Annotated in this window: 69 protein-coding genes and 1 tRNA gene (2 of these 70 running past the window's edge); 45 read left to right on the forward strand and 25 right to left on the reverse strand. The window is 34.0% G+C overall.

Annotation, left to right across the window (positions count from 1 at the left end; all coding sequences use genetic code 11):
• The 16 genes from ISP71_03215 to ISP71_03290 form a co-directional block, all read left to right on the forward strand.
• On the forward strand, positions 1–391 hold the 3' portion of the coding sequence (locus ISP71_03215) for a DUF420 domain-containing protein (protein ID MBL6663093.1). 146 nt of this gene lie to the left of the window's left edge; 391 of the gene's 537 nt are visible here — the last part of the coding sequence; its start codon lies off the left edge, out of view; it ends in the stop codon at positions 389–391.
• 10 nt (positions 392–401) lie between these two features.
• Positions 402–626: a hypothetical protein gene (locus ISP71_03220; GenBank protein MBL6663094.1), complete on the forward strand. Its 225-nt coding sequence runs from the start codon at positions 402–404 to the stop codon at positions 624–626.
• Positions 627–654: 28 nt separating this feature from the next.
• Positions 655–2,010: a TolC family protein gene (locus ISP71_03225; protein ID MBL6663095.1), complete on the forward strand. Its 1,356-nt coding sequence runs from the start codon at positions 655–657 to the stop codon at positions 2,008–2,010.
• A gap of 3 nt (positions 2,011–2,013) precedes the next feature.
• Positions 2,014–3,303 (forward strand): efflux RND transporter periplasmic adaptor subunit, encoded by a 1,290-nt coding sequence (locus ISP71_03230; GenBank protein ID MBL6663096.1) that lies wholly within the window; start codon positions 2,014–2,016, stop codon positions 3,301–3,303.
• A gap of 1 nt (position 3,304) precedes the next feature.
• Entirely contained in the window at positions 3,305–3,973 is a 669-nt protein-coding gene (gene tsaB / locus ISP71_03235; GenBank protein MBL6663097.1) for a tRNA (adenosine(37)-N6)-threonylcarbamoyltransferase complex dimerization subunit type 1 TsaB, read from the forward strand.
• Between the two features lie 89 nt (positions 3,974–4,062).
• Positions 4,063–4,302: an HTH domain-containing protein gene (locus ISP71_03240; protein MBL6663098.1), complete on the forward strand. Its 240-nt coding sequence runs from the start codon at positions 4,063–4,065 to the stop codon at positions 4,300–4,302.
• A gap of 66 nt (positions 4,303–4,368) precedes the next feature.
• Positions 4,369–4,962 carry a hypothetical protein gene (locus ISP71_03245; GenBank protein ID MBL6663099.1) on the forward strand — a complete coding sequence of 198 codons (594 nt, stop codon included), beginning with the start codon at positions 4,369–4,371 and terminating at the stop codon, positions 4,960–4,962.
• A 221-nt stretch (positions 4,963–5,183) separates the two neighbouring features.
• A complete protein-coding gene (locus ISP71_03250; GenBank protein MBL6663100.1) occupies positions 5,184–5,600 on the forward strand; it encodes a hypothetical protein in 417 nt (138 codons plus the stop codon).
• A gap of 54 nt (positions 5,601–5,654) precedes the next feature.
• Positions 5,655–6,083: a hypothetical protein gene (locus ISP71_03255; protein MBL6663101.1), complete on the forward strand. Its 429-nt coding sequence runs from the start codon at positions 5,655–5,657 to the stop codon at positions 6,081–6,083.
• Complete coding sequence (locus ISP71_03260) at positions 6,084–7,265, forward strand: hypothetical protein (GenBank protein MBL6663102.1); 1,182 nt, start codon at positions 6,084–6,086, stop codon at positions 7,263–7,265. It begins immediately after the preceding gene.
• A 1-nt stretch (position 7,266) separates the two neighbouring features.
• Complete coding sequence (locus ISP71_03265; protein MBL6663103.1) at positions 7,267–7,659, forward strand: hypothetical protein; 393 nt, start codon at positions 7,267–7,269, stop codon at positions 7,657–7,659.
• A 36-nt stretch (positions 7,660–7,695) separates the two neighbouring features.
• Positions 7,696–8,217 carry a hypothetical protein gene (locus ISP71_03270; GenBank protein MBL6663104.1) on the forward strand — a complete coding sequence of 174 codons (522 nt, stop codon included), beginning with the start codon at positions 7,696–7,698 and terminating at the stop codon, positions 8,215–8,217.
• A 248-nt stretch (positions 8,218–8,465) separates the two neighbouring features.
• Positions 8,466–9,326: a hypothetical protein gene (locus tag ISP71_03275; protein ID MBL6663105.1), complete on the forward strand. Its 861-nt coding sequence runs from the start codon at positions 8,466–8,468 to the stop codon at positions 9,324–9,326.
• Entirely contained in the window at positions 9,299–9,643 is a 345-nt protein-coding gene (locus tag ISP71_03280) for an SdpI family protein (GenBank protein MBL6663106.1), read from the forward strand. The genes ISP71_03275 and ISP71_03280 overlap by 28 nt, the downstream gene beginning before the upstream one ends.
• A 49-nt stretch (positions 9,644–9,692) precedes the next feature.
• Positions 9,693–10,919 carry an alpha/beta fold hydrolase gene (locus tag ISP71_03285; GenBank protein MBL6663107.1) on the forward strand — a complete coding sequence of 409 codons (1,227 nt, stop codon included), beginning with the start codon at positions 9,693–9,695 and terminating at the stop codon, positions 10,917–10,919.
• On the forward strand, positions 10,916–11,284 hold the full coding sequence (locus ISP71_03290) for a DUF393 domain-containing protein (GenBank protein MBL6663108.1): 369 nt from the start codon (positions 10,916–10,918) through the stop codon (positions 11,282–11,284). Before ISP71_03285 ends, ISP71_03290 begins: the two co-directional genes overlap by 4 nt.
• On the opposite strand, the gene ISP71_03295 is transcribed toward ISP71_03290, so the two are convergent.
• The 8 genes from ISP71_03295 to ISP71_03330 all read right to left on the reverse strand — a co-directional run bounded on the left by ISP71_03295 (position 11,277) and on the right by ISP71_03330 (position 18,682).
• Positions 11,277–11,774, reverse strand: a complete 498-nt coding sequence (locus ISP71_03295; GenBank protein MBL6663109.1) for a hypothetical protein — start codon at positions 11,772–11,774, stop codon at positions 11,277–11,279. The two genes, ISP71_03290 and ISP71_03295, sit on opposite strands and share 8 nt — an antisense overlap.
• A gap of 22 nt (positions 11,775–11,796) precedes the next feature.
• Entirely contained in the window at positions 11,797–12,147 is a 351-nt protein-coding gene (locus ISP71_03300) for a hypothetical protein (GenBank protein MBL6663110.1), read from the reverse strand.
• A gap of 38 nt (positions 12,148–12,185) precedes the next feature.
• Entirely contained in the window at positions 12,186–14,207 is a 2,022-nt protein-coding gene (locus ISP71_03305) for a thioredoxin domain-containing protein (protein ID MBL6663111.1), read from the reverse strand.
• Between the two features lie 85 nt (positions 14,208–14,292).
• Positions 14,293–15,681 (reverse strand): dipeptidase, encoded by a 1,389-nt coding sequence (locus ISP71_03310; protein ID MBL6663112.1) that lies wholly within the window; start codon positions 15,679–15,681, stop codon positions 14,293–14,295.
• 2 nt (positions 15,682–15,683) lie between these two features.
• Positions 15,684–17,198 (reverse strand): 2,3-bisphosphoglycerate-independent phosphoglycerate mutase, encoded by a 1,515-nt coding sequence (locus ISP71_03315; GenBank protein ID MBL6663113.1) that lies wholly within the window; start codon positions 17,196–17,198, stop codon positions 15,684–15,686.
• A gap of 65 nt (positions 17,199–17,263) precedes the next feature.
• On the reverse strand, positions 17,264–17,740 hold the full coding sequence (locus ISP71_03320; protein ID MBL6663114.1) for a DNA starvation/stationary phase protection protein: 477 nt from the start codon (positions 17,738–17,740) through the stop codon (positions 17,264–17,266).
• Between the two features lie 13 nt (positions 17,741–17,753).
• A complete protein-coding gene (locus ISP71_03325; protein ID MBL6663115.1) occupies positions 17,754–18,281 on the reverse strand; it encodes a cytochrome b/b6 domain-containing protein in 528 nt (175 codons plus the stop codon).
• A 23-nt stretch (positions 18,282–18,304) separates the two neighbouring features.
• The gene (locus ISP71_03330; GenBank protein MBL6663116.1) at positions 18,305–18,682 is read right to left on the reverse strand and encodes a hypothetical protein; all 378 of its coding nucleotides are present in this window, start codon (positions 18,680–18,682) and stop codon (positions 18,305–18,307) included.
• A gap of 121 nt (positions 18,683–18,803) precedes the next feature.
• Between ISP71_03330 and ISP71_03335 the strand changes: the two genes are divergently transcribed.
• The 3 genes from ISP71_03335 to ISP71_03345 are packed head-to-tail and all read left to right on the forward strand — an operon-like array spanning position 18,804 to position 20,960.
• Positions 18,804–19,934 carry a hypothetical protein gene (locus ISP71_03335; protein MBL6663117.1) on the forward strand — a complete coding sequence of 377 codons (1,131 nt, stop codon included), beginning with the start codon at positions 18,804–18,806 and terminating at the stop codon, positions 19,932–19,934.
• A gap of 34 nt (positions 19,935–19,968) precedes the next feature.
• Complete coding sequence (locus ISP71_03340; GenBank protein ID MBL6663118.1) at positions 19,969–20,472, forward strand: FMN-binding protein; 504 nt, start codon at positions 19,969–19,971, stop codon at positions 20,470–20,472.
• The gene (locus ISP71_03345; GenBank protein MBL6663119.1) at positions 20,472–20,960 is read left to right on the forward strand and encodes a hypothetical protein; all 489 of its coding nucleotides are present in this window, start codon (positions 20,472–20,474) and stop codon (positions 20,958–20,960) included. The genes ISP71_03340 and ISP71_03345 overlap by 1 nt, the downstream gene beginning before the upstream one ends.
• Here the strand turns inward: ISP71_03345 and ISP71_03350 are convergent.
• The 7 genes from ISP71_03350 to ISP71_03380 are packed head-to-tail and all read right to left on the reverse strand — an operon-like array spanning position 20,957 to position 25,833.
• Positions 20,957–21,400, reverse strand: coding sequence for a sterol desaturase family protein (locus tag ISP71_03350; protein MBL6663120.1), 444 nt, complete (start codon positions 21,398–21,400; stop codon positions 20,957–20,959). The genes ISP71_03345 and ISP71_03350 overlap by 4 nt on opposite strands.
• Before the next feature lie 9 nt (positions 21,401–21,409).
• On the reverse strand, positions 21,410–21,949 hold the full coding sequence (idi, locus tag ISP71_03355; protein MBL6663121.1) for an isopentenyl-diphosphate Delta-isomerase: 540 nt from the start codon (positions 21,947–21,949) through the stop codon (positions 21,410–21,412).
• Complete coding sequence (locus tag ISP71_03360) at positions 21,921–22,412, reverse strand: hypothetical protein (protein MBL6663122.1); 492 nt, start codon at positions 22,410–22,412, stop codon at positions 21,921–21,923. The genes idi and ISP71_03360 overlap by 29 nt, the downstream gene beginning before the upstream one ends.
• Entirely contained in the window at positions 22,409–23,248 is an 840-nt protein-coding gene (locus ISP71_03365; GenBank protein MBL6663123.1) for a phytoene/squalene synthase family protein, read from the reverse strand. Before ISP71_03365 ends, ISP71_03360 begins: the two co-directional genes overlap by 4 nt.
• 2 nt (positions 23,249–23,250) lie before the next feature.
• Positions 23,251–24,723 (reverse strand): phytoene desaturase, encoded by a 1,473-nt coding sequence (crtI, locus tag ISP71_03370; protein ID MBL6663124.1) that lies wholly within the window; start codon positions 24,721–24,723, stop codon positions 23,251–23,253.
• 8 nt (positions 24,724–24,731) lie between these two features.
• Positions 24,732–25,424, reverse strand: coding sequence for a GTP cyclohydrolase I (locus ISP71_03375; GenBank protein ID MBL6663125.1), 693 nt, complete (start codon positions 25,422–25,424; stop codon positions 24,732–24,734).
• On the reverse strand, positions 25,417–25,833 hold the full coding sequence (locus ISP71_03380; protein ID MBL6663126.1) for a 6-carboxytetrahydropterin synthase: 417 nt from the start codon (positions 25,831–25,833) through the stop codon (positions 25,417–25,419). The genes ISP71_03375 and ISP71_03380 overlap by 8 nt, the downstream gene beginning before the upstream one ends.
• A 58-nt stretch (positions 25,834–25,891) precedes the next feature.
• Between ISP71_03380 and ISP71_03385 the strand changes: the two genes are divergently transcribed.
• Together ISP71_03385 and ISP71_03390 are read left to right on the forward strand one after the other, a co-directional pair.
• On the forward strand, positions 25,892–26,557 hold the full coding sequence (locus ISP71_03385; GenBank protein ID MBL6663127.1) for an SDR family oxidoreductase: 666 nt from the start codon (positions 25,892–25,894) through the stop codon (positions 26,555–26,557).
• Positions 26,558–26,559: 2 nt separating this feature from the next.
• Positions 26,560–28,635, forward strand: coding sequence for an MMPL family transporter (locus tag ISP71_03390; GenBank protein MBL6663128.1), 2,076 nt, complete (start codon positions 26,560–26,562; stop codon positions 28,633–28,635).
• Here ISP71_03390 and ISP71_03395 read toward each other — a convergent pair.
• The 5 genes from ISP71_03395 to ISP71_03415 form a co-directional block, all read right to left on the reverse strand.
• On the reverse strand, positions 28,624–28,995 hold the full coding sequence (locus ISP71_03395; GenBank protein MBL6663129.1) for an NUDIX domain-containing protein: 372 nt from the start codon (positions 28,993–28,995) through the stop codon (positions 28,624–28,626). The two genes, ISP71_03390 and ISP71_03395, sit on opposite strands and share 12 nt — an antisense overlap.
• Positions 28,992–29,786: a hypothetical protein gene (locus tag ISP71_03400; GenBank protein ID MBL6663130.1), complete on the reverse strand. Its 795-nt coding sequence runs from the start codon at positions 29,784–29,786 to the stop codon at positions 28,992–28,994. Before ISP71_03400 ends, ISP71_03395 begins: the two co-directional genes overlap by 4 nt.
• Positions 29,786–30,340, reverse strand: coding sequence for a heme-binding protein (locus ISP71_03405; GenBank protein ID MBL6663131.1), 555 nt, complete (start codon positions 30,338–30,340; stop codon positions 29,786–29,788). Before ISP71_03405 ends, ISP71_03400 begins: the two co-directional genes overlap by 1 nt.
• Positions 30,341–30,868, reverse strand: a complete 528-nt coding sequence (locus ISP71_03410; protein ID MBL6663132.1) for a glutathione peroxidase — start codon at positions 30,866–30,868, stop codon at positions 30,341–30,343.
• Between the two features lie 75 nt (positions 30,869–30,943).
• A complete protein-coding gene (locus ISP71_03415; protein ID MBL6663133.1) occupies positions 30,944–31,861 on the reverse strand; it encodes a fasciclin domain-containing protein in 918 nt (305 codons plus the stop codon).
• 301 nt (positions 31,862–32,162) lie between these two features.
• On the opposite strand from ISP71_03415, the gene ISP71_03420 reads away from it, so the two are divergent.
• Positions 32,163–33,044, forward strand: coding sequence for a MerR family transcriptional regulator (locus ISP71_03420; GenBank protein MBL6663134.1), 882 nt, complete (start codon positions 32,163–32,165; stop codon positions 33,042–33,044).
• Here ISP71_03420 and ISP71_03425 read toward each other — a convergent pair.
• Positions 33,034–33,444, reverse strand: coding sequence for a hypothetical protein (locus tag ISP71_03425; GenBank protein MBL6663135.1), 411 nt, complete (start codon positions 33,442–33,444; stop codon positions 33,034–33,036). The genes ISP71_03420 and ISP71_03425 overlap by 11 nt on opposite strands.
• 84 nt (positions 33,445–33,528) lie before the next feature.
• Here ISP71_03425 and ISP71_03430 point away from each other — a divergent pair, with 84 nt between their 5' ends.
• The 17 genes from ISP71_03430 (at position 33,529) to ISP71_03510 (ending at position 49,214) form a co-directional block, all read left to right on the forward strand.
• On the forward strand, positions 33,529–33,990 hold the full coding sequence (locus tag ISP71_03430; protein MBL6663136.1) for an SRPBCC family protein: 462 nt from the start codon (positions 33,529–33,531) through the stop codon (positions 33,988–33,990).
• A gap of 2 nt (positions 33,991–33,992) precedes the next feature.
• Positions 33,993–34,472, forward strand: coding sequence for a flavin reductase (locus tag ISP71_03435; protein MBL6663137.1), 480 nt, complete (start codon positions 33,993–33,995; stop codon positions 34,470–34,472).
• 3 nt (positions 34,473–34,475) lie between these two features.
• Positions 34,476–35,105, forward strand: a complete 630-nt coding sequence (locus ISP71_03440) for a flavin reductase (GenBank protein ID MBL6663138.1) — start codon at positions 34,476–34,478, stop codon at positions 35,103–35,105.
• Between the two features lie 6 nt (positions 35,106–35,111).
• Positions 35,112–35,252, forward strand: a complete 141-nt coding sequence (locus ISP71_03445) for a DUF2256 domain-containing protein (GenBank protein ID MBL6663139.1) — start codon at positions 35,112–35,114, stop codon at positions 35,250–35,252.
• A complete protein-coding gene (locus tag ISP71_03450; protein MBL6663140.1) occupies positions 35,245–36,732 on the forward strand; it encodes a cryptochrome/photolyase family protein in 1,488 nt (495 codons plus the stop codon). Before ISP71_03445 ends, ISP71_03450 begins: the two co-directional genes overlap by 8 nt.
• A 17-nt stretch (positions 36,733–36,749) precedes the next feature.
• Positions 36,750–37,997 carry a metallophosphoesterase gene (locus tag ISP71_03455; protein MBL6663141.1) on the forward strand — a complete coding sequence of 416 codons (1,248 nt, stop codon included), beginning with the start codon at positions 36,750–36,752 and terminating at the stop codon, positions 37,995–37,997.
• Between the two features lie 10 nt (positions 37,998–38,007).
• A complete protein-coding gene (locus ISP71_03460; GenBank protein ID MBL6663142.1) occupies positions 38,008–40,389 on the forward strand; it encodes a TonB-dependent receptor in 2,382 nt (793 codons plus the stop codon).
• Between the two features lies 1 nt (position 40,390).
• Complete coding sequence (locus tag ISP71_03465) at positions 40,391–41,299, forward strand: TIGR01777 family protein (GenBank protein MBL6663143.1); 909 nt, start codon at positions 40,391–40,393, stop codon at positions 41,297–41,299.
• Positions 41,296–42,597, forward strand: a complete 1,302-nt coding sequence (locus ISP71_03470; GenBank protein MBL6663144.1) for a deoxyribodipyrimidine photo-lyase — start codon at positions 41,296–41,298, stop codon at positions 42,595–42,597. The genes ISP71_03465 and ISP71_03470 overlap by 4 nt, the downstream gene beginning before the upstream one ends.
• A complete protein-coding gene (crtI, locus tag ISP71_03475; GenBank protein MBL6663145.1) occupies positions 42,588–44,075 on the forward strand; it encodes a phytoene desaturase in 1,488 nt (495 codons plus the stop codon). The genes ISP71_03470 and crtI (ISP71_03475) overlap by 10 nt, the downstream gene beginning before the upstream one ends.
• Entirely contained in the window at positions 44,072–44,704 is a 633-nt protein-coding gene (locus ISP71_03480) for a carotenoid biosynthesis protein (protein MBL6663146.1), read from the forward strand. Before crtI (ISP71_03475) ends, ISP71_03480 begins: the two co-directional genes overlap by 4 nt.
• A 2-nt stretch (positions 44,705–44,706) precedes the next feature.
• Positions 44,707–45,402, forward strand: coding sequence for a lycopene cyclase domain-containing protein (locus ISP71_03485; GenBank protein MBL6663147.1), 696 nt, complete (start codon positions 44,707–44,709; stop codon positions 45,400–45,402).
• Positions 45,403–45,492: 90 nt separating this feature from the next.
• Complete coding sequence (gene pfkA, locus ISP71_03490) at positions 45,493–46,476, forward strand: 6-phosphofructokinase (protein ID MBL6663148.1); 984 nt, start codon at positions 45,493–45,495, stop codon at positions 46,474–46,476.
• Between the two features lies 1 nt (position 46,477).
• Entirely contained in the window at positions 46,478–47,488 is a 1,011-nt protein-coding gene (gene gap / locus ISP71_03495) for a type I glyceraldehyde-3-phosphate dehydrogenase (protein ID MBL6663149.1), read from the forward strand.
• A 4-nt stretch (positions 47,489–47,492) separates the two neighbouring features.
• Complete coding sequence (locus ISP71_03500; GenBank protein MBL6663150.1) at positions 47,493–47,909, forward strand: methylglyoxal synthase; 417 nt, start codon at positions 47,493–47,495, stop codon at positions 47,907–47,909.
• Positions 47,906–48,271, forward strand: coding sequence for a methylglyoxal synthase (locus ISP71_03505; GenBank protein ID MBL6663151.1), 366 nt, complete (start codon positions 47,906–47,908; stop codon positions 48,269–48,271). Before ISP71_03500 ends, ISP71_03505 begins: the two co-directional genes overlap by 4 nt.
• Positions 48,272–48,275: 4 nt before the next feature.
• Complete coding sequence (locus ISP71_03510; GenBank protein MBL6663152.1) at positions 48,276–49,214, forward strand: ROK family protein; 939 nt, start codon at positions 48,276–48,278, stop codon at positions 49,212–49,214.
• A gap of 9 nt (positions 49,215–49,223) precedes the next feature.
• Here the strand turns inward: ISP71_03510 and ISP71_03515 are convergent, their stop codons facing one another.
• The 4 genes from ISP71_03515 to ISP71_03530 all read right to left on the reverse strand — a co-directional run bounded on the left by ISP71_03515 (position 49,224) and on the right by ISP71_03530 (position 51,691).
• Complete coding sequence (locus ISP71_03515) at positions 49,224–49,919, reverse strand: NUDIX hydrolase (protein MBL6663153.1); 696 nt, start codon at positions 49,917–49,919, stop codon at positions 49,224–49,226.
• A 99-nt stretch (positions 49,920–50,018) separates the two neighbouring features.
• Entirely contained in the window at positions 50,019–50,393 is a 375-nt protein-coding gene (locus ISP71_03520; protein ID MBL6663154.1) for a DUF983 domain-containing protein, read from the reverse strand.
• Entirely contained in the window at positions 50,394–51,476 is a 1,083-nt protein-coding gene (locus tag ISP71_03525; protein ID MBL6663155.1) for a hypothetical protein, read from the reverse strand. It abuts the gene before it with no gap.
• Between the two features lie 139 nt (positions 51,477–51,615).
• Positions 51,616–51,691, reverse strand: a tRNA-Phe gene (locus tag ISP71_03530).
• An 89-nt stretch (positions 51,692–51,780) separates the two neighbouring features.
• On the opposite strand from ISP71_03530, the gene ISP71_03535 reads away from it, so the two are divergent.
• From ISP71_03535 to ISP71_03560, 6 genes are all read left to right on the forward strand, one after another.
• On the forward strand, positions 51,781–52,494 hold the full coding sequence (locus ISP71_03535; GenBank protein ID MBL6663156.1) for a type III pantothenate kinase: 714 nt from the start codon (positions 51,781–51,783) through the stop codon (positions 52,492–52,494).
• Positions 52,478–53,725, forward strand: a complete 1,248-nt coding sequence (locus ISP71_03540; protein ID MBL6663157.1) for a hypothetical protein — start codon at positions 52,478–52,480, stop codon at positions 53,723–53,725. Before ISP71_03535 ends, ISP71_03540 begins: the two co-directional genes overlap by 17 nt.
• 3 nt (positions 53,726–53,728) lie before the next feature.
• Entirely contained in the window at positions 53,729–55,033 is a 1,305-nt protein-coding gene (locus tag ISP71_03545; GenBank protein MBL6663158.1) for a tetratricopeptide repeat protein, read from the forward strand.
• Between the two features lie 87 nt (positions 55,034–55,120).
• Positions 55,121–55,609 (forward strand): LPS export ABC transporter periplasmic protein LptC, encoded by a 489-nt coding sequence (gene lptC / locus ISP71_03550; protein MBL6663159.1) that lies wholly within the window; start codon positions 55,121–55,123, stop codon positions 55,607–55,609.
• Positions 55,602–56,849, forward strand: a complete 1,248-nt coding sequence (locus ISP71_03555) for an HlyC/CorC family transporter (GenBank protein MBL6663160.1) — start codon at positions 55,602–55,604, stop codon at positions 56,847–56,849. Before lptC ends, ISP71_03555 begins: the two co-directional genes overlap by 8 nt.
• A 61-nt stretch (positions 56,850–56,910) precedes the next feature.
• Positions 56,911–57,207: the 5' portion of a SurA N-terminal domain-containing protein gene (locus ISP71_03560; GenBank protein MBL6663161.1), read on the forward strand. Its footprint extends 1,761 nt past the window's final position; only the first 297 of its 2,058 coding nucleotides appear in the window; it begins with the start codon at positions 56,911–56,913; its stop codon lies off the right edge, out of view.

Consider the following 57,207-nt stretch of genomic DNA (forward strand, 5'->3'; position numbering starts at 1 on the left):
TGCTGTACTCAATGGCTCAACTGCTGTTTTATTGTTGGTAGGTTTTGTTTGGATTAAGAATAAAAAGATTGCCTTACACCGTATTGCTATGATGAGTGCATTTATCTTATCGGCAGTATTTTTGGTGTCTTATGTGATTTCAAAGTTGTCCAATGCACCAACGCCTTATGGTGGTGAAGGCTGGTTAAGACCGACTTATTTCTTTATACTTGTTTCGCACATTATACTTTCCATTCCTGTGCTTCCTTTGGCATTATTGGCTATTTATAGAGGTGTTACTGGCGAATTCCAAAAGCATGTAAAAATCGTAAAATGGACATTTCCTATTTGGATGTATGTGGCTATTACTGGAGTACTTGTCTATATTTTTATGATGCCATATTATGCTTAAATTTGTACCTATGAAACACCTCATTCTTATCGTATTATTTTTAGCAACTCTGATGAATCAAGCTTACGCTCAGTGTGCTATGTGTAAGTCGGTTGTAGAAAGCAACATCGATGGAGGTAGTGCCATAGGCTCAGGCTTGAACGATGGCATATTGTATCTTATGGCGATGCCTTATTTGGCTTTAGCAATAGTCGCTTTTGCTTGGATGCGATACAATAAACGCCTCAAAGCATAGTTAACCAAATAACTATATCTTTGATGGTATGAAAAGAATCCTTATTCTTATTTGTTTTGTTTTTGGTACGGTTAGTATTTATGCCCAAAAGCAATGGACTTTAGAAGATTGTTTGCGTTATGCTCAAGACAATAACATTACGATTAAAAAGGCCTTTCTCAATACCGAAATTTCTAAGCAAAATCATTTTCAATCTAAAATGGCTTTATTGCCTAACTTGAATGGTAGTCTTTCTGATAACACCAATTTTGGACGTAACATAGACCCTGTAACTAATCAAATTACTATTGATAGAGTACGCAATAATAATTTTAGTTTGAGTTCCTCAGTAACACTTTTCAATGGTTTTCAGAGCATCAACAACATCAGAAAAAATAATTTTGATTATTTGTCATCGAAATACGATGCTGAAAAAATAGCTAACGATATATCGGTCAATATTGTTACCGCCTATTTGCAATTGCTATACAATTCGGACTTGGTAGAAGTGAGTCAGCAGAAAGTTGATGTTTCAGAATTACAGGTAGAACGTATTTCTAAGATGGTAGAAGTGGGGAGTTTACCTCAAGGCGATTTGCTCAATACCGAATCTCAAAAAGCCCAAGAAGAATTGCAACTCATCAATGCTCAAAATCAAAGGGATATCGCTAAATTGAATTTAATGCAGTTATTGGATTTGTCGGTTTCCGAATCCTTTGATATAGTTCAGTTGGAGGTTGAGGTCGATGAAAATTACAGCACAGTTGACAATCAAGCGGTATATAATCTAGCTTTAGAAAATTTGCCAGATGTAAAAAGCGCCGAGTCCAAGCTCAAAAGCTCAGAGCGTTCTTTAGCCATATCACAAGGAGCTAGGAGTCCACGTTTGAGCCTATCGGCTAGTTTAGGGACTTTGTATTCTGATGCTAATAGACGCTTAGTTTACGATTCTTTAGGAGCGATACCAACTTATCAAGACTATCCTTTTGAAGACCAATTTAACGACAACGTGAGTCAAGCGATCAGTTTGAGTTTGAGTATTCCCATTTTTAATAATTGGCAAGCCAACGCATCTATTAGCCGAGCAAAGATAGGAGTCTTACAAGCTCAATACAGTTTGCAAGAGGCTAAAAACAATTTGAGAAAAACCATAGAACAAGCCCAGAACGATGCTCGTTCAGCACAAAAGAAATATATAGCGAGTAAAAAGGCCGTTGCATATCAAGAAGAATCTTTCCAATATACGCAGAACAAGTACGACTTGCAGTTGGTCAATTCTTACGATTATAACAACGCAAAAAACACACTTTTTAAGGCTGAAACCGATTTGTTGCAGTCCAAATACGATTACCTATTTAAAACCAAGATGTTGGATTTTTATATGGGCAAACCCCTTATATTTTAACTTATGACAGTATTTATTATTTTCATTTTAGTTGGCATCGCTTTGTTCTATTTCGCTAGAAAAAAAGAAAATCGTTTGATGCGAATTTTTGGTATCTCTTTATTTGCTTTGGGATTCCTACTTCTTATTGCTAAATGGGCAGGTTGGATATCTTCTGAAGACGGTATTAATGTGCAAACTACAACGGTGCAAAAGAGAACCATAGTACAAACGGTTTCGGCAAGTGGTAAGATTCAGCCAGAAGTAGAAGTTAAGATATCGCCTGATGTTTCAGGTGAGATTGTACAGCTTTACATTATGGAGGGCGACCAAGTAGAAAAGGGCGATTTGTTGTTGAAGATAAAGCCCGACACCTACCAATCTATCTTGGAAAGAAGTCAAGCCGCTTTGAACACTTCTAAGTCAGCACTTGCCAAAGCCAAAGCCCAATTGATAGAAAGTGAAGCCAACTTTAACAGAAACAAATCACTATACGATAACGGGACTATTTCTAAATCTGAATTTGAAAAAATACAAGCCTCCTACACTGTAGCTCAGCTCAATGTAGAAGATGGAGAATACGCAGTTAGTAGTGCTCAAGCCTCTTTAAGAGAAGCTCAAGAAAATTTGAATAAGACTAATATTTATGCTCCTATTGGAGGTACTATTTCACGCCTCAATGTAGAGTTGGGTGAGCGAGTGGTAGGAACAGCCCAAATGGCAGGAACGGAGTTATTGCGTCTAGCTAATTTGAACCGTATGGAAGTAGCAGTTGAGGTCAATGAGAACGATATCAATAGCGTGAGTTTGGGCGATACAGCCCTTATTGAAGTGGACGCTTTTTTAGGAGAAAAATACAAAGGCTTAGTTTCTGAAATTGCCAATTCGGCTAATGTAACAGGCTCTAGTGCTGACCAAGTGACTAACTTTGAAGTCAAAGTAAGGATTATAGATTCTGTCAGTTTTAGACCCGGTATGACAGCTACTGTGGACATACAATCTGAACGTGCCAAAGACGTATTGTCTTTGCCTATACAAGCCGTAACAACTCGTAAAGATACAGCTGGGGGAGACGATAAGCTGGAATGTGTTTTTGAAGTGCAAGGTGCTACCGTTAAGATGCTAGTGGTAAAAACGGGGATTCAAGACGATGAATACATACAGATACTTTCGGGTGTTAGCGATAGTATGTCTGTTGTCAAAGGACCGTATAGTGCAGTTTCACGACTACTCAATGACGGTTCATTTATCGTCAACGATGAGTCATCATCTTCCAAAGGCTCAACCATTTCATTTTCAGTAAGCACTAACTAATATGGCTTGGATACTATCCATAGAAACGGCTACTAAAAGTTGTTCGGTAGCTTTAGCAAGGGACGGTCAGTTAGTGGCTGTCAAAGAAGAAGTTTCAGAACAGTATTCCCATTCCGAACAACTCACCGTATTTATAGAACAACTTTTACAACAAGAGGGGCTCAAGGTATCGGACTTGGACGCCATTGCTGTAAGTTCAGGACCGGGCTCTTATACCGGACTCCGTATAGGCGTATCTACTGCTAAGGGTTTGTGTTATGCTAGTGATGTACCTTTGATAGCCGTTTCCACTTTAGGAGCTATGGCACAAGCTATGAAAGACAAGTATCCTGAGGCACAATTGTGCCCTATGCTCGATGCTAGGCGTATGGAAGTCTATTGCGCGCTTTATTCTAAATCACAAGCCAGTCCAGTAGTAGCAAAAATCATAGACCAGGATTCTTTTGCGGAGGAATTGGCACAAGGACCCCTATTATTTTTTGGCGATGGTGCAGACAAATGCCAAGATGTGCTAACACACACTAATGCTCGTTTTGAATTGGGCGTTTACCCTTCAGCAACAAATATGATTCCTTTAGCACAGGACAAATTTCAAAACCAAGACTTTGAAGATGTAGCCTATTTTGAGCCTTTTTACCTCAAGGACTTTGTAGCGGGAGTGAAGAAGTAATAACTTAACCCAAGCTTAACGTCATTCATTATTTCTTAAATAATTTTTTTTTTTAAATTGCAGTTACTTAATGTATAAATGAAAAAGCCATGTCTAAAAGTAAACTGTTACGGGTCTATTCCCTACATCGTTTTTTGTCGAATAAAAAAAGAGTTTTCCCTAGAAAAATGGCGCAAAAATTCGGCGTTTCAAGAGCCACATTATTTAGAGATTTGGACCTGCTCAAATCCATAGGAGCACCAGTACGCTATTGTAGAATAAGCCAAATACATTACTACGAAGAAGACTTTCACATGAGTAGAGAGGAGTTTTTTGAAAAAATTTTTTAGAGTCTCATTAAATGAGACGCTGAGCCATTAGTTTTGTGGGCATATTAACAATAAAAATTAAAAATTATGAAAAAATTAAATTTTAGATGGACAGCTCTAGTAGCTATTGCTGTCATCTTAGGAAGCGTATTTTTTAGTTCTTGTGAAAAAGATGTCTTTGTTTTCCCAACTGAAGTGAGTCTATCAAATAATGAAAAGTCACAATTAATTGAACTAAAAAATAATAAACCTAATATTTTTGAACATATCAGTTGGGATAATTTTCAGAGGGTGGATGGATTATTAAGTCTGCCAGTTATTGAAAATGATAAAGTTGTCAGTAGATTAATCGTTTCTAATTCTTCGTCATTTATTGTTGATTATTCTAATTGGAAACATGAACTGAAATTATATGATTTCAAAGAAATCGAATCATTTGCTGATTTCAAAATGGTTTATAAAGAAGAAGAAGCAATTTATGAGCCAGTATATTTGAAAAAAAAGAATAAAAAAAGTAAAGTAAATGCATGTATTGCTGGCTGTGCAATTAGTGGTTTATATATGGGTGTCGCTGATGGTCCTTTACCTCTTGCTGATATTGCGGCATTAATATGGATGGGATTATGTATTCAAAATTGTCATGATAGTTATGGGGGAGAAGGAGGAGGTTCTTCAAAATGAAAAATAAATTAAAAAAAATCTTGTGGAATAATGTAACGGCTTTGATAGTATGTATTTTATTCTACCTATGGGTGAAATATTGCTAGACAAAACAGGTGTGTGTTTACATAAACTTTGGAGATATTATACCTTCTGATTTTGGCATAATAACCCCTTATCCTGTATTATTTGAATTTTATGATGATAAAATTCAACAGTTTGAGTTAGTACTTAATTAAATTATGAAAACAACTATTAATATTATCGTCTTTTTTTTATTAGCCATATCAATTTGGGTATTAGTTGGAAGTAAACAATATATCCTTCATGTTGAGAATAAAAAAAACGTGGTGTTTATTTATCCCAGTTGGTGTGGAGTAGCACATGAGTTATTGCAAAAAGAAATTGCACCACTCAGTAAGGATACAAGTGTTAATGTCATACTTGTCTGTACTAGTTCTAACCCTAAAGAAAGTATAGCACAATTAAAATCCTATGGTATTCAGCAATCTCCCATTGTATTACAATCAATATTTAGTGGCTTTCCCCCTTATGACCGTTGGTGTATCAAACGTTTTATTCGTTCGCATTTTAGTCAAAGTAATACTATATTTAGAGGGTTTTTTCTTTCCAGTACCCATTCGTTTTTTATGCGATGAAAATTTAATGGTGAAATCCTTACTCTCCGATGATATTATTAATGAAACCTATCAATGAAAAAACTCATCTTTTTGTTGCTTTTAAGCAATTCAATATTGGCTCAGCAGCACCTCTCTTTAAATTGGGGAGGTGCTGTTGCTTATAATTTTAATACACCACTTCAAACCTTAGAGCAACCCTATGAAGCACATAGCAATTACCTAAGTCCTAATATCTTAGCTCATATTTCTTATGATGTCAATCGTTCGTATTTATCCTTAGAATCCACTTATCATTTCAGAAATTATGGATTTGTGATTGAATTTTCGGAAAAAGATTACTATCTGCGACTATTTCAAAAACAAATAACAGAAACTATTAATGGTGTAATTCGTCAGCAATTAAAAGTATCTCACCGTTACAATCGAACTCAGAATAAACACTATTTAGTGTTCAAGAAAGATAGGGAAGTTCATTCTGCATATCCAATTCTTGTTAGATAAATGAATCTTCTAAGATTTTATTTTAAGTCGTCAATTCTATTTCTATTAGGATTGGTGGCTTTTTTACATTCATGTCAAAATAATGCTTTGGATTTAAGGCAGTTAGATTCTCAAGTTTTTGAAACGAATTTTGTGCCCAGTAATCGATTTTCTGGAGTTTATTATGACGAACACACAGAACAAGAATACATTTATCTAGGAAATGGTAAGACTGAAAAATCGGTTAGTTTTTTTACTTCAGATGGAGACTATGTAAAAACTATTGATTTTAAACAAGCTACGATATCACACTCACTTAATGACATTAGTATATGGTCTTTAGATACTATTCTAGTGTTGTCATCTTATTCAGGAGTAATATTTTTTATTAATGAAAGAGGCAGTTGTTTTAAGAAATTAAATTTGAATAAATATGTGCCTGATACTATTCCTTCATTGGAGTTTACATCTTCTAGGTTAGATGATTTTTTATATAACGAATCTCTTTATGTTGGAATTAATTTAAGTCCTACAGTTATCAATGATTTATCAAATTATGAAGGGATTTTAAAATATAATCAGCTTTCAATTGAACTGCCATATTTAATAAAGATGAGTAATATATTTGATACCATTCCTCGAATTTCATTTTTACTAAATGCATTTATTAAAAATTTCACACCAAAAAACCATTTGGCATTAGATATTCATCATTATTTAGTTTTGGAAGATAAAATCTTTTCAATCTCTATAATTCCTGATACTCTCTATTTATCAAATATAAGTGAGAATAAAACGATAAAGAAACATATTGATTATGTCGAAAAAACAAACATAGATAAAAAAAGGTTTGAACTTACTAAAGAGTCAATAAGTAAAATTCAAGAAAATATCTTTTGGCAAACACAAAGTGCTAGTTATATAAGTAAATTACTTGCCAGTGAAAAGCATAAATTAAAACACCTTTTTGCTTTTCACCAATTTGAGGGTAAGGCAGAAGACTGTTGGGATAAACGCAATTGGTCTTGGTTGGTTTATAATGAAAAATTTGAGAAATTAAATGAATTTATTATGACCGATTATAGTGTATCTCCCACTTTTTCATTTTTAACTCAAAAAGGTATTTTTTTAAAAGTCAAACCAAAATTCGTAAAAAATTATGACCCTAAAAAAACCCATTTTAAAATTTATACTATCGACTAGTATGTTTATAGCTTGTACAGAGCATAGCAATGTTTCAACTTATTTGAATCATCATCATTTAGAAAATAAGTATCACTCCATAATTGTACTAACAGAAAAAGGGTGTCCTAATTGCAATAGTAGTTTGGCAAATACGATTACTAATACAGCCTTTGATAGTACACTATTAGTTGTAAATGCCTTAGGGACAGTTATAGATTTGACGGATATTAGAAAAAATGATTTTAAAAACGATTTGATTTACGATTATAAAGAAGACTATAAAGAGTTAGGTTTAAGTGGTTCTGGAGTAATTTTAATAGATGAAAACTTAGAGATAGATAGTATAATTCGACTTGATGCTAGTGAATTACTTCAACAATTGAATTTTATTCAGACTTTAAGTCAAGATTAATATCTTCAAAATCTACACACCCCTGTTTTTCTTGAAATGAAAAAATATATTATTATATCAATCTTTGCTATTTTACTTACATCTTGTAAGTTGTTAATAGGCTATAAGTCCTCTATAAACTACAATAAAAATGAGGTATTTGTCAAAGCACTCAATTATGGAATACCGAAAGAAAAAGTTTTTTTAAAAAATACATTTCCTATTTCAACACATTTTGTAGGTCTAGATTTATATAACTCTAAAGGAGAATTAATTCATCTTCCATTATTTGATTCGTGTTCATACTCCCCAATAAACTTTATTCTTAATCTAGATAGTACGACTAATATTTCTGCTTTGTCTTCAAAAACACATGAATTGTATCACACCAATTTAGCTTTATTCGAAAAGTTAATTCCACCCCAATTAGAAAAATCGGCTAGTGATTTTAATATCATTTTTTATTGGTCCTATAAATTTTACGGACCTACTAAATTATTTTTTAGACGATTGGGTCAAGCCATTAATCAACACCCACATTTGAAATTTAATATTGTTTATGTAAATACGGACAATTAATCTAATAATGAAAAAACTCATCTGTTTGTTGCTTTTCAGATATTATCTCAGGCATTTATAATTGGCAATCATTAGATAAAATCGAAGATTTTTATTTATTAAATGCTGATACTTTAACTATTTCTAAAAATGATGCATTAAGCCTTAAAGGAAACTATTTAATAGTAAAAGAAGAAAGGGTTCCTTGGGCCTGGTCAAAAAATATCAATTCACAAAAGAAAAAATTCAAATTTATATCTATAAAATAAATGTATTTATCTTCTTATAATATTGGTCGTTCAGTTTTAGCTTTGGGTACTGTTTTAACACTTTTATTTAACAGTAATTATGTTTTGTTTGGACTGGAAATAACATACAGTACTAATTTTGTTTATGATTATAATCTTTTTTATTTGTTAAGACATCATTTAATCTATGCTAAAATAATTTCGATTGTTATCTTGTTTTGGGTAATATTAGGCTTTTACCCTCGTATTACTGGTGTTTTACACTGGTATATTACTTTTAGTTTTTTTCTGAGTTGCGATATTATTGATGGCGGTGATCATATAGCTTCAAATCTAACATTGCTTTTAATTCCAATAACATTGATGGATAATCGGATCAATCATTGGTATAGCGATACTAAAAAAAACATACCAAAAAAAGTAGTAAGTGATATTTTCTTTCTATTGATTTCGGTACAGGTGTGTGTAATATATTTACATGCTTTTGTAGGCAAACTTTTTGTCGAAGAATGGGTTAATGGAACAGCCGTTTATTATTGGTTTACACACAATTTTTTTGGAGTAAATCCAAAGTTATTAAAGTTAACGGTGTATCTATGTTCAAATAATTTTATAGTAACATTTATCACATGGGGTACTTTAGCTTTAGAATTTTTTCTTTCAGCTTGTATTTTATTACACAGAAAAAATAATAATAGATATTTATTTTATGTAATGGGTATTCTTTTTCACACAAGTATAGCTTTTATTCATGGGTTAATTAGCTTTTATTTCACAATGTTTGCGGCTCTAACTTTATATTTAATACCTGCAAATTTGTCTATCGATGTCAAAACATTAAAATTCAAAAATATATGGAGGATTATCTTAAAACAATTTTAATTGTAGATTTTGCAATTTTTTCTTCGCTTATCATTTATTATTTTATACCAAAAGATGAAATAAATCCAATCTTGGGATATAGAACTAAAAGAGCTATGAAGAATATTAATAACTGGAAGTTTGCCCAAAGCTTTTTTTCAAAAAATTGGCTTTATTCAATTCCGTTAATGTTAATAACACAATTACCTATTTTGATTAATAAAAAACTGTTTTATTTAGTGGAATGGTCATTAATAAACTTTGCGATTTATACTATATATTTAATAGTAATTTTAGAATTAAAATTAAAAAAAATGGATAGTAAAAATAAGAAATAGCAGAACAAAGTAGTTTTCTTCAAAGAAAGTCCCATATTAAATTAAATCTATGAAATATTTTAAATTATTTATACTCCTCTTACTCTGCTTGGGGTTAAATGCCCAAATCAATGAATCCGTTAATTTCAATAGTGGGGATTTATCTTTGAATGCAACTTTTAGCAGCCCATCTACTGAGGGGCCTTTCCCTGTTGCTATTCTTATTCATGGTTCAGGAGCTAACGATAGAGACCAAACACTATTGCTAACGGGTGGTAATGCACAATGTTTATATCCTTCCTTGCATAACCAAACCATTAAAAATTTTAAAGACTTATCAGAGCAATTACAAAGCCATGGTATTGCTGTTTTGCGTTATGATAAACGGTCGTTTACCTACGGATCAACACTTAATGCCGAGACCATTAGCCCTTATGATTTTATTGATGATGTTAATGCAGCTATAGATTATGTGAAAACAAGAACTGATATTGATACTAATCGTATTTTTCTAATAGGTCATAGTCAAGGAGCTAACTTTAATCCCTTAGTAGCCAATGAAAGGAATGATATTGCTGCTTTTATTTCTATGGGTACAGTTTCAAGAGGAATAGATACTATTCTTGCTTTACAGTTTAGGCACTTGTACTATTATTGTTTAAATGATACCGCTCAAGGAGACGCTACATATAACCAGACTTTAAATGATTTTAGTGAAATACGAAATTTTACATGGTCTAATAACACCCCTTATCTTAATGTGTATCCGTTGTTTTGGCGTGATTGGATGGATATTACCGATTCTACCATATATCATTTTAACCAAGCTACGCAACCTATGTTGTTTCTTCATGCCTCAGACGATTTTAATGTGCCTATTGAAGATGCTCAACTCCTACAAAATAACCTCAACTCAAATTTTGATTTCTATTATATGAATGATCTTAATCATTATTTTACCGAATCAACAACTCCAACTTTAAGTGAGGCTGTGGGCGATACCATTTATTATTGGTTAAACAACAAATTTGGCCTTTCTTCAGTCAATAATGAATATTATAATCATGACTTATTACATTTGTCGTACTCTCATGATTTTATTCATTTAAGTAGCCCAACAGAAAGAATAATAGAACAAATTAGCCTATTAAATATAGAGGGGAAGGAGGTTTATCACGAAATGAGTATAAATTCGTTTATATTTACTTTAAATAAAAATCGATTCTCTAATGGCTTTTATGTTTTATCTGTAAAAATAGATGAGGATTTTGTATTTAAAAAAATACTAATTAATTGAAAGTAGGCTTTATAATTTACATCGATTCTTGGTGTCCGATGTGTGTACGTTTTGGGTCTTGGCTCAAACGTTTGGATATCTTCAATGGTATCCGTCAAGCCGATATACGAACTTATGAAGGCTCAGCTATTTCCAAAGAAAGAGGTTTAGAACAACTAGCATCTATCAACAGACATTCTCGTGTCTTTTACGGTTACGATAGCATCTGGCAAATCTTAGTCAGACTGCCTCTCTTGTGGTTGTTTGTTCCTGTCTTTTATATTTTAAAAGTGAGTCGGCTAGGGCATTGGGCTTATAAGGAATTGGCTATAAAGCGTCAGATTATTCCTTTGCATTGTAAAGAAGAAGACTGCCGCCCTAACTAGCGTTTTGGGCTTTCTTCATAGCCTTTGCTAGGGCTTGGTGCTCTTGACTGCCAAACAATACCTTTCTACCGTTGGTCAATTCTATTTGCAAACCTTTATCGCCACTGACGTTATATGCCTTGCTCTCAAAACCAAAGCGTATGCCCCAACCCCCAAACTCCTTTATGGGCGAGTAGGTACGGGCTTTATAGCTTTTGATATCTTCAAAGGGAATCAGTCGTTCTTTGATGTGTATGGGAAAAAACTGATAGTGCAATCCTTCAGAGCTAACTCTTAGCTTGAGCTTCATGAACCAAAACAATACGGGCAAACCTAAACCAACCAGTAGGGAAAAGGTAATTATACCCTCATCGCTGAGGGGTTTATCGCCAATGACATTGCCCATCATAACTTGTTCGTAGATGCCGTACAAGGAAAATGCTGGAAAAAAAAGGATAACTAACCAAAGTAGTTTTTGTCTAAAATGCTGTTCTTCTCTGAAGTAGGTCATACTCCAAAAATAAGATATAATATCATTTTAAAGAGTCAGTTTTTAGAAATTTATTTTCAATGTCTTCTCTGCTGACTTCTTCATAATGAATTTGTATTTGTCTTTCATCACAACCCACCAATTTATCTTCAGCTACCCAAGTAGCTGAGATGACACTTACGGTGTCTCCTTCTTCATTGAATTTTAGTGTTTTGGTTGCTTGTCCAAAAAAGATGCCCTTATCGATTTGCTTATCGACATACTCACTCATATCATTGATTTCTTCTGTTTCTTGTTCTTCTAAATCTTTGGCTTGTTTTTGACAATCGGAATGTGTACAGCTTGAGAGACCTATGCAAAATAGGGCATAGAATACTAGGGGTAAATGTTTCATAGTTTTAAGTTTAATTTGTTAGTACTAAGTTAAAGCATTTACTTTATTAAGTCAAGGACTGCTGGTAGCTCTGTAGTTGGTAACTGACAACTTTTGTTTTGGCAAAGGTAGAAGGTCGTTTGTCCTTCCAGCATTTTGTTTTGCAGCAAAGGTAATGGGCTATCGGTCGTGCTGCCTAATAGCAAGGTGTTGGGGGCATAGTGTTGTTTAAAGTCTAGGGCTTTTTGTAGGGCTTGAGTTCCAACAATAGCCACTTCATAAAAAGGGGCTATATAGTTTAGCATCAAGATAGCCCAATTGGAATAGCCTGAACCGTAAGAGGGCATATCGCTTTTGATGTTGTTCAATTGCAGTTGTGCCATATTCAAATAGTCGCTATTGTCTAAAAGTTGTCCTAAAGCAAATAGGTTATTGGCCATAACGGAAGACGATGCCGGCATGACGTTATCGTTAATTTCCATTTTACGAGCTACAAGGGGAGCGTCTAAGTCTGAGGTGAAGAAAAACATACCGCTCTGACTATCGTAAAAATGAGCGTGGCAATAGTCTGTTAAGTCCTTAGCCTTGTTGAGCCATTGCTCGTCAAAGGTCGCTTCGTACAAACGTATGAATGCCGAAATGGTCAAGGCATAATCTTCTAAAAAACCATTGATAGAAGACTGTCCGTCTTTGTAGCTGTGCCACAAACTATGGTCACTTTGACATTGTTTGTCTAGAATAAAACGGGCGTTTTTTATGGCAGTGTGCAAATAGTATGTGTTGCCAAAAGCTAAGTAGGCATCGGTATAGGCTTGGCACATAAGGGCGTTCCAAGAGGTTAAGGATTTATCGTCTAAAGCTGGGCGTGTGCGTTGTTCTCTTTCTTCTAACAATTTGCTTTGCCAGTGTTTGACTTTTTGCTGAAAGTCGTCTAATTCTATATTTTCTTTTTTACAAAAGTCGGCATCGCTTTGGTCTTTGACTAAGATGTAATTGCCTTCTTCCCAATAGCCTTTGTGGTTGATGTTGTAGTATTTAGCAAATAGGGGATAGTCTTGCCCCAAAAGGCTTTTGAGTTCTTCTTTTTTCCAGACGTAAAACTTACCTTCAACCCCTTCGCTATCGGCATCTAGGGCTGAATAGAACGCACCATTGTCGTGGCTCAACTCCCTTTCAACAAAGGCTAAAGTTTGCTCTACAATGTCCTTATACATTTCTTTGCCATAACAGCTAAAGGCTTCGCTATACAAACTCACCAATTGGGCGTTGTCGTACAGCATCTTTTCAAAGTGTGGCACTTTCCATAGCTTATCGGTAGAATAACGAGCAAAGCCACCACCCACTTGGTCGTAAATGCCGCCCCAAGCCATTTTATCTAAAGTTAGCTGAACGTACTCACTCAGTTTGTTGTCTTGTTTGAGGTGTGCATAACGCATCAAAAAAAGGTAGTTGTTGGGAATGGGGAATTTAGGTGCTCGGTTAGGGCCTCCCTCTTTGTAGTCGAATTGTTTGCTCCAATGCTCCAGGGTATTTTCCAAATCCTGCCAGCTGAAGTTGGGCTTTTCTTTATTGTAACTGACTAGCTCCGACTGTTGTATGCCTTTGGCTAACTTTTGGGCATAGTCTAGCATATCTTGTGGGCGTTGCTCGTAAAAATTGGCGACTTGATTAATCTGTTCTATCCATTGTTCTTTAGGGAAATAGGTGCCCCCCCAAACGGGTCTGGCATCAGGTAAAGCTATGCAGTTGAGTGGCCAGCCTCCACGCTGTTGCATGAGTTGAACAGCATTCATATAAACTTGGTCAATGTCTGGTCGTTCTTCTCTATCTACTTTGATATTTATGAAACGTTCATTCATGACTTGTGCCACTTGTTCGTCTTCAAAACTTTCGTGCTCCATAACGTGACACCAATGACAAGCCGAATAACCAATACTAATAATAAGAAGTTTACCTTCTTCTTTCGCTTTGGCTAGGGTCTGTTCATTCCAAGGATACCAATCCACAGGGTTGTGGGCGTGTTGTAATAAATACGGACTGCTCTCATTGATAAGGGCGTTGGTATATTGATGTTCGTTCATTTCAGTCGTTCCTCGAATGCAAGACTATTTGTAAATAGTCAAAGGCGATGATGTTATGGTGTTGCTGCTAATACGAATTGGAGAATTATTGATTTAACTCTCTAAACTTAGCAAAAAAGTGTGGAATAGTTTCTATGCCTTTGAAATAGTTGAATAAACCGTAGTGTTCATTAGGAGAATGGATAGCGTCGCTGTCCAAGCCAAAGCCCATAAGAATAGACTTTACACCAAGTTCTTTTTCAAATAGAGCTACAATAGGAATACTACCTCCACTTCTTATGGGTACAGGTTTTTTGCCGTAGGTAGCCTCCATAGCAGCACTCGCTGATAAGTAAGCTGGGCTATCTGTAGGTGCTACATAAGGTTCTCCTCCATGATGTGGGCGTACTTCTACTTTTACACTCTTTGGCGCAATGGCTTTGAAATGGTCTTCAAATAACTTAGTAATTTCTTCATCGGTTTGATTAGGAACTAAACGCATAGAAATTTTAGCAAATGCTTTGGAGGCAATGACTGTTTTTGCACCTTCTCCAGTATATCCGCCCCATATACCATTAACGTCAAGGGTAGGGCGTATGCCTGTTCTTTCCATAGTTGTATAGCCTTCTTCACCATGAATATCGCTGAGGTCTAAGGTCTTTTTATAGTGCTCTAAAGAAAAGGGTGCTCTTGCCATATCGGCTCTTTCTTGGGAAGATAATTCGACCACTTTATCATAAAACCCAGGTATGCTGATGTGGTTATTCTCATCTTTCATAGATGCTATCATTTCACATAATATATTAATGGGGTTGGCAACAGCACCACCATATAATCCAGAATGTAAATCTCGATTTGGACCCGTAACTTCAACTTCTACATAGCTCAATCCTTTAAGACCCGTAGTGATGGATGGCGTGTTGTTAGCAATGATTCCTGTATCAGATATAAGAATAGCATCGCACTTAAGACGTGCTTTGTTGGCTTTAACAAAATCACCCAAATTATCAGAACCGACTTCTTCTTCTCCTTCTATCATAAACTTGACATTACAGACTAAAGAGTTGGTTTGCATCATCAACTCAAATGCTTTGACGTGCATAAACATTTGTCCTTTATCATCGCATGCTCCACGAGCAAAAATAGCACCGTCTGGGTGTATGTCCGTGGTTTTAATAACAGGTTCGAAAGGGCCACTTTCCCAAAGCTCTAAGGGGTCGGCAGGTTGAACATCATAATGACCATAGACTAAAACAGTAGGTAGCTGAGGGTCAATGATTTTTTCACCATAGACAATAGGGTATCCTTTAGTGGGGCATATTTCTACCTTGTCGGCACCAGCTTTGACTAAATGGTCTTTGACTGATTCGGCACAAGCGTTCACATCTTGGCTGTAAGCAGGGTCTGCACTAATGGAAGGAATTCTGAGTAAATCCATTAATTCTTCTACGAATCGGTCTTTGTGTTCTTGAATGTATGTCTTAATGTGTTCCATAATTATACAAGACTATTTCCAGTCATTTCTTGGGGGATGTCTACTCCCATAATGGTTAGTATTGTTGGGGCAATATCGCCCAGTTTTCCGTTGTTTAAATGCGTGTAATCGCTGTTCAATAAAAAGCTTGGCACTAGGTTAGTGGTATGTGCTGTATTAGGACTGCCGTCAGCATTAATAGCAAAGTCGGCATTGCCATGGTCGGCAATAATGATAAAGGCATAATCGCTTTTTAGACCTGCTTCAACAACTTCTTTAGTGCATTGGTCTACCGTTTCTACAGCTTTGATGATGGCGTCATAATCGCCAGTATGTCCTACCATATCGGGGTTGGCAAAATTAAGACATACAAAGTCGGCCGTAGCATGTTCTAGCTCAGGCACAATTTTAGCTACAACTTCGTGAGCACTCATCTCGGGTTGTAAGTCATAAGTAGCGACTTTTGGAGAGTTTGCCATCAGTCGCTTTTCTCCATCAAATTCGGCTTCTCTACCACCAGAGAAAAAGAAAGTAACGTGCGGGTATTTTTCTGTTTCGGCAATACGTATTTGCTTCAATCCATTTTCGGCAATGACTTGTCCAAGTGTATTGTTGAGGTTGTCTTTTTCAAAGATGACGTTTACGTTTTTGAAATTTTTATCGTACATCGTCATAGTGGTATAGTGTAAGTCTAAAGTATGCATATCAAACTCTGACTTATCTTCTTGAGTTAGTACAGTGGCGATTTCTCTACATCTATCCGTTCTGAAATTAAAACAGATGACAGCATCACCGTCTTTGATAGTTGCTAGGGGTTCATTCTTATCATTGACACAAACTATGGGTTTTATAAATTCATCTGTAACACCATCGTCATAAGAATTTTGAATACTCTGTACTATATCTTGTGTCGGTTTTCCTTGACCTTTAGTTAATAAATCGTAGGCTAGTTTCACCCGCTCCCAACGATTATCTCTGTCCATAGCGTAATACCTGCCACAGACTGAGGCTATCTTTGCACCATGAAGGTTGTTTTCTAATTCTCCTAAAAATCCTTTACCACTTTTTGGGTCGGTGTCTCTACCGTCGGTAAAGGCATGAACATAGACTTCTTTTACTCCTGCTTTTTGTGCTAAGCGGCATACTTCGAATAGGTGTTGGGAATGGGAGTGAATACCACCATCTGAAACGAGTCCCATAAGATGTAAAGCTTTATTATGGTTTTTTGCATAATCAAAGGAGGCCTGTAAGTTTGGCATTTGCTCAAGAGTATCCTCGGCACATGCTTTATTAATTTTGGCGAGGTCTTGATAAACAATTCGTCCTGCACCAATATTGAGGTGTCCAACTTCAGAGTTTCCCATTTGTCCTTCAGGTAGTCCTACTTCCAAACCATCGGTTTGCAGTTCAGCATTGGGGTAATTGTTGTAAAGTGAATCTATAAATGGGGTGTTGGCATTGTGAATAGCATCCGATTTAGTCTTATCACCATGCCCCCAACCGTCTAAAATCATTAAAACCGTCTTCTTTCCTCTCATAGAGCACAAAGATAATGGCTTTATTGTCAATTTTAAACACTAAAACCACATTTAGAACGAAATATTTATTTCAAATAGGCTGAGTACATCCATACTAACTTCTCTTGCTCTCTGATATAATCACTCATTAATGCATTTGTGCCTTCGTCACCTATTTCATCTGATAAATCAAGAATTTCTCTTTGTTTATTCAGAAGTATAGAGAAAGCACTTAAAATTTCTTTGACAGATTTCTGCCCATCGCTTACATCATTACTTTCAGTAATTGATGTTTGCTGAATGTAGTTCGAAAATTGGTGTTGAGGTTTATGTCCTAATGTTAAAATTCGCTCGGCTATGTCATCTATTTTTACAAATAAATCGTTGTATAACTCCTCAAATTTAAGGTGTAATTCAAAGAATTTATCACCTTGTATATTCCAGTGATAGCCTCTAGCATTTTGGTAAAGTATGGAGTAGTTGGACAATAATTCGTTAAGTGAAACGGCTAATTTTTCACATTTTTTACTGTCTAAGCCTATTGGGTTTAATGTGTCGTTCATAGTTTAATAAGTTTTATGGTAAAATTCGTTTTAAGGTATTTTCCTTGTTTTTGATATAATGTTTAATCACTCCTGCTATATGAACTATCACTAAAATTACCATTATCAAAGCTAATAGTCCGTGTCCGCCAAGAGCCTTGATGTCGCCTTCAGATTTGATGTGCTGAATATTTTGACTTTCTAGTGCTTCTACATAACCACCACTTAACATGGCTACTATTCCACTGATTGTTATGGCAAATAGCAAAATGTAAAACAGATTATGAACCCATACAATTAACTTATCATTAATCTTAGAGTTAGTTTTTAGGTCGGCTGGGCGTTTACTTTTGAAAAATAACCAAGTCCTTATTAGGGTCAATATTAATAAGGCTAACCCTAGTAAAGCATGGATTTGAATCAAACTTAATTTCTCATTACCTTCAATGCCAGAAGTGTATTTGCCCAAAGGAAATAATACTAAAATTAGAATAGTACTAATCCAATGAATAGCTATTGTAGCAGTAGAATATTTTTGCTTGAGGTTGTTCGTTGTTTTCATGGGTTTAGGTTTTGATTTAGGGATTAGGGATATAAGAGCCGTTCTAATTGTTTCAACTCTTTAGGAACTAAGGTGTGGACTTTGCCATAAAGTTCATAGTCTATTTTGCATAAAGTATCTGAATTCCAAACTTCTTTGCTTTTGTATGCAAACACCATTAAGGTATCGCCTTTCTCAAAGTTTTCAGGGCTTATACTGTAGTTCAAAACATTTTGATGTGCTTTTATGGATTGTATTTTAAAAGCAGAATCATTGGCTGGAGCAATGCATTGAAAACGATAATTCGTGCCACTACCCGTTTCAGGTCGCCCACCAATCCAATGCTGGTATGTGGAAGAAATCAGAAAGTCTTGAGTGTTGCAAGAAAAAAGAATTAGCAAGAAAAATAAGTGCTTTTTCATATCGCACAAAGGTAATAAAAAACACGTTCAAAAATTAGTTTAAATTTTCTTATTTAAAATTAGTCTAAATAAAAACAAACTAGTTATCTTTGCCAAAAATTAAACATTAAAACTCAAAAACATGAAATTAAAAACACAGGTGTTAATCACTTTAAGCTTTCTAGCAATACCTTTTTTACAGGCTCAAAATACGGCTGAGAATATTTTAAGCGGCAAAGAAGGTTTTATTATTGGAGGTTATGGTCAAATTGATGGAAACTTCAATTTAGACAATGACAACAAAATGAATTCTAACGGTAAACTTGATGTTCACCGTTTAGTAACCTTTTTAGGTTATAAGTTTAATGACAAAGCTACTTTTGTTTCGGAATTAGAGTATGAACATGTTGTAGAGCTTTATGTTGAACAAGCCTTTTTAGACTATAAAATAAAGGACAATATGAGTCTTCAGGCTGGTTTGATGCTTATTCCTATGGGGATTCAAAATTTATATCACGAGCCTCCAACATTCAATGGTGTTGAACGTACTAACGTCGATAAATACATTGTTCCTACGACTTGGAGAGAAATTGGCGTTGGAATTAATGGTCGCTTAGATGAGCAATCTATAAACTATCAGTTGATGATGGTCAATGGTCCTTTAGGTTATGACAACGGCTCAGCTAATTTTAGTGGTAATAAAGGACTTAGAGGAGGTCGTCAGAAAGGTGCAGAAGCGACTGTTTCGGACTTTGATTTTGCAGGTAGATTATCTTACTTCGGTATGTTAGGCTGGAACTTTGGAGCATCTTTTTATAAGGGTAATTCTGAAACTTCTGATTTTGAAGCGGATTCTACTCAAGTTGGCATAACTATGATGGGGGTTGATGCCAGATACAACAACGGTCCTTTTCAGGCTAGAGGTCAGTACATCCTTGCCAATTTAGAAAATACGGCTGAGTATAACGCCAAAACTGGTGCTGATGTTGGTTCTAAATTATTAGGTTACTACTTAGAAGCTGGATACAATGTCTTGGATGGTAAATCTGAAAATGAGCTGATTGTATTCGGGCGTTATGAGAATTATAATACACACGAAGAAACAGATGGTTTTGCCGCTAATGCTGCTTATGATAGAACTGACAAGACAGTAGGTTTGACTTACAAGTTAAATCAAGGTGCTGCTTTCAAAGCAGACTATCAGTTAAAAAGTACTGAGGCATCATCTGAAGAAACAAAACACCTTAACCTTGGCGTTGCCGTTTGGTTCTAATTTTAGAAAATTGGTTAATAAAATTTATAATCAAATGCTTTTCAATAGAGTTGTACCTGCCTTACTGACGGGTACACTCTTTTTAGTGCTTTGTGCTAATACGGCATACGGTCAGTGGGTGCCCACAGACAAGATGTTGTCCAAAGCAGAGCTTACTGTTCAGAAGCAGTTTAATATTGATTATTCCAAATCGGCTATCGATTTGAGTCCTAATTATTATGAGTTAACGACTAACGATAGCATCATTGGTTATATGTGTTTGCAACAAGCTCCTAGCAAGCACGATATGTTTGATTTTTTAGCTATTTACTCTAGAGATATGGAATTGCTTAAGCTTCAAATTTTGGCATATAGGGAAAATTACGGAGGTGAAATTGCCAATAAGCGATGGCTAAAACAGTTTTTGACACGCCCTTCAGAAAAAGTCCAAGCTATTTCCGGAGCAACTATTTCTGTAGAATCAATGAAAATGGTCGTATCTTCGCTAAACCAAAAAATGAAAAATTGGCATCAAGTACACCACATCACAAGCAAATAATGGACTTCAAACTTCAGCAATTACCCAAATCCCTCAGAATATCATTATCTGTTTTTTTACTGACGCTTTCTTTTGGTTACTTTTCGGGTTTAGATTTATTAAAGCATACTACAGATTTCAAATCTAAGGGCATACAAGAAAATGTACTTGGAAACGAATTTAACGAAGAAGCAGAGGAGTTACATTTTAAGATGTCCGAGAGAGAATTACACGGTATAATTCATAGTCATGTAATAACTATTTCTATACTGTTTGTCATATTATCTTTTATGGTATTTTTTACGAGTTTACCTAGAGGTTTCAAGTCCTTTTTAATGATAGAGCCTAACGTCTCTTTAGTAGTTACCTTTGGTGGATTGTGGCTACTTTGGTTAGGACATACATGGGTGAAATATGTTATAATGATATCAGGAATTTTGATGCATTTGTCTTTAATACTGTTGATTGTAACACTGTTATGGCAATTACTTTTGAAAAAAGACAATTAAACTTTGGCTTCTTTCCAAAATTTGAAAGGAACAATCAACATTCCAAAACAAGATCCATCTTCTTTTACTAGACTTTTATGATGCACTTTGTGTGCTTTTCGTATGGCTTTGAAGTAGGGGATGCTAGTGCGTTTGAATAGTTTTATACGTTGATGAATGAAAACTTCATGAACGATAAAGTAGGCAAACCCGTATAGAGTAATTCCAATTCCAATATATAGAAGGGTAGAGCCTAAAATCATAAAGGTAGCACCAGGAATAGCAAAAATTAGAAAGAAAGCATCGTTGTTTTCAAGGATTTTATCTTTATTGACTTGGTGGTGATCTTTGTGTAGTTTCCATAAAAATCCGTGCATAACATATTTATGCGTTGCCCAAGCTATGAATTCCATTAGCCAAAATGTGATAATAACGATGGTGATTTTTAATATTAAGCTCATGAATTGAAATTAAGCAATTAAAACTTCTTTTTTTACGGTTGATTTTATTTTCAAAACTCTGTCAATACAGATTTTAAACCATGGTGTAAAAGTATGAGGATTTTCGTTGATTTCCTGTATTAAATCGTTTGAATTTATATATCTATAATCTCCAACTTCAGTTGGGTTAGGCTTAGGTTTTTCATCAGAGAAACCGATATAAACATGATCCAGTTCATTTTCAATAAGTCCATTGACAAAAGAAGCACGGTATAAGAAGTTGAAAGCATAAAACAAATCACATTCCACACCCATTTCTTCTTTCAGCCGTCTTTCTGCAGCACGTTTTACTATTTCATTACCTCTAGGATGGCTACATGCTGTATTGCTCCATAGACCTGGTGTGTGGTATTTATGAAAAGCACGTTGTTGGAGTAACATTTCTCCTTTGCTATTAAAAACAAAAACAGATATAGCTCGATGTAAAAGCCCTTTTTGATGTGCTTCTAATTTACCTATTTTACCAATAGGGTTGTCGTTTTTATCTACCAGTATAACTTGTTCTTCCATCATTTAATGTTTTGAAAATTGGCATTATAAATTGTTGTAGTTCTTCTGAACTTGTAGAAATATTATTCTTAATAAATTGACTATCCTCTTCCATATTTAGTTTGTAATCTAAAATAGCAGGAGTGCCGTCTTGTACACAAAATCGTAAAAATCTTAGTTCAATATCTTCGGGGTATTGGCTAATCACCATCTCTAATTGTTCTTTACCTTCTTTAAATGACTTAATTTTATCAATGGGATTTATAGTAAATTTACTCTGAAGTAAAATAGCAATGGCGTTGTATGTAAGTCGTTTGTAGTCACTTTCAATTGAGCTATTTTTTGTCAGTTCATACAGTTGATTAGCCTTGTCCTCTTCAACTGAAGCTTCTATGTACAACTCTCTAACTTCCGAAAGATTGAGCTCTTGTGCTAGACTATTGGTAAGAGTGTACAATAAGGATATGATAATCCAAAATTTCATATCAAGTTAAATTGATTTTTGACCATAGATTTTAGCATCAAACTGATTTTATTAGAATTAGGAATTCTAATACGCTCTTGTAAAATTCTTGAAGACGGCAAGGATTTAATCTTGCGGAATAAATTGTAATAATAGATATAAGCCAAATAGACTCCCCCTCTTGAACTCAATGGTAGTTTTTTAATTCCAACAAGAGCTTCTGAGAAATCAATTTCTATATCTTCTTCTATTTTTTGTTTATCTTCTTCTGAGAAGTTTACCATATTGACTCCTGGAAAATAGGTTCTCCCTAAATAGGAGAAATCGCTGTTAGCATCTCTAAGAAAATTAACTTTTTGGAAAGCCGAACCTAAACTCATAGCACTGGGTTTAAGAGCTTCATACTGTTCTTCATTGCCTTCTACAAAGACTTTTAAGCACATTAGACCAACGACTTCTGCTGAACCTAAAATGTATTTATTGTATTTGTCGGCATCATAGGTTTGCAATTCATCCAAATCCATTTCCATACTATCTAGGAAAGTGTTGATAAGTTCCCATTCAATATTGTAATCGTGCACTACTTTTTGGAAACTATTTAAGATAGGGTTCAAACTAATCTTAGATTCAATAGCATCTATAGTATCTGCTTTGAATTTGTGAAATAAACGGTGTTTGTCATAATCGTGGAAGGTGTCCACTATTTCATCAGCAAAACGGACAAAGCCATAGATGCCATAAATAGGAGCATGTAATCTTTTGTCTAAGGCTTTAATACCAAAGCTAAAGCTTGTACTGTAAGCTATGGTAGTCAACTTACTGCATTTGTCAGAGACATTATCAAAAATATACTTCATAATTAGATTAAATTGGATTCTACAATGTGTTTTGCAACGACTTGCCCTGAAATAATAGATGGGGGCACGCCAGGTCCGGGTACTGTCAATTGACCGGTGTAGAATAGGTTATTTATTTTCTTGTTAATGATTTTAGGTTTAAAATTTGCTGTTTGAAGAAGTGTATTTGCTAAACCGTAAGCATTGCCTTTGTAAGCGTTGTAGTCGTTTACGAAATCGTTAACACAATAACTTCTTTTATACTCAATATGTTCTCTAATGGTCTGTCCTGTATAGTTTTCAAGACGTTTAAGCATTATGTCAAAGTATTTTTCTCTAACACTTTCACTATCTTTAAGTCCTGGTGCGATAGGCATCAAAAAGAAGATATTTTCTTTACCTTCTGGAGCTACACTTGGATCTGTTTTTGAAGGACAACAAACGTAAAATAGGGGTTTGTTTGGCCACTTTGGATCAGTATAAATTTCATTGGTGTGTTGCTCAATGTCTTCGTCAAAAAATAAATTGTGATGAATAAGTTTATTGAGTTTTTTGTTTACACCAACATAAAACAATAAGCTAGAGGGTGAGAAGGTTCTTTTTTGCCAGTAGCTATCGTTATAGTTTCTGTATTTTGGTGGTAGTAATTTGCTATCAACATGGTTATAATCTGCTGAACCGACTACCACATCCGTTTCAAATGTTCTTTTGTCAGTAACGATTGATTGGATAGTTTTATCTTCAATATTGATAGATTGTACAGCTTCATTGGTATGAAATTCAACACCTTGTTCTGAACAAATTTCTTTGAAAGCATCAATGACTTTTCCAAAACCTCCCATTGGGTAGAAAGTACCTTTTTTGATGCCTGAATAAGCCATTAGACTATATAGTGCTGGAGTTTGGCTAGGTGCAGTCCCTAAGAAAAGTACTGGAAATTCCAACAAGGATTTTAAATATGGGTTCTTAAAATACTTGGCTACATGCTTTCTATAAGAAGTAAATACTTGTAGCTTAAATACATTAGTAAATAGCTCAGGCTTACACACCTCTGAGATAGATAGACCAGGCTCATATACCAATTGGTTGATGCCGAAGTCATATTTGAACTCGGCTTCTTTCATGAATTCTTCTAACTTTTTAGATGAACCTTTTTCAAAATTCTCGAACATTTCACAAACTTCTGACCAGTCAGAAGATAGTTTCATTGTTTTTTCTTGTTCGAAAATGATTTGAAAACCAGGGTCTAACTGAATGAGCTCAAAGTAATCGCTTGCTTTTTTGCCAAATTGAGCAAAAAATTTATCGAATACATCTGCCATCCAATACCAGCTCGGTCCCATATCAAATGTATAGCCTTCAGCTTCAAATTGTCTAGCACGACCACCGATACTTGCGTTTTTTTCAAAGACACTAACTTGATGCCCTTCTTTTGCAAGAAAAGCAGCAGCACTTAATCCTGAAAACCCACTTCCTATAACTGAAATTTTACTCATTAATAGTCTTACGATTTTATGAATTCATAAAATTCATTTCTTGTTTTGTTGGATTTAATGAATTCTCCTGTTAACTTGGAGGTTTTCATAGAAGTACCTTGATGTCCTACGCCTCTACATTGTACGCAGTTGTGTGAGGCCTCAATCATAACTGCCACACCTTTGTTGTTCTCGACAATTTTGTTGATAGCATCGTGGATTCGAACGGTAAGATTTTCTTGAATAGCACCTCTTCGAGCATAATGTTCAACAATTCTATTCAATTTACTTAAGCCAATAATTTCTTGGTTGATTTTAGGAATATAAGCAATGTGTGCTTTGCCTAAAATGGTTTGATGGTGGTGTGAGCACATAGATATAATGGGAATATTGCCCTCGAAAATGATACCATCGTATTCATAGTTAGGAAAGGTTGTAATTTTTGGAAAAGCATTGTAACGCCCTGCCCACAAGTCATTGACATAAGCTTTGGCAACTCGTTTTGGCGTTTCCATAGAGTTAGGGTCGTTTTTCCAATCGCAACCCAAAGCATCTAGAAATTCACCAAACTTAATGGCTGCTTTGTCAATCATTTCAAGCTTTTCCTCTTCGTTTAGAGCACCATTGATATTTATACCATCGGCATAGCCAATATTTCTAAGTTCTGGGTTTAACTCAATGATTTGAGCTGAAGAGCCGTTTATAATTTTGTTATTATCCATAATATTCTACATAGTTGTTTTCTGTTTCATACAATTTTACACTGTACAGATTGTTACCTGTGGCTTGTATGTCACTTTCCAATTCTTCATAAATCTTTATAGCGATATTTTCAGCAGTAGTTATAGTGTCTTTCATAAAATCAACCTCAAGGTTTAAGTTTTTGTGGTCCATTTTGTCAACTATTCTGTTTTTGATAATATCGCTCAATACTTTTAAGTCTATAACATAACCTGTATCGTTATCGACAGGTCCTTTTACGGTTACAAATAGGGTATAGTTATGTCCATGCCAATTTTTATTGGCACACTTTCCAAATATTTGCTCATTTTTTTCGTCAGACCAGTTTGGATTGAACAAACGATGGGCAGCATTGAATCTTTCTCTACGAATAACTTGTACGGTTTTCATTTTGTATAAACTTGAGTTGTTAAAATTATACAAAAATGCTTAGCTTTGCAACAAAAAGATGAAAATATTATTAATTGGTTCTTCTAGCGATATAGCTCGCAATCTAGTAGAAAATGCAAATTCTGAGTTTGAATTTATCGAACTAACTTCAACACCAACTTTAGCCAATCAACACCAAATTGATGTTCAAAATGAGGATAGCTACCCTCAAATTGATGGTGAAATCAATGGAATAGTCTATTTTCCGGGCTCAATAAACCTCAGACCTTTTTCAAGTTTGAAGTTGTCAGATTTTCAGACGGATTATGAAATTAATGTATTGGGTTTGATAAAAACATTGAAACATTATCACAAACAATTGGCTTCGGATTCATCGGTTGTTCTTATCAGTTCTGTTGCAGCCTCTATTGGCATGCCTTACCATGCTTCTATTTCGATGTGTAAGTCAGCTATTGAAGGACTTTGTCGTTCTCTTGCTGCCGAGTGGTCGCCTAAGGTTAGAGTTAATTGTATTGCACCATCTGTTGTACAAACTAAGTTGTCCTCTCGTTTGTTTAGAACCGATGCTCAAGTGGAGCAAATGAATGCCCGTCATCCTTTGCAAAAAGTAGGTCAGCCTAAAAATATATCGGACGCTATTTCTTTTTTATTGTCTGATAAATCTTCTTGGATAACGGGGCAGACCTTACACATCGATGGGGGACTTTCTAGCTTAAAAAAATAAATATGTTTTCATTCATTTGGCGGTTTAAATACTTGCTTTCTATTGTCAGTTTAATATTATTTGTCTTTTGTTTTATACAACTGCTCAATGCTAATATATATTTTGATTCTGAAAGAATAATCAATGAATTGGAAGCTGCCAATGTGGACATTAATGTCTTAGATGATAACAATTTAGTCTTTTTTGGACTTTCATTTAAGGATAGTTTAAGCTATCAAGATATGTTAGATGTTACGGCTTTTCACAAATCCTTGAAAAAGTCGGACTATGTTAAACGTGTTTTTAGTCTTGTTAATGACCGTCAAATTATAAATACGGGCTTGTTTCCTATTTCTAAAAAAGTATTGAATGTAAGTGATAAAGAATCCTACAAAGAATCAATTCAAAAAATAGATGCTAATGGAAACAACTTCATATCGTCTGATGGAAAAAAGCTACTTTTCTTAGTAGAAAATGCGCCGGGTCTCAGTAAAGATGATAGTCGAATCTTTATCAACTCGTTGTATGCAACGGATTTGAACGAAAACATGACCGAAGTGTTTGTTAGTGGTCGTTCTCCGAGTGAACTATATTTTGAGAAGAAAGTCATTCAAGAATTCATAATACTTACTTTAGTCAGTGGATTTTTATGCTTTTTATTTTTATTGTTCATTACAAAAAACCTAAAGTTAGTTGTGCTGACGGTCTTTAGTGTCATTGCCAGTATAGTGGTGAGTCTAGGACTTTCTCAAGTTTTGTTTGGAGGTATAGAATTGGTAATGATTATTACACCAGCAATCTTATTTATTGTTTGCCTTTCAGATATTATGCATTTAACTAATAAGCAATCCAATGTTACCTCATCTAAGGGTGCTTTCTTTCTTATGAGAATGGATACGGTTGGCAAGGCTGTTGCATTAACTTCTATAACTACTTCTATGAGCTTTTTGACATTTTTGGTTAATGATATTGTGCCTATACTTCGTTTTGGTTTAATCACATCCGTAGGCGTTGTTTTCACACTTTTTATTGCCATCTTGGTTTATGCCATAAGTATAGATAAGAATTTCAATGAATCGAATCCTGTGAAAGTTATTCAACAATTTACAGATGCTGCAATAAGCTTTTTGAAAAATGGACAAAAGTCAAAGTCTTTTCATTTTTTTATGGGGATTCTAATAGCCTTTGGTTTGTATGGGGTGGCTCATGTTCAAATAGATAATTACTTGACTGATGAAATCAACAAAAAGTCAAAGATTTATCAGCAGACAGCTTTTTTTGACAGTCATTTTGGAGGGATTAAACCCATCACTATTTTTTTGGACAAAGACAACCTTAATGATTTAGAGGTATTGTCACAAGTGGAAAAATCCATTAAAGGATTGGGTTTTGTTGTTGATTTTTCCAATACTAATACGACCTCTATGATGCTAGAGCAACTGGGTTTCGCTGACCAAGATTTAGTCGACAAATACTTTTATATATGTCGTTCTGGCGATGAGGGTTCGTTAGCAACGTTAAAAAAATTAAAATCTTTAGAAAATGAATATAAGGCAAGTGGTCTAGAATTTAATTATTCTGGTGCTGGATATTTGTTTGATATTCTAGGTAATGACCTCACTAGACAGCTTATTTTCGGCTTACTTATTGCTATTTTTTCTATTGGCTTAGTCTTCTTTTTGTTGAATAAGTTTGACTTCAATTATTTCATTATTGCCATTGTCCCTAATCTAACTCCTATTGTTGTTTGTGTAGGTTTATTGTATTTGAATGGCTTTTACTTTAGTCTGTCAAATGCCTTCATTTTTACTATAGTTTTTGGATTAATTATTGATGACTCTATTCATCTTATTAGTGCTTATGCCAATGCTAGAAAAAGAAAAATATCAAAGTCAGAATCTTTGGATGTAGTCGTTAGCAAAACAGGAGATGCTATTCTTAAAACTACCTTGATTGTTATCATCTGTCTTTTTCCCCTTTCCTTTTCGGAGTTCAAATCTGTTTCTCAGTTATCGGTCATTACGATATTGAGTGCTTTTATTGCTGTCTTTTTCGATATGGTTTATTTACCCTTAATTATCAAAAGACTAACTAAGTAGCCACAAGTCGTTAAGCTCGGCTTTGAAAAAAGACCATAAGTTGTCGGGCAGATTATCTTTTTCAAAAAAATCGAAGCGGTCATTCTCGTGATTGAGTGAAATGTTACTGCCTTTAGTTCTCGACTTATAAAACCAATATTCATCATTATCAAAAGTGCAGTGTTTTACGAATTGAGGATTTTCTAGATTTATGCTAGTTTCTTCTTTGGTTTCTCTTATTACAGCTAGGTTTGCTTTTTCCTTGGGCTTTATTTTGCCAACGACCGGTGTCCATATTCCTGGGTAAAAGGGATTGGTCAAAGTCCTTTTTAATAAAAGTACTTTATTGTCATGGAATATGAAGTGGACACAATATTTCATTTTTGAACTTTTGGGCAATACCAACTCTTTCTTTGGTCAGAGGTTGTGCTACTAATAACCTCATTGCCATATTCATCTTCTTTCTTGCCATACACTTTAAGTTCAAATTTTGAGACGTGAAAAGGATTTTTGAAATCTTTGAGTTCGGCACCGCCACTTACATAACTGCTTTGCATGATATCTTTGGTAGCTAATAAAAGTTCTTTAACTTTTTTGGAAGACAGTTTGCCCCAATGTTTTTCAGGGTGTAATTTGGCGGCATACAAAGCTTCAGATTTGATGTAGTTGCCAACACCAGGAAAGAAACGTTGGTCCATAAGTGTTGAACAAATGGACTTGCTTTGACTTACTTTTTGTTTGAGGTATTTCAGGTGCTTGTCGAAGTTATACTCTTCATTTAATAGGTCGTAAGTGTTGAAATGCTTTTGTTGAATTTGTTCTTTATTGAGAATTCTCATTTTTCCAAACTTTCTGACATCTCTAAAGAACAATTCTCTGTCTTGAGCACTAACTTTAAAATGACAATGCTTTATGTTATTCTCGCTCCAGCCACCAGTCATGCCGAGGTGGAAATTAAAATATTGTCCATTAGAAAGGGGTAAAAAAATGTTCTTTCCTATGGTGAATGTGGCTTGAAAATCTTTTGGGTGATATTGCTTTATACAGTCAAATACGTCTGCATACTTGTTTTCATAATATTCAGTAAGTATTTTAAATGTGATGTTTTTTGCTCCGTCAAAAAACGAATTGTAATAGGAAGATGCTATTTTTACCTCGGGTCCTTCAGGCATTACTTTAGTATAACAATGACTTCGTTTCTTCTATTTAAAACTTTGTAAGGCGAGTCGTAAACTAACAATTCAAATTCATCGGTATGTGCGATATCGTATTTTTCAAGTGTATCTATCAACTCTTGTTTTTTACGCTTGACCTTAGCACTATTAGAATACCCTGAAAAACGAATAGCCGCTACTTTTCTTGAATCCATTTTTATTATGTCTATCTCATTGGAGTTAGGAGTAGGCAAAGTTTCCATTTCATAGCGTTCTGGCATTAGGAACATCATTTCTTTATTTTCGGATGATAGACGCATATTTACAGGCGAGGTCATACCAATTTGTTCATTCTTATCATTACCGCCAAATATATAATTGGCAAGTACTCTAAATTGAGAGTTGTTGCCAGATTGCGAAAAGTGACTGGCATATATAAGTGTTGGATACTGTCTAATTTCGACAGAATCTATGGTTCTAATGATATTGTAGTTTTCAGTTTTACTCACGCGAAAAGAAAATAGGGTATATATAATAAGTATAGCTATGGTTAAAAATAATAATTTTTTCATTTATTTCAGTCTTTCAATAATTTGCTCATCTAGTGGATTTACGCCACTTTTGAAATAAGCGATTAACTCTCCGTCACCATTTATCAAAAATTTGTTGAAGTTCCATGATACCTCGAAATTGTCTAATCCGTTTTGTTCTTTGTTAGTTAGCCAAGCATAAAGAGGATGCTGATTTTTTCCTTTGACATCTACCTTTTTCGTCATAGGAAATGTAACATCAAACTTACTTTCACAAAATGTTATTATCTCTTTTTCGTTTGCTGGTTCTTGAGCACCAAACTGATTGCATGGTACTCCTAAAACTACAAGTTTATTGGCGTATTTCTGACTTAGCTTTTGCAAATCGGCATACTGTGAAGTGTAGCCGCAATATGAAGCAACATTTACTATTAGAATGTTCTTGCCTTTGAAATCAGACATTTTGATTTCTTTATTTTCTATAGATGGAATAGATAATTCGTAAAAAGATTGAGAATAAGCTGAGTTCATAATAAATAATGAAAATATAAATAGAATAAAGGGTCTCATATTATTGTTTTGTTAAAAAAAGTGAGAGAGTTTTCACTCTCTCACTTAAAAATCAAATTAACCTTGATTTACAATTTACTTTCGTAGATTGTATCTTTTAATACTTCTTCCGTTAGAATAGATGTCAACTAAAATCTTCTCTTTTGAATCTCTATCGACCAATTCTCCTAATAGGTTTATGGAGTATAAATATTCTACATCTTTTTCATTGAAAAACGTATTTATTGCAGTAGGCTCATCTTCTGTTACTAATACAGCATTAATAACATGTACAACTCCATTGTTAGCTAAAATATCAGCCTGAATGACTGTTGCCATATCAATCATTACGCTACCAGCATCTATGCTGACAACTAACACATCATCGTTCAATGTTGGCACTTCCATACCATCGGTTAGTTCTGTTGACAGTACATTACCAGAGTGAACATGATGTAACAGTATTTCTGTCAAAAGAGTATTATCAGCAAGTAAGTCGTCTAATGCTCCTGCGGGTAATGCATCAAAAGCATCGTCTGTTGGTGCAAATACTGTAAACGGACCATCACCAGACAGTGTTTCTGCTAAATTAGCTTGAATAACAGCGGTTTCTAGAGTGTTGTGGTTTTCTGAATTTTCAATAATATCAACTACTGAGCCTAAGTTAACAACAATAGTACCAACCATACCTTGAAGTGCATGATTGCCAACTGAGCAATCGTAGTTATAAGTACCATCTATGTTAAACACGTGCGTATATATTGTAGCTCCAACAGTACTGGTTGAAGGAGAGTCAAAACTTTCTGGGTTGTCAAAGCTATTCCCCGTTAAAGAACTAATGTTCCCGTTTACATCGTGTGTGCCTCCATCATTAATCCAAACAACAGTATCACCAACGTTAATTGTAAGTTCACTAGGAGTATAATAGAACATTCCAGCATTAACTTGATGTATAGTTGCAAAAGTTGTTACTGAAATTAGGGATAAAAGTAGAGTACGTAGTAAATGTTTCATATTAAAATTTGTTTAGTTAAGATACTGCAAATATATAACTTTTTTAAATTTGTATAAAATTTTTGCAATAATGTTATACAAAAAGTATATATTTGCATAACAATTAATGACTATAGTGTCTTCAAAATTTTAACATTTGGTACAATGCCAAGAAAGAAGAAAGAAAGAATTTCAATAGAAGAAATTAAAAAAAGATCTCCAAAAATTATCTTTTATACAGATAAATTGAAAATCAATCTCAAGTCGATGAGCAGTTTAGATTTTTGGTTCGATAAATACCCAAACGGTAAATACATAATCAATGACTAAGTATAGTATTGACCAGTTTTCACAAATTACGGGTATTACAAAATTTGTGTTGAGGACATGGGAAAACAGGTACGGTTTTCTCAAGGCTCAACGTACAGACACAAAAATTCGGTTCTACACTGACGAGTTGCTTGTTCGTGCTTTAAATTGTAATTACCTAATAGAAAATGGTTACAAAATTTCATACATTTCTAAACTATCTCATGATGAAATATCATCTAAGGTAGACGAAATTAAAAACAGTGCTGAAGATAATTCGATAGAGTCCTACTACATTGTCAAGTTGATAAAGTCTGCTCTTGATTTTGATTCTAATTTATTCAATTCAACTTATGAGAAAGGTGTTCAGGAGTTAGGTATTCTTGAGTTTTACAAATCTGTATTGTTGGTTGCCTTTTCTAAAATTGGGATTTTTTGGCTCACTAATAGAATTGCCCCTTCGCAAGAACATTTTTTATCAGAATTAGTAAAACAGAAGATTGGTGCAGCTGCAGATTCAGCATCTAAAGATGAAATTAAAAAAGCCTCTTGGCTTTTATTTTTACCAGAAAATGAATTTCACGAAATCGGATTAATTTTTGCTAAGTTTTTATTAATTAAAAACGGTTTTGAAGTAGTTTATTTAGGTGCCAATGTGCCTTACGGCTCTTTGTTGCAATTAGCGGAGAAAAAACAAATTGATAATGTATTGTTCTTTTCTGTTTCTAATACTTCGAAAAGCAATTTAGATTTTACCATTAATTATTTGAATCAATCATTTCCAAAGGCTAAACATTTTCTAGTTGCCAATAGCTTAGATATAAATTTCCTTACAAAGGATCATGATATCACAATACTAGATAATTTAGATGATTTTGTAGAAATTATCTCATAGAAATATTTCTGCTTTCAATAAATTTTCGAATAAATTTTTTGTGACCTTTGCTGTCCACAACTTTTAATTTAATGGTGTAATCATTTATTTGGACTTCTAATACTCCATCGTTATTTAAAAAACTGATTTGATTGTAGCGTGACATTAAAATATACTCCTCATTTTTATGTCTAAAATATACCGCTACACCTTTGGTTCGTAGTTCAAATGTACAATACACTAAATCTGTATATTCTTCAAAATCTATCTCAAAATTCTTTGGACTTATTTTTAATAATAGATATTTAGGAGAACCATAAAACCCATTTTTGATTTTTTGAGCTAAGGTGTAAGAATTGCCGCAAATAGCTAATAAATTTTCTCTGATTTTTTTCTGATTTTGACTGGTTTTAAATAGCATAGTTGTATATTTGTATAACAAAATTAATAAAAAGTTATACAATATTATTATTTATTTGACAAATTGAGTTTAATACACTAGACTATGGCGCACTATCAACTTCGAAAAGAACAGTTTCTAAAAACAGATATTGACACAATTTGGGATTTTGCATCATCTCCAGCCAATCTTAAGGAGATTACTCCCGATTATATGTTATTTGATATTACATCAAAAGACCTACCAGAGAAGATGTATCCTGGAATGATTATTACTTACAAAGTTTCCCCTTTATTAAATATTAAGATGAATTGGGTAACAGAAATAACACAGGTAAAAGACAAACATTTTTTTATTGATGAGCAACGTTTAGGTCCTTACAAAATGTGGCATCATCAGCACTTTTTCGAAGAAAAAGATGGTGGTGTATTAATGACTGATATTGTCACTTACATTCCTCCCTTTGGTGTGCTTGGTGACATTGCTAATGTTGTGCTAATCAAAAAACAATTGGAAGGTATTTTTGATTACAGATTTAAAGTAATGGATAAAAAATTTAATCAATAAAAATGAAACGACCTTGGAATATTATTAGCCCACCTGTATATAGTTTAGTGACTTATGACGAACAAGGGAAAGTCAATATGAATATATGTACTTATGTTTCGGCAGTAAGTATGAAGCCTAAAATGTATTCTATCGCTATAGATTACACGACTAAAACCTATAAAAATTTAGAAAAATCATCTAAGGTGGTTCTTCAATTATTAAGTGCTTCTAACCTCAAGGTAATAAGAAAGTTAGGTAAAATTAGTGGTAAGTTTTTTGATAAAGACCGTTACCTCAACTCATACAATTTACTTCAATCTTGGAAAGATTACAATGTGCTAAAAGATACTTGTGCATTAATTGAGTTAGAAAAAAAATCGGTGGTCAATAATCATGGAGATCATGCAATTTTTTTCTTTGACGTTACTGCTTTTAAGACCATTTCTGAAAAAAATGTCCTTTCATTTCAGGATTTAGTAGATAACAGAATAATACTATAATTTATGCACCTTACAAAAGAGCAAATACAGCAAACCTCACGAATCAAGCGTCTTAATATAATTAACTCTATTACTGGAGTTAAACCTGCAAATTTAATTGGTAGTATTTCTGAGAACGGGCATAGTAACTTAGCTGTTTTTAGCTCAATAGTTCATTTGGGAAGTAATCCTGCTCTTTTGGGATTTATCTTACGACCTCAGCACGAAGTTAGGAGGGATACGTACGATAACATCATGCAAACGAAATATTATACCATTAATCATATTCCTTCTGACTATGTTGAAAATGCCCATTATACATCGGCTAAATTTGACAAGGAAGTTTCAGAGTTTGATAGTTGTAAGTTTACCGAAGAATATTTATTTGATTTCGATGCACCATTTGTTAAAGAAAGTCGTGTTAAGATAGGTTTAAAGTTAGAAGAAATGTTACCTATTGAGTTGAATAAATGTGTGATGGTTATTGGTTCTATTCAACATTTATGGGTTGATGATGTGGCAGTCGAAGACGATGGTCAAATCAATCTAGAGTTGTTAGATGATGTTGGAATAGGAGGTTTGAATAGTTACTACAAACTAAAGCGTATTGCTCAATTTCCTTATGCAAGAGTCAATGAATTGCCTGATTTTTAATAAAGCATGAACAAGCCCTTACCACATAAAAATTGTTTAGTTTGTCTTAAACCTTTTTCATGGCGAAAAAAGTGGGAACGGGTTTGGGAGGACGTAAAATATTGTAGTGAACGTTGTAGAAGAAATAAAAACAACAAGAATGTATAGTGTAAATATAATTTTTCCTAATCAGCTTTTTAAGCATAGCGATTTATTGGATAATACTTATCCTATATATCTCGTTGAGGAATTTTTATTTTTTAATCACTATCAATTCCACAAGCAAAAATTAGCCTTTCACAGAGCAAGTATGCAGTTTTATAAATCTTACCTTCAAGATTTGGGTAAGACGGTTCATTACATTTCGGCTACAGACTCTAATTCGGATATCCGTAGGCTTTTAGAAAAGTTAATTGGTGAGGGTATTCAAGAAATTCATTTCATTAATCCCGTTGACAATTGGTTAGAAAAACGAATTTCAAATGCTACTAAAGATATCCAATGTGTCGTTTATGAAAGCCCTTATTTCATTAATCAGTCCGATGAGTATTCTGAATTTTTCAAAACAACTAAAAAGAAGTTTTTTCAAACCTCATTTTACATTGAACAACGTAAAAAATTAGGTATTTTACTAGAGGAAAATGCTTCGCCAATAGGGGGCAAGTGGAGTTATGATACAGAAAATAGAAAGAAATATCCAAAAGGTAAAACGCCACCCAAGATTACTAAACTTGAGTCCAATGATTTTTATATTGAGGCGGTAAGTTATGTTAAAAACAATTTTTCTGATAACCCTGGCGAGTTGTCTCAGACTCCAATTTATCCCAATGATTATCATGAATCTATTGAATGGCTCAATGATTTTTTAGACCAACGATTTCATGACTTTGGTGTTTATGAAGATGCTATCGTAGATTCAGAACATTTCCTTAATCACAGTGTTCTTACACCCATGTTAAACGTCGGTTTGCTGACACCCTTGCAAATTATTGACAGCGCATTAGAATATGCTGCACAAAATGATATACCTTTAAATTCTTTGGAGGGCTTCATACGACAAGTCATTGGTTGGAGAGAGTTCATTAGAGGTATCTATGTGGCCAAAGGAACAGAAGAAAGAAATCGCAATTTTTTTCAGCACAAACGAAAAATACCACCCTCTTTTTATGATGGCACAACAGGCATTATTCCCATTGATACGACCATACGCAAATTATTAAAAACAGGCTATGCTCATCACATTGAGCGACTAATGATATTAGGTAATTTTATGTTGTTATGTGAGTTTGACCCTGATGAAATATACCGTTGGTTTATGGAGCTATTCATAGATGCTTATGATTGGGTAATGGTTCCAAATGTATATGGTATGAGTCAATTTGCTGATGGTGGTCTAATGTCCACTAAGCCGTATATTAGTAGCAGTAACTACTTAAAAAAAATGAGTAATTACAAAAAGGCTCAATGGCAAGAAATATGGGACGCTTTGTATTGGCGTTTCATCGATAAGCATAGAGAAGTTTTTAATAAAAATATTAGAATGAAATTTATGGTTTCTATGTATGATAAAATGTTGACTGAAAAGAAAGAAAAATTCATCATTATTGCAGACAATTATTTTAAGTCTTTAGACGTTGAACTCAATTAAAAAATAAATTACAATACATGGCTAGAATTATCTTCACAACAGTACTCATTGGTTTCATTTTAAGTCTTGACCTTTACGTATGGTCAGCTTTCAAAACACAACTCATTGAAAGACCATTCTTGAAATATGCGTTTTGGGCAATTACTTTACTGACTATAATTTTTATGTATTATCCAGCCATCAATACCAATATGACACTATATCCCAATTATATGGTTATTATTTTTGGCTTTATATTTACCATTATTGGTTCAAAGTTAGCTATGGTTCTTCCATTGTTAATTGACGATTTATTACGTCTTTTCAAATACGTATATCAAGCTATTTTTGTCCAAAAGAGTCTTTCCTTAGGAGGTCAGCCCATAAGCAGATTGGCCTTCTTAAAAAATACAGCTTTAGGTTTAGGCGCATTGACCTTCTCTACCTTTGCTTACGGTATTCTTATTGGTCGTTTCAATTTTAAAAAGCACTTTGTAGACTTAGCATTGAAGAATTTTCCAAAAGGGGCAAAACCGTTGAAAATTGTTCAAATATCAGATTTACATTTAGGAAGTTTTCAGAGAAAGGATAAGCTTCTAGAGGCTGTTGGATTGATAAATGAAGAAAATCCAGATTTGATTTTTTTTACAGGAGATTTGGTAAACAACCACGCTTCAGAGGCTGCTCCTTTTGTAGAGGTTCTCAAAAAGCTCAAAGCTAAATATGGCAAATATGCAGTTTTAGGTAATCATGATTATGCCGACTACATTGGTTTGGATTTGAAGTCTGATGAAGGAAGGTCAAAGTGGCAAAGGAATTTTGATGAAATACAACAGCATTTCACTAATTCAGATTTTGACCTTTTGCTCAATGAAAGCCGATTAATAAACGTTGATGGATTAGAAATAAATGTTGTTGGGGTAGAAAATTGGGGCGATGGTAGATTTTCAAAATATGGTGATTTAGAGAAAGCTATGCTCTCTGTAAAAGAAGGAATCCCCACTTTTTTACTCTCTCATGACCCCACCCATTGGACTAACAAAGTTCTACCATTTTCAAAGCACGTGGATTTGCAATTGGCTGGTCATACTCACGGTATGCAATTTGGGATAGAAATAGGAGGTATCAAATGGAGTCCTTCTCAATGGAAGTATAAATTTTGGGCTGGTCTTTATCAAAACAAGGAGCAATACCTATATGTCAATAGAGGTATAGGTCATTTGGGTTACCCTGGTCGAGTAGGTATTATGCCTGAAATAACGGTCTTAAACGTTCAATCAACTTAACATTTTAATTATGAAGTATTATTTTTCCTTGATACTAATTTTATTATCCTTTAGCTTACATTCTCAAACTGTTAGGGTCTATGGTAGTGTTAAAAATGCACTTAATAACGAGCCTATACCATTTGCAAATGTTGTCATTGACGGCACTTCCAAAGGAACAACCACAGATATTGATGGTAATTTTGAGTTATTAGAAATCGAACCAGGTATATATAACTTTAAATGCAGCTATATAGGTTTTAACACGGACTTGAAAGTTGAAATACAATTAACTCCCAATAAGAATTTAAGATTAGATTTTGCATTAACAGAAAATGCTCAAATCATTGATGAGGTACAAGTGACCGCCAACACCTTCAATAAAACAGAAGAAAGTCCAACCAGTTTGCGAACTATTAACGCTTCAGAAATCCTGAGAAGCCCAGGAGGAAACCGAGACATTTCAAAGGTAATAGCCAATTTACCAGGTGTTTCAAGCTCACCTTCTTTTAGAAATGATATTGTTATACGTGGAGGTGCACCTAATGAGAATCGTTTTTTTCTCGACGGTGTAGAAATTCCTAATATCAATCACTTTGCAACACAAGGTTCTTCAGGAGGACCTGTTGGTATATTAAACGTGAATTTTATTCGAGAGGTGGACTTTTATTCAGGTGCTTTTCCTGCCAATAGGGGCAATGCCCTAAGTTCGGTAATGGAACTCAAACAAATTGAAGGAAGTGACGAAGACTTTAGTGCTTCATTTATGGTAGGTTCTAGTGATGCAGGGCTTACTATTAATACCCCTTTGTCCGAAAAGTCAAGTTTATTATTGTCTGCTAGACGCTCCTACTTACAATTTTTATTTAAGGCTTTACAATTACCTTTTTTGCCTACTTATAACGATGTACAATTGAAATATACTTTTAAGCCTAATCCTAAAAATCAATTCAATGTGATAGGTTTAGCAGCTATTGATAACTTCACCTTAAATCCAGAAGCCAATGAAGGGATTGATGATCCGCAGAAGTTAGCTCAAAACGAATACACACTCAACAATTTACCTATCAATGAGCAGTGGAATTATACTCTAGGTGGGACGTGGAAACGCTTTTTTGATAATTCTAATTTGTTGGTGGTAATGAGTCGTAGTCACCTTAATAATACTGCCGTAAAGTATGAAGATTATGCCGATTTATCTTCTCCAAAAATTATTGATTACGAATCACAAGAAATTGAAAATAAATCTAGAATAGAATATAATTTTAGGGAAAATAACATCAAGTTTAATGTTGGTCTAAATTTAGAAGACGCTACTTATTTAAATTCTACACAACGAATTTTAACCACAGGCGATTCTATTTATACTAAGCTGGTAGAAACTGACTTACACTTTATTAAATATGGTGCTTTTGCTCAATTGAGCAAGACTTATTTGGTGGATAGATTAGTCACCTCTGTTGGTTTTAGAATTGACGGTAATAGTTTTACCGAAAATACGACTACCCCTAATTTTTCTCCTCGTCTTTCCTTATCCTACAACCTTTCAGGTAAGTCTAGTTTGAATGCCAATTTAGGACGGTATTATCAGTTGCCTGCCTACACAATTTTGGGCTTTGGTTTGAACAATAATTATTTCAATCAAGATGCGGAATATATTCGATGCGACCATGCTGTTTTAGGCTTAGAATATAATCCGTCCAATTACAGTAAAATAACAGTAGAGACGTTTTACAAGCAATACGACAATTATCCTTTTTCAATAATTGATAGTATTTCTCTCGCTAATTTAGGAGGCGACTTTGGCGTAATCGGCAACGAGGATATTTCTTCCATCTCTCAAGGCAGAAGTTATGGGGTTGAGTTTCTCGCACAACAAAAACTAAGTTCATCAATTTATGGTATTATGTCCGTAACGTACTACAGAAGTGAGTTTGAAGATAAAAACGGAGAGCTTATTCCTTCGGCTTGGGACAACCGTTTTATTTTTAACATGACTGCAGGTAAAAAGTTCACAAGGAATATAGAGTTAGGTTTGAAATTCCGTTACTCAGGTGGAGCCCCTTACACGCCTATTGATTTGGCAACTTCAAGTAATGTAGAAATTTGGAATATCAATCAAAGAGGCGTGTTGAATTATAACGCATTGAACACAGAGCGACTAAAAAATGTTCATGGCGTAGATTTGCGATTAGATAAGAAATGGTATTTTAATAAATGGAGTTTGAATGCCTACATTGATGTGGAAAATCTATATAACTTCAAAATCCAATTACCATCCGAAGTCGGAATTGATTCGGAGATAGGAGATGAAATATACACTTCTGAAAGTAGCGATCAATACAGTTTATACGAAATTGTTAATGAGTCAGGAACAGTGCTCCCTAGCATTGGGCTTTTAATAGAATTTTAAGATGGCAGAAAAAGTACTCATAACAGGCGGTAGTGGGGCATTAGCCCAGCGAGTAAAACATCTTCTTTTGGAAAAGGGATACCATGTCATTACGCTCACGACCAATGAAAAAAAGGCTAATGATAAAGATGTTTTTCACTGGAATGTTTCTAAAAAAATAATTGATACAAAAGCCTTAGTCGATTGCAGTCATATAGTTCATTTGTCTGGATACAGCATTATGAAGCCTTGGACAGTTGTTAATAAAAAGCTGATGTATGAAAGCCGAATAGATGCTGCCCAATTATTGTATGATTCATGTAAAGATTTGGGAGTTAAACCTAAAACTGTCATTTCCGCTTCAGCTATGGGTTATTACGGAATAGATGCTAAAGAACTCATGTCGGAAGATGATGCGCCAACACAAGATTGGCTTTCACAGATGTGTGTTGATTGGGAAAAAGCTACACAAAGCTTTCAATCGTTGGGTAGTAGAGTAGTCCATATGAGAATATCCTTATTATTGAGTAAAGACTCTGGTTTTTTACAACCAACTATGTTGTCAATGCGACTGGGTGCTGGTGTTGTTTTTGGAAGTGGAAAACAGAATATTGAATGGATACATATTGATGATGCCGCAAAATTTGTATATTATGCTATTCAAAACCAGTCTATTACTGGAGCTTATAATTTGGCAACAGAGCAAAAATGGACACAATACGAATTTATGAAGTTCGTTAAAAGAAAAGTGGCTTTTTATGCATTGTTGATAAAGTTGCCATCTTTTGTTTTAAGACTGATTTTTGGAGGAAGAAGTGTTATCCTTGAAGGGGGTTGTGCTCTATCAGTAAACAAATTGATAACAACTCACTTTGAGTTTGATTATCCAACTTTAGAAAGTGCTATCGATAAAGAAATGTACAAGTCATGAGATATAATTTAAGCGTATTTTGGTTCAGACGGGACTTAAGATTACACGATAATCATGGTTTTTTTCAGGCTTTAGATAAGTCAAAATCGGTGCTTCCTATTTTTATATTTGATACCAATATCTTAGATAAGCTAAACGAAAACGATAGACGCGTAAGTCTTCTTTTTGACCGCTTAACAGAACTCAACACCGAACTTGCCAAACAAGGAAAAAAAATTCATGTTTACTATGGTGATCCTAAACTGATATTCAATGAGCTTCATGATAAATTACCCTTTGATGCGGTATTCACTAATACAGATTATGAACCCTACGCTACAAAAAGAGATAAGTCGATAAAATTTTCTTTAAGCAAGAAAAAAGTAAAATTCCGTTCGTTTAAAGATCAGGTCATATTCGAAAAAGATGAAATACTAACAGCTGAAGGTAAGGTCTATGGAGTTTACACTTATTATATGAAAAAGTGGAAGAGTATGTTTAGAGCTTCCATGACTCAACCCTTTCCTTCAGACACCTTACTGCATAAATGTATTAATTCAGATGTTATGCCTTGTGTTAAAACTATTGACCAAATTGGTTTTCTGCAAACAGAATACATTTTATATAAGCCCAATTTAACCTATCGTTCACTTTTGGATTATGAAGAAAGTAGAGATAACCCCAATTTAGAAGGAACTAGCAATGCATCGGTTCATTTACGCTTTGGTTTTTTAAGTATTAGAGAAGTCGTAAAAGTAGCCTATCAATATTCAGATGGTTTTTTGAATGAGTTGATTTGGCGTTCCTTTTTTGCTCAAATATTATGGAATTATCCTAGAGTTGTTGACAGTTGCTTTAAAGAAAAGTACAACAATATTCGTTGGAATAACAACGACTTACTTATAAAGTGGAAGTACGGAGAAACGGGTTTTCATATTGTGGATGCTGGAATGCGTCAGCTTTTCGAAACAGGTTATATGCACAACAGAGTGCGCATGATAGCAGCCTCATTTTTAGTTAAAAATCTAGGTATAGATTGGCGATTAGGCGAGGCATATTTTGCCTCTACTTTAATGGATTATGACCAAGCATCTAATAATGGCAATTGGCAATGGGTGGCAGGTACTGGTTGTGATGCAGCACCATATTTTAGAGTATTTAACCCTAACACTCAGAGAGAAAGATACGATCCTAATTTCGAATATTGTAGCAAATGGATTAATGAATTGGAAGAGAATGGCAAGTACAGAGTGTCTAAAATTGTAGATGCTAAAAAATCTAGACTTGATGCGATTGATAGATATAAAAGATGCGGTTGAGTAAATCCAAAAAAGTTGCAATAATTGGAGCAGGAGTAGGAGGATTAGCAACTGCAATACGATTATCTATCAAAGGCTATTCTGTCGAAGTTTTTGAATCCAATTCATACATAGGCGGTAAGTTATCACAAATTGAATCCAAAAATTTTCGCTTTGATGCTGGACCTTCTTTGTTTACTATGCCTGAGCTTGTCGATGAGTTGTTTGAATTGGCTAACAAAAATCCAAGACAGTATTTTAACTATCTTCAGTTAGAAGAAAGTTGCCGTTACTTTTATCCTGACGGAACTTTTTTAAAAGGCTATTCCGAAGTCCATAAGTTTGCCAAAGAAGCGGCTAAGAAAACTGGTGTGAATCCAAAAAAGGTAAAAAAGCACTTAGAAAAAAGTGCCTATATATACGATTCTACAGCTTTCCTTTTCTTAGAGCGTTCCTTGCACAAATGGAGGTCATACCTATCTTTTAGGGTTTTGAAATCCTTTTTAAAGTTACCTTTCTTAGGCGTGTTTTCGACTATGCATAGGGCTAATTCTAAGGCATTAAACAATGAGAAGATGACTCAGCTTTTTGACAGATATGCTACTTATAATGGGTCTAACCCTTATGTAGCTCCTTCCATCTTAAATATCATTCCTCATCTAGAATTTAATAAAGGAGCCTTTTTCCCAAAGGGAGGAATGTACTCTATTGCCTTATCTTTATTTGAGTTAGCGGAGTCTTTGGGAGTCAACTTTCATTTGAATTCAAAAGTCAGTAAAATTGTTGAAAATAATGGTCAGGTTTTGGGCGTTGAGGTTAATGGTATACATATTGATGCTAATTATGTAGTTTGCAATTTGGACGTTCATTTTGTTTATGGAAAGTTATTGCAGGGCTATAAAAAACCAATTAAAACCTTGACTCAAGAACGCTCTACTTCGGCTCTAATTTTTTATTGGGGAATTAATAAAACATTTGACAATTTAGATTTGCACAACATCTTTTTTAGCGAAGATTACAAGCAAGAATTTGAATATTTGAGACATGGACAAAACATTTATGACGACCCCACAATTTATGTAAACATCACTTCAAAAAAGAATAAGTCCGATGCTCCAGAGGGTTGTGAAAATTGGTTTGTAATGATTAATGTGCCATCTAATACTGGGCAAGATTGGGACAGTTTAATTGTCGATGCAAGGAAGTCTATTTTTAGAAAGTTATCCCAACAATTGGAAATTAACCTAGAATCTCTTATCTTAACAGAGGAAATTTTAGAACCAAGAACGATTGAATCAAAAACAGCGTCTTATCAAGGGTCGTTGTATGGGTCGGCATCAAATAACAAGATGGCTGCCTTTTTTCGTCATTCTAATTTTTCTAACGATATTAGAGGGCTATATTTTTGTGGTGGTAGTGTTCACCCTGGTGGTGGTATTCCATTGGCACTTTCTTCTGCAAAAATTGTAGATGGTTTTTTTCAAACACTTAACAAATGAGTTGGACTAAAGTTAACCTTATAATAATTTTGCTTTTTATTCTTCATTTAGTTGGGGGAGTGGCTCTTTCTTTGGAAAGTGTTAAGTCAATGTTTCTTGTGCTTACGCCATTTAATCTTGCACTTACTTTTGGATTATTGATTTGGGGAAACGATGACTTTTCTTATAACTTTTTCAAGGTCATTTCTGTCCTTTTTCTAATAGGCTTTTTTGTTGAAGTACTTGGAGTAAATTCTGGTCTATTATTTGGCGAATACCATTATGGCAAAACTTTAGGTTTTCAATTCCTTGGGGTGCCACTTATTATTGGTCTGAACTGGGTGCTTTTAGTAGTATCATCTTTTGCAGTTAGCTCCTATTTTGTGTCTAATTCCATTTTAAAAGTTGTATTACCTTCTGTCATTATGGTTTTATTAGACCTTATGATTGAGCCTGTGGCTATACGCTTAGATTTCTGGCACTGGCAAGCAGAGGTTATCCCTTTGCAAAATTATATTATGTGGTTTTTTGTGGCATTATTAATGAATTGGATTCTGACTTTCAATCGGTTTAAGTTTAATGTGAAATTAGGTTTTGGCTTATTGATTTCTCAAGTTCTTTTTTTCACTTTACAATCGTTTAATTGTTAGTAATGGGATTGTTAGAGCATCATTTTTTCTATTTCATTTTAATGGTATTATCACTAGCTTATCCTCTAGCACAGAGTTTCGAAAGACGAATTTATTATTATAAAAAGTGGCATCTTCTTTTGCCTTCTATTCTTTTGATGATGCTCTTGTTTATTCCTTGGGATATTTGGTTTACACATTGGTCAATCTGGCAATTTAATAACGACTACATATGTGGTCTAAAAGTGTTTTTATTGCCTATTGAGGAATGGTTATTTTTTGTCATAATTCCTTTTGCCTGTGTCTTTATTCATGAAGTCTTAAATTATTTTTTTAACAAACAATTAGAGTCTAACGCTTATGTTAAAATTTCATTCGTACTTGCGTTAGTATTAGCAGTATGCTCTGTGATATGGTCAGATAAATTATATACACTAGTTTGCTTTAGCCTAACTTCAGTTTCTCTTTTTATATTATCTATTTATCAGCCAAAATGGATAGGTTCTTTTTTTAGAACATATTTAGTTTCCTTAGTTCCTTTTTTAATCATCAACGGGTTTTTAACAGGCAGTTTCAATGAAACACCCATAGTCAGTTATAGCTCAAATCACATAATTGGCACAAGAATTCTGAATATTCCTATTGAAGATAGTCTGTATTGTTTGTTGATGCTTTTGATAGTAATTGCTGTTTATGAAAGAAAATCGACATTAAAATAAATATATAAATGTCATTTTCACTTATAGACTTAATATTTTACATTATGTTAGTGTTGTTTTTACACTTTTTAGCATATATTTGCTAAAAATATACATTTAGACATTAAAAAAATTGCAATCATAACATCAGGAGGAGATTCTCCAGGCATGAATGCTGCGCTTAGAAGTGTTGTTCGTTCAGCCAATTATCACGGCATAGAGTGTGTTGGTTTTTTTCGTGGTTATCAAGGTATAATAGAAAATGATTTCAAGCCGCTTAAAATGCGTTCAGTGAGTAATATTCTTGAACTTGGCGGAACTGTTTTAAGAACAGCACGTTCTTTAGATTTTCATAAAGCTGAAGTTCGAGAAAAGGCTTATCATAATTTAAAGTTACAGAATATTGATGCATTAGTTGTTATTGGCGGTAACGGATCAATTACTGGTGCTAATATTTTTGGTAAACAATTTGACTTTCCATGCGTAGGTATTCCCGCTTCAATAGATAACGATATATATGGCACTGATTGTTCTATAGGTTTTCAGACAGCTTTACAAACCATAGTTGAGTCTGTGGATAAAATTAGAGATACTGCCCGTTCTCACAATCGATTATTCTTTGTCGAAGTGATGGGTAGAGACAATGGTAATTTAGCACTTTATTCAGCCATTGCTTCTGGAGCATGTTTTGTAATAATTCCAGAAAAAGGATTTGAGATAAAAAATCTAGCCGAGCGATTGAAAACCGGAAAATCTTTGAGAAAATCATCTAGTATTGTAATTGTAGCAGAAGGGAATAATTATGGTCCTTCCTATAAAATTGCTGAAGACTTAACAGAAGTATTTGATGAGTACGAATCTAAGGTTACTATTCTTGGACACTTACAAAGAGGAGGTTCGCCGGTGGTAATGGATAGGCTAATAGCAAGTCGATTAGGTTTGTCAGCAGTTCAAGCATTAATGTCTGAAAACTACGGCAATATGGTTGGTATAATTGAAAATGAAACCGTATTGATTCCTATGCAAGATGTAGTAGATAAACAGAAAAATATAAACGAAGATTTATATAAGTTAAACAAAATTATTTCAAGATAAAATGACAAAAATTAAAGTAGCAATTAATGGATTTGGAAGAATAGGAAGGAATTTTTTCCGTCAAGCTCTCGAATCTGATAATATAGAGGTCGTAGCAATTAACGACTTAACAGATGTAAAAACTTTAGCACATTTATTAAAGTATGACTCTACGCATGGCGTATTGACTAACAACGTTAGTCCTTCGGACAACAAGATTTTAGTTGATTCTACTGAAATACCAGTTTATTCATGCCCTAACCCTCAAGAATTACCTTGGAAAGCATTAGATGTTGATGTAGTATTAGAGTCTACAGGCCGTTTCTTAAATAACGAACAAGCTTTACAGCACGTAATAGCAGGAGCTAAAAAAGTTGTTATTTCAGCACCTTCACCTGACGCCAAAACAGTCGTGTTGGGTGTAAATAATGAGGTGATTACTGATGAAGATTTTGTGTTTTCAAATGCTTCTTGTACAACCAATTGCTTAGCACCTATGGCAAAAGTTATCAACGATAACTTCGGTATTAAATCCGGTTATATAACGACTACACATGCTTTTACGGCAGACCAAAGTCTTCAAGATATGCCTCACAAAGATTTGAGAAGGGCACGTTCAGCAATGAATTCTATTATTCCTACAAAAACAGGTGCAGCATCTGCAGTTGGTAAAGTATTACCAAGTTTAAATGGTAAATTGGATGGCATAGCTTTACGAGTGCCTGTGGCATGTGGTTCAATTACCGATTTCGTATGCATTACTGAAAAAGAAACAACTGCTGAAGAAGTCAATAACTTGTTACAAGCGGCATCCAACACATCAATGCAAGGAATCCTAGCCGTTAGCTCAGAACCTTTAGTTTCTATTGACATTGTTGGTAGAAAAGAATCATCAATTATTGATGCAGAATTAACTAAAGTTGATGGGAATTTGATTAAATTAGTTTCTTGGTACGATAACGAAACTGGATACTCAGCACGTCTAATAGATTTGTGTTCAATCGTTACCGAAAAAGAACTAACAAAAATTTAATTCCATGAGTAAAATAGCAGTAATAGCCCACGATAATTTCAAGCCAAATCTTTTAGAATTCCTTAAGGGGAAAAAATCATGGTTTTTTGGTAGAGAGATTGTTGCTACGGGAAGAACTGCTGAATTTTTAGAAGCTGGCGATTTACATTTGCCTCTTTTGCACGTCAATAAAGGGTCCGATGGCGGTTACCTTCAGATTACTGAAATGATAAAAAATGGTCAAGTAGGTATTGTGTTCTTTTTTAGAGATGCAACTATTGTTCAGCCTTATCATGAAGACATTAGTAAACTGTTGAATACTTGCGATTTGGAAAATATCCCATTGAGCACTAATCAGGCTGGAGCAGAATTGTTAATTATCGGTAAAATAAGAATGGAAGCTTCTGAAAAAGCACAATCTAAACTCAATTCAAATCAATGAGGATAGCAATTATTGCACACGACGGCACCAAAGATCGCCTCAGGGGTTTTATACAATCCAAAATGGACGTGATTTCTAATCATACCATCGTTTGTACTAAAAGTACTTCTAAAATTGTCAAAGAATTTAATTTAAATGTTAGTGCAGTAGAATCTGGGCCACTAGGAGGAGATGCACAAATAGCTGCACAAATAGTAACTAATGAAATAGAGGCTGTTCTCTTTTTGAGAGATCCATTAGGAAAGCACCCTCACGAACCAGACATAAACATGTTGTTGAGATTGTGCGATGTGTACCAAGTCCCACTAGCAACCAATTTTAAAACAGCAGGGATTTTATTAAACCATTTTAAAAACCTTTAATAAGATGAAAGTAGTAGGAGTAGATATTGGTGGAACAAATACAGAATTAGCTGTCGTAGATTCTAAAGATGGAATTCTAAAAGTGAGTGCTTTCAAAACTAAAGCAAGTGATTCCTTTGCTCAGTATATTGATGATTTAAGTTGCCAAATTGAAGCATTAACATTGGAGTATTCTATAGATTCAATTGGGATAGGTGCGCCTAACTTTGATTCTAAGGCACAAACGTTTTGTCCAGTTAATTTCCCTTGGGACGACTTAAAGCCGTTTAATTTAAAAGCACACTTAGAGAGTTTATTGAGTATTCCTACCTTTTTAATTAATGATGCCAATGCATCAGCTATGGCTGAAAATCGTTATGGTTCTGGTAAAAAATACAAAGATTTTTCTCTTATTACAGTAGGCACTGGATTAGGTGGTGGTATTATTATCAATAATCAACTTTTTGAAGGTGCTTTCGGATATGCTGGTGAATTCGGTCATACCAAAATAGAGGGTTTAGATAGACAATGTAATTGTGGTGGTGTAGGATGTTTAGAGACGGTTGTTTCTGCTAATGGCATCAAAAAGTCATATGCTGTTAATATGAAAGAAATAAAAAGCAGTGTTCCTACTCAAATTCCTTCGGTTAAAACCATTTTTGATAAAGCTAAAAATGGAGATAAAAGATGTCAGGCGATTTTAAATTTCACATTTGAAAAGCTAGGACAAAAAATGGCTGATTTTATACATGTCCTGAATCCAGAAGCTATTATTTTCTGTGGAAATATTGCCAAGTCTATGGAGAGTTATTTGCCATTAATTTCTGGTTTTTGCGAGGAGCAATTACTTGATGACTTTAAAGGTAAAATACACTACGGAATCTCCGAATTACTTGATGACAAAATGAATGTTTTAGGACCAGCCTCATTAGCATTTACAAAAGCTGAAGAGTTAGTTAGCTAAAACCTTTATTTATTGTTGGTTGAATTTGTAAAGCTCAGCAGGTTTGTGAGAAACACCTTTTTGCTTTTCGTTGGTTTTCTTTAATATTCCTTTACTTATAATCTGTTTTCTGAAGTTTCTTTTATCAAGCTTTTCATCCAAGATGATTTCGTATAGTTCTTGCAGTTGCGATAAAGTGAACTTTCTGGGTAGTAATTCTGAAGTTACCTCATGATTTATTTCTGTTCTCAAGAACTGAATAGCATCATCAACAATTAAGTTATGGTCAAATGCCATTTCTGGAATATTTTCTATATCTGTCCAACATACATCGTGGGCAAAATAAGAGGCTTGAGGATTATAGTCTTCCATTCTAACAATAGAAACGTATCCAACTGTAATTACTCTTTCGTTAGGGTCGGATCTAAAATTTACTAACCACTCTTTATCTTTTTCTTCTTGTACACGTGTTGGGTTACCAAAGGTTTTGAATTGCTTAAGATATAAGTTGTCTAATTTTGTTAAGCTAAAAAGAATTCTATTGGCAGCATCGTCAATGTCTTCGTCAAGTTCAATGAGATCACCAGGAATAGCAAATTGAGTTTTCTTATGGTCTTGCTTTGAAAATGGATTTACCTTTTTTTCAATAGTTAAAACTTTTAGTTTTTTTTCAGTATCATTAAAACCGAAAATTACACAATCGACAGAAACATTAATCTTAGACATATTATTTTTAGTATTTAGCCAAATATATTAAATAATTAACATAAAAAAAGGCTTTAAATGTCAAAATTACACTTTGAATATATAAAAACTAATAAAAAGTTAATTATTGACTTTATAATGAATAAATAGATTAGCCCAAATAATTTTTGATAGATGGAATAAAAAAGGAGTACCAACAATCAAAACTGTGCCTACAAATAAAAGTATTTGAAATAAAGATGCTTGTAAATCAAGAATCCAGTTAGCTATATAAGTTGCAATGAAAATTGCTATGCCTATAGCGTATGAAACGTACATTGCCCCAAAATAAAAACCAGGCTCTTTGCTGAATTTTAATTTACAATTGGGACAGTGTTTATGCAGTTCACCAATTTTTTTAAAGTTATATGCTGAAGAGATAAAGAAGTCACCTTCATGGCATTGAGGGCATTTAAATTTAAGAATGCTAAATAATTTTGTTCCTTTTTTTATCATTTAGGAAAGGTAAAAAACTAAGCCTAAAAAGCTAATGTAAAACCCAATTATAATTATTGATCGGTAAAAATTTATTCCTTTCAACCAATAAATTAGAGTAATAGGGATAGAGAATGCGATTAAAAATATAGACGATAAGAAAACAATGTTGTTGTTATTGCTTGTTGTAGTTGTTGATATGACATCTATACCGTTGACCAATAGATATACAAGAACGGGTAGTCCTATACCTATACAGATATCAAATATATTACTGCCATATGCATTCGAAAAAGAATCTTTATACTTTTCGTTTTGAGCATCTTTGATAGATAATATTGTATCTGGGATACTTGAGGCTACGGCAGCAATAAAAAAGGTAATGAAAAATAAATTCAAATTCAGTTGCTCCGATAGGTGTTCACTACTAGTTACAAGTTCTTTACAAGCTAAGGAGATAATTACCAAAGAAATAAGTAAGATTAAACTAGCCTTCCAAGTGTTCAATTTAGATTTGTTTAATATTAATCCTGCAATATTAATATTGATTATCTTATAATAAAATCCAGTTTCTTGAATGTAATCTTCTTTGTTGTTTTGTGATGTACTGCCTTTATTTGTTACGCTTTTATCATTTCTTTTTTGAAAAACTAAAACAATATAAATACAATAAAGAACAATGAGAATTGTAGCAAGGTAAATAGATATACCGCCAAAGTATAGCCCTGCTAACAAGGCAATTTCTGTGATGATTAAGAAAAAGCCATCTTGTTCTATAATTTTTTTGTCAGTAGGGAACAAGGGAATGCCCTTCTTGTAATATATCACTAAGAATGATACGGCTGGTATTATTGTGATATTAAATATAGAGCTTCCAATAATGGTGGCATAACCTGCTGAAAAACCCTCAAGGTCACCAATGTAAAAAAGAAAGAAAAAAGAAATGAGTAGCTCGGGTAAAGAACTCGCTATTGCATTTATAGTTGGTCCTTTTATTCCTTCGTTGAGATTACGAGTGAGGTAGGAAGAAGCAATGTCAAAGGATTCACTTGCTTTCCAAATTAAGTAAGTGGAGAGGCATATTAAACTTAATGATAATATCATTTTGCAAAACTATATAAATAAACGCACTTCTTTAATCTATTTTTATTTATCATATGTACTTGATAAGGCTAAATTATGTTGACCAAATGTTGACCAAAAAAAAAAGACCTAAAATCTACTAGATAAGAGGTCTTTATTTTGGTGGTGCTACCAGGATTCGAACCGGGGACACAAGGATTTTCAGTCCTTTGCTCTACCAACTGAGCTATAGCACCTAAATAGGTGTGCAAATGTAAAAAAAATTCTATTGTAACAAATTATTTTCTCATGCTTTTGCTTTTATTAACTTTGGAGCGTTTTTATTATGAAAAAAATAACACTAGACGAAGGTAATACATTAGTTAAACTAGCTTTATTTGAGAATAATCAAATGGTGTTTAGGGAAAGTGATGTTAATTTGAAGCGTGTTGAGGAGTTGCTTTCACAATGCGATAGACTAATAGTTTCTACGGTCAAGAAAAACACACTTTTTGAGCCGCTATTATCAAGTAAGTATGCTATTTCTTTAAATTCTTCCACACCTTTGCCTATTACGAATTGTTACGAGACGCCTCATAGTTTAGGTAACGATAGAATTGCATTAGCTGTGGGAGCAATGGCGAATTTCCCTAACAATAATGTGTTAGTTATCGATGCGGGTACTTGTATAACCTATGATTTTATTAACTCTAAAAAAGAGTATTTAGGGGGTAGTATTTCACCAGGGATACAGATGAGATATAATGCATTGCATCAATTTACAAGCCAATTACCTTTGTTGGAAAGTGTAGATGCAGCTAAACTTACAGGAGCTAATACTGAGGAGTCTATTCATTCTGGAATAATAAATGGTGTCCTTGTTGAAATAGATGGAATAATTCAACGTTATACAAATCAATATCCTGATTTAAAAGTAATAGTTACTGGTGGCAACGCTAAATTCTTTGATAAGGGATTAAAAAACACCATATTTGCAAACCCAAATCTATTGATGGAAGGGTTAAATAAAATTTTAGATTATAATGAATCATATTTTTAGCATTTTAGCTTTTGTGCTTATGGGCTTGTCATTATCAGCACAAAATGAATCAAACTCTCCCTATTCTCGTTTTGGTCTTGGCGACTTGCAAAGTTTTTCTACGGCCACTCAGTCAGCAATGGGTGGAGTTGGCATAGCTAGTTATGACCCCTTATCCATCAATATTAGCAATCCAGCTTCTTATTCTTCAGTTTTTGCTCAGCGTTTTACTATGCAAACAGGAGGAATTCATACTACAAAACTTCTACAAACTAACACTCAAAATCAAGTTGTTAATTCTACAAATTTCAATTACTTGATGTTTTCTTTTCCCTTATCAAAGTTTTGGGGAACAAGTGTAGGGCTATTACCTTTTTCTGAGAAGTCTTATTCATTTTCTGACGTTAGCACAAACCCTCCTGCAGATCTTTTATTTGAAGGTAATGGTGGGCTTACACGTATTTATTTTGGTAATTCTATTAACGTCAATAAGAACTTGTCTATTGGAGCAAATCTTAATTATCTGTTTGGTAATTTAAATTCTAGTAGAAAAGTTTTATTTAATGATGTAAGCGTTTTTAACACAAAGATTAATGAAGATGTCAATATCAATGGCTTCTATTTTGATTTTGGTTTAATGTACAAAGCCAAATTAGGAAAATGGAATTCAGTATTGGGTTTTACTATGGATAATGGAAGTGAAATTTCTGCTGAGAAAACATCATTAATTGAAACGTTTAGAAGTGGAGGTGAGTTTGAGTTGATAGAAGACACAATAAGTTTCGACCAGCAACTTGACGGCTCTTTAGAGTTACCAACTTCTATGGGTTTTGGTTTAGCTTTGAGCAATGAGCAATGGAAAATAATGGCTGATTACAAAAGCGATAATTGGGAAGAATATAATTTATTTGGTGTCAATGATGATTTGGAAAATAGCAGTCGATTGGCTTTAGGTTTTGAATTTGTGCCTGATAAAAAATCCATTAACAGATACTATAAGATGATTCGTTATCGTTTAGGTATGTATAGTTCTAAAACTTATTTGAATTTGAAAAATCAGCAATTGGATGAAAAAGCCATCACATTAGGATTTGGTTTACCTCTGAAAAGAAGTGGTTCTTTAGTTAATTTGTCAGCAGAGTTTGGACAAATGGGAACAACTGATGATGGCTTAATTCAAGAGTCATTTGCTAGGTTCAAAATAGGTTTTATTTTTAGCGACATTTGGTTTATTAAAAGAAAATACGATTAAATTATGAAAAAGTTACTGTTTTTATTCTCAGCGTTTTTATCAATTACGCTTAGTGCTAACTCTTTGGTCGGTAGCAAGTTTGGAAGTGATAGTGTAAAGTGTGTTACAAACATATCGCTATACCGCGAGTATGTCAAACAAAATAATTATGATGATGCTATGACTCCTTGGAGAAAAGCCTATACACTTTGTCCAAAAGCGTCTAAAAATATTTACATAGATGGAGCCAAGCTTTACAATCATCTTATTAGCAAAAATCAAGGTTCTGAAGAACTTCAAAAAGCATATTTAGATTCCTTAGAAGCTTTGTACGATAATAGGATTGCTAATTTTGGTAAAGAAGACTATGTTTTAGGATTGAAAGGTTCTGATATGATGAAGTATTCTTTTTCTGATTTAGACCGAGCATTTACCTATTTAAAGCAATCTGTGGAAGGGCAAGAAGCTAAATCTAAAGCCACTGCTCTTTTTTCATACTTCAAAGCTGCTACCGAAAAATATAAAGCTAAAAGCTTTGATAAAGCACAAGTACTAGAAGTTTATGCTGTTGTGGCAGATTACCTTGATATCAATATTGCTAAAGATTCAAAAAGTAAAAAGTTTTATGTCAAAGCGGCTGAAAATGTAGAAAAATTATTCGTACCGTTCGCTACCTGTGATGACCTCATAGCTATGTTTGATGCCAAATATCAAGAAACACCTGACGACATAAATTTACTGAAGCGTATTGTTAAAGTTCTTGACAAAAAAGATTGTACCGATGCAGAAGTATATTTCTCAGCGGCAAAACAATTACATGAAGTAGAGCCTTCAGCACTTTCAGCATACAATATGGGTAACCTTTCTATCAAGAAAAATAAATCTTCCGATGCGATTGCTTTTTTCAAACAAGCTTTAGAGCTTTCTGATTCTAATGATGATAAAGCCAATTGTTTTTATGGTTTGTCGGCAGCCTATTTCAAGTCGGGTAACAACTCCACAGCTAGAAATTATGCGTTAAAAGCACTAGAGATAAGTCCTAAATGGGGCAAGTCTATGCTATTGATTGGTGATATTTATGCTGCTTCTGCCAATGAATGTGGAAGCAACGCCTTTGAGTCTGCTATGCTATATTCAGCCGCTATTGACAAATTCATTGCTGCTAAAAATATGGATAGTTCAGTTGCTGAATTAGCCAATAAGAAAATTGCCTCCTATTCAAAGTATCTACCCTCTAATGAAGATGCTTTCTTTAATGGTTATAAAGAAGGCGATACATATACGGTTGGTTGTTGGATAAACGAATCGACTAAAGTTAGAATTAAATAATTTCTCATAGTACCGCTATCACATACTCCATTTAGAAATTCGCTATTTGTCTTTTTATTTTTTACAATAGCTTCTTGTTCTAATGACTTGGAAAAAATTCATGAAATTTCCATTCAGAATCAAGCTTCTTTTCCAATAGAAACTATCAAAGATTGTGAAATCATTTATAGCGATTCAGCTAAAGTAAGAGTATTGTTAAATGCTACTCTTATGAATCGATATGCTGATGAAAAAACATACGTTGAATTTAAAAACGGTTTAAAGGTTCAGTTTTTTGATGTCAATGGTAAAAAAGAGTCTGAGTTAATTGCTGACTATGCCATAGTTGATGATGAAAATGATTTGATGTTAGCCGAAAGTAACGTGGTAGTTCGTAATATTAAAGGTGATATTTTGGAGACAGAAAAGCTGAATTGGAATCAACAAAAAGAAGAAATATTTACAGATGAATTTGTCAAAATTACTACAGAAAATGAAGTTATTTTTGGTGAAGGATTAGTGTCTAACCAAAATTTTTCTAAGTATACTATTCGTAAAATAAAAGGTACTATAACTATAAATCAGCCCGATGAATAGTTGGATAATCATATTAGCTTCAGTACTTCTGTCGGCCTTTTTTTCAGGTATGGAGATAGCATATTTATCGTCCAATAAATTGAAACTTGAGCTGGACAAACAATCCAATTCCATTGTAGCGCCTTTGTTGCAAAGAATTTTACGTTCCCCATCGAAATATATTGCTACTATGCTAGTAGGCAATAACATCTCTTTAGTAGTTTATGGTATAACTATGGCAGTAGTATTAGAGCCCAAAATACAAGTATATACTCAGTCTTCGTTTCTAGTATTATTGATTCAAACATTAATTTCAACTTTAATTATTCTTGTTACTGCTGAGTTTCTTCCTAAAGCCTTTTTTAGATTAAATCCCAATCGATTTTTGAAAATATTAGTGTTGCCTTTAACCCTCTTTCATTATCTGTTAGCACCAATAGTTAGTATAACACTATTTTTATCAAAAAGAGGTCTTAAGCTATTTGGCTTGGTGCTAGTCGAAGATTCCCCTGTGTTTGGTAAGATAGATTTAGAAGAATACCTTAAGCTTCATACCAATGAGTCTGAATACAAAAATTTAGATGTTGAGGTTCAGATTTTACAAAATGCCCTTGATTTCTCAAACGTAAAAGTGCGTGAGTGTATGTTACCACGTACAGAAATTATTGGTATTGAGGTATCTAAGACTATTGAAGATTTGTTGAAGATTTTTATTGACACTAAACTTTCAAAAGTGCTCATCTACAAAGAAAATATTGATAACATCATTGGTTATGCACATTCTAACGAAATGTTCAAATCACCTAAAAACATAAAGTCCATACTAATTCCTATTTCTTATGTTCCTGAAAGTATGATGGCCAATGATATGCTGGAGTTATTTATCAAAGAGCGTAAAGGAATTGCAGTTGTGGTTGACGAATTTGGAGGTACATCTGGAATGATAACTATTGAAGATGTTGTTGAAGAAATTTTAGGCGAGATAGAAGACGAACACGATAGTGAAAAAGATTTAGAGATAAAGATTGATGAAAAGACGTATCGTTTTTCTGCTCGACTGGAGATAGATTATTTGAATGAAAAGTACCATTTCGATTTGCCAAAATCTGATGAATACGAAACATTAGGTGGTTTACTGATTAGTCAATTGGAAGAAATACCAGAGAAAAATACAGAAATCAACATTGGAGATTATACTCTAGTTGTAGATGAAGTGTCAGATACCAAAATTGAGGTCGTTAGCCTTAGTAAAACAGATTAAGCTTACTATTTTATATCTCATATAACATTTGTATATTCGCCATCTTGTAAAAAAATGAAATATGGTAAGATTAGAAAATATTAGAAATCGTTCTGGTTTATTATTGGTTGTCATTGGATTAGCAATGTTAGCCTTTATCCTAACTGATTTAATGTCATCTAGTAATGGTGCTGTATCTACAGATTTAGTGCTTGGTGAAGTTGGTGATGAAGAAATAGATTATCAAGAGTTTGAACAAAGAGTACAACAAGCCTTAGAAGTACAAAGAGCGTCTAACCCTAGCGTCAATGTAGATCAAGTTAGAAATTCGGTATGGAATCAAGTCGTTAGGGAAACGATTTTAAATAATCAATATAAT

This window comes from Flavobacteriales bacterium (genome assembly GCA_016779995.1).
Taxonomy (GTDB): domain Bacteria; phylum Bacteroidota; class Bacteroidia; order Flavobacteriales; family UBA7312; genus UBA8444.

Coding starts and splice junctions, on each gene's coding strand:
- ISP71_03220 (MBL6663094.1), top strand. CDS start 402: ATGAAACACCTCATTCTTATCGTATTATTTTTAGCAACTCTGATGAAT.
- ISP71_03225 (MBL6663095.1), top strand. CDS start 655: ATGAAAAGAATCCTTATTCTTATTTGTTTTGTTTTTGGTACGGTTAGT.
- ISP71_03230 (MBL6663096.1), top strand. CDS start 2,014: ATGACAGTATTTATTATTTTCATTTTAGTTGGCATCGCTTTGTTCTAT.
- tsaB (MBL6663097.1), top strand. CDS start 3,305: ATGGCTTGGATACTATCCATAGAAACGGCTACTAAAAGTTGTTCGGTA.
- ISP71_03240 (MBL6663098.1), top strand. CDS start 4,063: ATGTCTAAAAGTAAACTGTTACGGGTCTATTCCCTACATCGTTTTTTG.
- ISP71_03245 (MBL6663099.1), top strand. CDS start 4,369: ATGAAAAAATTAAATTTTAGATGGACAGCTCTAGTAGCTATTGCTGTC.
- ISP71_03250 (MBL6663100.1), top strand. CDS start 5,184: ATGAAAACAACTATTAATATTATCGTCTTTTTTTTATTAGCCATATCA.
- ISP71_03255 (MBL6663101.1), top strand. CDS start 5,655: ATGAAAAAACTCATCTTTTTGTTGCTTTTAAGCAATTCAATATTGGCT.
- ISP71_03260 (MBL6663102.1), top strand. CDS start 6,084: ATGAATCTTCTAAGATTTTATTTTAAGTCGTCAATTCTATTTCTATTA.
- ISP71_03265 (MBL6663103.1), top strand. CDS start 7,267: ATGTTTATAGCTTGTACAGAGCATAGCAATGTTTCAACTTATTTGAAT.
- ISP71_03270 (MBL6663104.1), top strand. CDS start 7,696: ATGAAAAAATATATTATTATATCAATCTTTGCTATTTTACTTACATCT.
- ISP71_03275 (MBL6663105.1), top strand. CDS start 8,466: ATGTATTTATCTTCTTATAATATTGGTCGTTCAGTTTTAGCTTTGGGT.
- ISP71_03280 (MBL6663106.1), top strand. CDS start 9,299: ATGGAGGATTATCTTAAAACAATTTTAATTGTAGATTTTGCAATTTTT.
- ISP71_03285 (MBL6663107.1), top strand. CDS start 9,693: ATGAAATATTTTAAATTATTTATACTCCTCTTACTCTGCTTGGGGTTA.
- ISP71_03295 (MBL6663109.1), bottom strand. CDS start 11,774: ATGACCTACTTCAGAGAAGAACAGCATTTTAGACAAAAACTACTTTGG.
- ISP71_03300 (MBL6663110.1), bottom strand. CDS start 12,147: ATGAAACATTTACCCCTAGTATTCTATGCCCTATTTTGCATAGGTCTC.
- ISP71_03305 (MBL6663111.1), bottom strand. CDS start 14,207: ATGAACGAACATCAATATACCAACGCCCTTATCAATGAGAGCAGTCCG.
- ISP71_03310 (MBL6663112.1), bottom strand. CDS start 15,681: ATGGAACACATTAAGACATACATTCAAGAACACAAAGACCGATTCGTA.
- ISP71_03315 (MBL6663113.1), bottom strand. CDS start 17,198: ATGAGAGGAAAGAAGACGGTTTTAATGATTTTAGACGGTTGGGGGCAT.
- ISP71_03320 (MBL6663114.1), bottom strand. CDS start 17,740: ATGAACGACACATTAAACCCAATAGGCTTAGACAGTAAAAAATGTGAA.
- ISP71_03325 (MBL6663115.1), bottom strand. CDS start 18,281: ATGAAAACAACGAACAACCTCAAGCAAAAATATTCTACTGCTACAATA.
- ISP71_03330 (MBL6663116.1), bottom strand. CDS start 18,682: ATGAAAAAGCACTTATTTTTCTTGCTAATTCTTTTTTCTTGCAACACT.
- ISP71_03335 (MBL6663117.1), top strand. CDS start 18,804: ATGAAATTAAAAACACAGGTGTTAATCACTTTAAGCTTTCTAGCAATA.
- ISP71_03340 (MBL6663118.1), top strand. CDS start 19,969: ATGCTTTTCAATAGAGTTGTACCTGCCTTACTGACGGGTACACTCTTT.
- ISP71_03345 (MBL6663119.1), top strand. CDS start 20,472: ATGGACTTCAAACTTCAGCAATTACCCAAATCCCTCAGAATATCATTA.
- ISP71_03350 (MBL6663120.1), bottom strand. CDS start 21,400: ATGAGCTTAATATTAAAAATCACCATCGTTATTATCACATTTTGGCTA.
- idi (MBL6663121.1), bottom strand. CDS start 21,949: ATGGAAGAACAAGTTATACTGGTAGATAAAAACGACAACCCTATTGGT.
- ISP71_03360 (MBL6663122.1), bottom strand. CDS start 22,412: ATGAAATTTTGGATTATCATATCCTTATTGTACACTCTTACCAATAGT.
- ISP71_03365 (MBL6663123.1), bottom strand. CDS start 23,248: ATGAAGTATATTTTTGATAATGTCTCTGACAAATGCAGTAAGTTGACT.
- crtI (MBL6663124.1), bottom strand. CDS start 24,723: ATGAGTAAAATTTCAGTTATAGGAAGTGGGTTTTCAGGATTAAGTGCT.
- ISP71_03375 (MBL6663125.1), bottom strand. CDS start 25,424: ATGGATAATAACAAAATTATAAACGGCTCTTCAGCTCAAATCATTGAG.
- ISP71_03380 (MBL6663126.1), bottom strand. CDS start 25,833: ATGAAAACCGTACAAGTTATTCGTAGAGAAAGATTCAATGCTGCCCAT.
- ISP71_03385 (MBL6663127.1), top strand. CDS start 25,892: ATGAAAATATTATTAATTGGTTCTTCTAGCGATATAGCTCGCAATCTA.
- ISP71_03390 (MBL6663128.1), top strand. CDS start 26,560: ATGTTTTCATTCATTTGGCGGTTTAAATACTTGCTTTCTATTGTCAGT.
- ISP71_03395 (MBL6663129.1), bottom strand. CDS start 28,995: ATGAAATATTGTGTCCACTTCATATTCCATGACAATAAAGTACTTTTA.
- ISP71_03400 (MBL6663130.1), bottom strand. CDS start 29,786: ATGCCTGAAGGACCCGAGGTAAAAATAGCATCTTCCTATTACAATTCG.
- ISP71_03405 (MBL6663131.1), bottom strand. CDS start 30,340: ATGAAAAAATTATTATTTTTAACCATAGCTATACTTATTATATATACC.
- ISP71_03410 (MBL6663132.1), bottom strand. CDS start 30,868: ATGAGACCCTTTATTCTATTTATATTTTCATTATTTATTATGAACTCA.
- ISP71_03415 (MBL6663133.1), bottom strand. CDS start 31,861: ATGAAACATTTACTACGTACTCTACTTTTATCCCTAATTTCAGTAACA.
- ISP71_03420 (MBL6663134.1), top strand. CDS start 32,163: ATGACTAAGTATAGTATTGACCAGTTTTCACAAATTACGGGTATTACA.
- ISP71_03425 (MBL6663135.1), bottom strand. CDS start 33,444: ATGCTATTTAAAACCAGTCAAAATCAGAAAAAAATCAGAGAAAATTTA.
- ISP71_03430 (MBL6663136.1), top strand. CDS start 33,529: ATGGCGCACTATCAACTTCGAAAAGAACAGTTTCTAAAAACAGATATT.
- ISP71_03435 (MBL6663137.1), top strand. CDS start 33,993: ATGAAACGACCTTGGAATATTATTAGCCCACCTGTATATAGTTTAGTG.
- ISP71_03440 (MBL6663138.1), top strand. CDS start 34,476: ATGCACCTTACAAAAGAGCAAATACAGCAAACCTCACGAATCAAGCGT.
- ISP71_03445 (MBL6663139.1), top strand. CDS start 35,112: ATGAACAAGCCCTTACCACATAAAAATTGTTTAGTTTGTCTTAAACCT.
- ISP71_03450 (MBL6663140.1), top strand. CDS start 35,245: ATGTATAGTGTAAATATAATTTTTCCTAATCAGCTTTTTAAGCATAGC.
- ISP71_03455 (MBL6663141.1), top strand. CDS start 36,750: ATGGCTAGAATTATCTTCACAACAGTACTCATTGGTTTCATTTTAAGT.
- ISP71_03460 (MBL6663142.1), top strand. CDS start 38,008: ATGAAGTATTATTTTTCCTTGATACTAATTTTATTATCCTTTAGCTTA.
- ISP71_03465 (MBL6663143.1), top strand. CDS start 40,391: ATGGCAGAAAAAGTACTCATAACAGGCGGTAGTGGGGCATTAGCCCAG.
- ISP71_03470 (MBL6663144.1), top strand. CDS start 41,296: ATGAGATATAATTTAAGCGTATTTTGGTTCAGACGGGACTTAAGATTA.
- crtI (MBL6663145.1), top strand. CDS start 42,588: ATGCGGTTGAGTAAATCCAAAAAAGTTGCAATAATTGGAGCAGGAGTA.
- ISP71_03480 (MBL6663146.1), top strand. CDS start 44,072: ATGAGTTGGACTAAAGTTAACCTTATAATAATTTTGCTTTTTATTCTT.
- ISP71_03485 (MBL6663147.1), top strand. CDS start 44,707: ATGGGATTGTTAGAGCATCATTTTTTCTATTTCATTTTAATGGTATTA.
- gap (MBL6663149.1), top strand. CDS start 46,478: ATGACAAAAATTAAAGTAGCAATTAATGGATTTGGAAGAATAGGAAGG.
- ISP71_03500 (MBL6663150.1), top strand. CDS start 47,493: ATGAGTAAAATAGCAGTAATAGCCCACGATAATTTCAAGCCAAATCTT.
- ISP71_03505 (MBL6663151.1), top strand. CDS start 47,906: ATGAGGATAGCAATTATTGCACACGACGGCACCAAAGATCGCCTCAGG.
- ISP71_03510 (MBL6663152.1), top strand. CDS start 48,276: ATGAAAGTAGTAGGAGTAGATATTGGTGGAACAAATACAGAATTAGCT.
- ISP71_03515 (MBL6663153.1), bottom strand. CDS start 49,919: ATGTCTAAGATTAATGTTTCTGTCGATTGTGTAATTTTCGGTTTTAAT.
- ISP71_03520 (MBL6663154.1), bottom strand. CDS start 50,393: ATGATAAAAAAAGGAACAAAATTATTTAGCATTCTTAAATTTAAATGC.
- ISP71_03525 (MBL6663155.1), bottom strand. CDS start 51,476: ATGATATTATCATTAAGTTTAATATGCCTCTCCACTTACTTAATTTGG.
- ISP71_03535 (MBL6663156.1), top strand. CDS start 51,781: ATGAAAAAAATAACACTAGACGAAGGTAATACATTAGTTAAACTAGCT.
- ISP71_03540 (MBL6663157.1), top strand. CDS start 52,478: ATGAATCATATTTTTAGCATTTTAGCTTTTGTGCTTATGGGCTTGTCA.
- ISP71_03545 (MBL6663158.1), top strand. CDS start 53,729: ATGAAAAAGTTACTGTTTTTATTCTCAGCGTTTTTATCAATTACGCTT.
- ISP71_03555 (MBL6663160.1), top strand. CDS start 55,602: ATGAATAGTTGGATAATCATATTAGCTTCAGTACTTCTGTCGGCCTTT.